The sequence below is a fragment of the Martinezella lusitana genome (assembly GCF_900094565.1).
GTDB lineage: Bacteria > Pseudomonadota > Alphaproteobacteria > Rhizobiales > Rhizobiaceae > Rhizobium > Rhizobium lusitanum.
Map to the genome: position 1 here is coordinate 452057 of NZ_FMAF01000001.1, position 55334 is coordinate 507390.

At 60.9% G+C, this 55334-nt stretch carries 56 protein-coding genes, 1 pseudogene and 1 riboswitch; of the genes and pseudogenes, 28 read left to right on the forward strand and 29 right to left on the reverse strand.

All coding sequences use genetic code 11. The features are described 5' to 3' along the window. Positions 1-30: 30 nt before the first annotated feature. On the reverse strand, positions 31-930 hold the full coding sequence (locus GA0061101_RS02160; RefSeq protein WP_092572927.1) for a LysR family transcriptional regulator ArgP: 900 nt from the start codon (positions 928-930) through the stop codon (positions 31-33). 100 nt (positions 931-1030) lie between these two features. Between GA0061101_RS02160 and GA0061101_RS02165 the strand changes: the two genes are divergently transcribed. Together GA0061101_RS02165 and GA0061101_RS02170 are read left to right on the forward strand one after the other, a co-directional pair. Next, complete coding sequence (locus GA0061101_RS02165) at positions 1031-1639, forward strand: LysE/ArgO family amino acid transporter (RefSeq protein ID WP_092572928.1); 609 nt, start codon at positions 1031-1033, stop codon at positions 1637-1639. 111 nt (positions 1640-1750) lie between these two features. Then, positions 1751-2642 (forward strand): annotated as a pseudogene (locus GA0061101_RS02170) (dihydrodipicolinate synthase family protein). A 44-nt stretch (positions 2643-2686) separates the two neighbouring features. On the opposite strand, the gene rnhA reads toward GA0061101_RS02170, so the two are convergent. The 5 genes from rnhA to GA0061101_RS02195 form a co-directional block, all read right to left on the reverse strand. Further along, positions 2687-3127, reverse strand: coding sequence for a ribonuclease HI (gene rnhA / locus GA0061101_RS02175; RefSeq protein ID WP_034508264.1), 441 nt, complete (start codon positions 3125-3127; stop codon positions 2687-2689). Beyond that, on the reverse strand, positions 3124-4089 hold the full coding sequence (locus GA0061101_RS02180) for a homoserine kinase (RefSeq protein WP_092572929.1): 966 nt from the start codon (positions 4087-4089) through the stop codon (positions 3124-3126). Before GA0061101_RS02180 ends, rnhA begins: the two co-directional genes overlap by 4 nt. Positions 4090-4123: 34 nt before the next feature. Further along, the gene (gene ispH, locus GA0061101_RS02185) at positions 4124-5131 is read right to left on the reverse strand and encodes a 4-hydroxy-3-methylbut-2-enyl diphosphate reductase (protein WP_037198615.1); all 1008 of its coding nucleotides are present in this window, start codon (positions 5129-5131) and stop codon (positions 4124-4126) included. 149 nt (positions 5132-5280) lie between these two features. After that, positions 5281-6042 (reverse strand): SURF1 family protein, encoded by a 762-nt coding sequence (locus tag GA0061101_RS02190; RefSeq protein WP_092572930.1) that lies wholly within the window; start codon positions 6040-6042, stop codon positions 5281-5283. Then, positions 6035-6454 (reverse strand): DUF983 domain-containing protein, encoded by a 420-nt coding sequence (locus GA0061101_RS02195; protein ID WP_047560663.1) that lies wholly within the window; start codon positions 6452-6454, stop codon positions 6035-6037. The genes GA0061101_RS02190 and GA0061101_RS02195 overlap by 8 nt, the downstream gene beginning before the upstream one ends. 150 nt (positions 6455-6604) lie before the next feature. Here GA0061101_RS02195 and GA0061101_RS02200 point away from each other — a divergent pair, with 150 nt between their 5' ends. Next, a complete protein-coding gene (locus GA0061101_RS02200; protein ID WP_092572931.1) occupies positions 6605-7255 on the forward strand; it encodes a chloramphenicol phosphotransferase CPT family protein in 651 nt (216 codons plus the stop codon). A 68-nt stretch (positions 7256-7323) separates the two neighbouring features. Here GA0061101_RS02200 and GA0061101_RS02205 read toward each other — a convergent pair whose 3' ends face one another. The 6 genes from GA0061101_RS02205 to coxB all read right to left on the reverse strand — a co-directional run bounded on the left by GA0061101_RS02205 (position 7324) and on the right by coxB (position 12643). Then, positions 7324-8202, reverse strand: coding sequence for a cytochrome c oxidase subunit 3 (locus tag GA0061101_RS02205; RefSeq protein ID WP_037198608.1), 879 nt, complete (start codon positions 8200-8202; stop codon positions 7324-7326). Between the two features lie 63 nt (positions 8203-8265). Beyond that, a complete protein-coding gene (locus tag GA0061101_RS02210; RefSeq protein ID WP_047638921.1) occupies positions 8266-8877 on the reverse strand; it encodes a cytochrome c oxidase assembly protein in 612 nt (203 codons plus the stop codon). A 9-nt stretch (positions 8878-8886) separates the two neighbouring features. Further along, positions 8887-9027 carry a hypothetical protein gene (locus tag GA0061101_RS39260; protein ID WP_037198606.1) on the reverse strand — a complete coding sequence of 47 codons (141 nt, stop codon included), beginning with the start codon at positions 9025-9027 and terminating at the stop codon, positions 8887-8889. Continuing rightward, positions 9024-9983 (reverse strand): heme o synthase, encoded by a 960-nt coding sequence (locus tag GA0061101_RS02220; protein WP_092572932.1) that lies wholly within the window; start codon positions 9981-9983, stop codon positions 9024-9026. The genes GA0061101_RS39260 and GA0061101_RS02220 overlap by 4 nt, the downstream gene beginning before the upstream one ends. A 59-nt stretch (positions 9984-10042) precedes the next feature. Then, positions 10043-11737, reverse strand: coding sequence for a cytochrome c oxidase subunit I (gene ctaD / locus GA0061101_RS02225; protein WP_037198602.1), 1695 nt, complete (start codon positions 11735-11737; stop codon positions 10043-10045). Positions 11738-11752: 15 nt separating this feature from the next. Continuing rightward, positions 11753-12643 (reverse strand): cytochrome c oxidase subunit II, encoded by an 891-nt coding sequence (coxB, locus tag GA0061101_RS02230; RefSeq protein WP_037198600.1) that lies wholly within the window; start codon positions 12641-12643, stop codon positions 11753-11755. Positions 12644-12983: 340 nt separating this feature from the next. Here coxB and GA0061101_RS02235 point away from each other — a divergent pair, with 340 nt between their 5' ends. Together GA0061101_RS02235 and tldD are read left to right on the forward strand one after the other, a co-directional pair. Further along, on the forward strand, positions 12984-13604 hold the full coding sequence (locus tag GA0061101_RS02235) for an invasion associated locus B family protein (protein WP_037198632.1): 621 nt from the start codon (positions 12984-12986) through the stop codon (positions 13602-13604). 63 nt (positions 13605-13667) lie between these two features. Continuing rightward, positions 13668-15083: a metalloprotease TldD gene (gene tldD / locus GA0061101_RS02240; protein ID WP_037198596.1), complete on the forward strand. Its 1416-nt coding sequence runs from the start codon at positions 13668-13670 to the stop codon at positions 15081-15083. A gap of 115 nt (positions 15084-15198) precedes the next feature. Here the strand turns inward: tldD and GA0061101_RS02245 are convergent, their stop codons facing one another. Then, entirely contained in the window at positions 15199-15507 is a 309-nt protein-coding gene (locus tag GA0061101_RS02245) for a nucleoside triphosphate pyrophosphohydrolase family protein (protein WP_037198631.1), read from the reverse strand. Between the two features lie 109 nt (positions 15508-15616). Further along, a complete protein-coding gene (locus GA0061101_RS02250) occupies positions 15617-16906 on the reverse strand; it encodes a D-alanyl-D-alanine carboxypeptidase (protein ID WP_037198594.1) in 1290 nt (429 codons plus the stop codon). A 227-nt stretch (positions 16907-17133) separates the two neighbouring features. Between GA0061101_RS02250 and GA0061101_RS02255 the strand changes: the two genes are divergently transcribed. Then, positions 17134-18189 carry a polysaccharide deacetylase family protein gene (locus GA0061101_RS02255; protein WP_037198593.1) on the forward strand — a complete coding sequence of 352 codons (1056 nt, stop codon included), beginning with the start codon at positions 17134-17136 and terminating at the stop codon, positions 18187-18189. A 45-nt stretch (positions 18190-18234) separates the two neighbouring features. On the opposite strand, the gene pdxH is transcribed toward GA0061101_RS02255, so the two are convergent. Next, positions 18235-18855 carry a pyridoxamine 5'-phosphate oxidase gene (gene pdxH / locus GA0061101_RS02260; RefSeq protein ID WP_037198592.1) on the reverse strand — a complete coding sequence of 207 codons (621 nt, stop codon included), beginning with the start codon at positions 18853-18855 and terminating at the stop codon, positions 18235-18237. 64 nt (positions 18856-18919) lie between these two features. Here pdxH and GA0061101_RS02265 point away from each other — a divergent pair, with 64 nt between their 5' ends. From GA0061101_RS02265 to GA0061101_RS02280, 4 genes are all read left to right on the forward strand, one after another. After that, positions 18920-19378 carry an RT0821/Lpp0805 family surface protein gene (locus tag GA0061101_RS02265; RefSeq protein ID WP_037198590.1) on the forward strand — a complete coding sequence of 153 codons (459 nt, stop codon included), beginning with the start codon at positions 18920-18922 and terminating at the stop codon, positions 19376-19378. A gap of 295 nt (positions 19379-19673) precedes the next feature. After that, the gene (locus tag GA0061101_RS02270) at positions 19674-20831 is read left to right on the forward strand and encodes a DnaJ domain-containing protein (protein ID WP_037198588.1); all 1158 of its coding nucleotides are present in this window, start codon (positions 19674-19676) and stop codon (positions 20829-20831) included. A 122-nt stretch (positions 20832-20953) separates the two neighbouring features. After that, positions 20954-21772, forward strand: a complete 819-nt coding sequence (gene fabI, locus GA0061101_RS02275) for an enoyl-ACP reductase FabI (RefSeq protein ID WP_037198586.1) — start codon at positions 20954-20956, stop codon at positions 21770-21772. 18 nt (positions 21773-21790) lie between these two features. Beyond that, positions 21791-22387 (forward strand): histidine phosphatase family protein, encoded by a 597-nt coding sequence (locus tag GA0061101_RS02280; RefSeq protein ID WP_037198585.1) that lies wholly within the window; start codon positions 21791-21793, stop codon positions 22385-22387. A gap of 113 nt (positions 22388-22500) precedes the next feature. Here GA0061101_RS02280 and GA0061101_RS02285 read toward each other — a convergent pair whose 3' ends face one another. Continuing rightward, positions 22501-22761 (reverse strand): DUF1344 domain-containing protein, encoded by a 261-nt coding sequence (locus GA0061101_RS02285; protein ID WP_037198584.1) that lies wholly within the window; start codon positions 22759-22761, stop codon positions 22501-22503. Between the two features lie 311 nt (positions 22762-23072). On the opposite strand from GA0061101_RS02285, the gene aroC reads away from it, so the two are divergent. From aroC to GA0061101_RS02300, 3 genes are all read left to right on the forward strand, one after another. Continuing rightward, a complete protein-coding gene (gene aroC / locus GA0061101_RS02290) occupies positions 23073-24170 on the forward strand; it encodes a chorismate synthase (RefSeq protein WP_092572933.1) in 1098 nt (365 codons plus the stop codon). A 10-nt stretch (positions 24171-24180) separates the two neighbouring features. Continuing rightward, positions 24181-25284: a 3,4-dihydroxy-2-butanone-4-phosphate synthase gene (ribB, locus tag GA0061101_RS02295; protein ID WP_047560687.1), complete on the forward strand. Its 1104-nt coding sequence runs from the start codon at positions 24181-24183 to the stop codon at positions 25282-25284. A gap of 74 nt (positions 25285-25358) precedes the next feature. Then, on the forward strand, positions 25359-26111 hold the full coding sequence (locus GA0061101_RS02300) for a M50 family metallopeptidase (RefSeq protein ID WP_092572934.1): 753 nt from the start codon (positions 25359-25361) through the stop codon (positions 26109-26111). 47 nt (positions 26112-26158) lie between these two features. Here GA0061101_RS02300 and GA0061101_RS02305 read toward each other — a convergent pair whose 3' ends face one another. Together GA0061101_RS02305 and GA0061101_RS02310 are read right to left on the reverse strand one after the other, a co-directional pair. Further along, entirely contained in the window at positions 26159-26725 is a 567-nt protein-coding gene (locus GA0061101_RS02305) for a GNAT family N-acetyltransferase (protein WP_047560690.1), read from the reverse strand. Between the two features lie 130 nt (positions 26726-26855). Continuing rightward, positions 26856-28046, reverse strand: coding sequence for a winged helix-turn-helix domain-containing protein (locus GA0061101_RS02310; protein WP_037198629.1), 1191 nt, complete (start codon positions 28044-28046; stop codon positions 26856-26858). A gap of 107 nt (positions 28047-28153) precedes the next feature. Here GA0061101_RS02310 and GA0061101_RS02315 point away from each other — a divergent pair, with 107 nt between their 5' ends. From GA0061101_RS02315 to GA0061101_RS02325, 3 genes are read left to right on the forward strand one after another with little or no spacing between them, the layout of a single operon-like run. Continuing rightward, a complete protein-coding gene (locus tag GA0061101_RS02315; RefSeq protein ID WP_047638924.1) occupies positions 28154-28831 on the forward strand; it encodes an energy-coupling factor ABC transporter ATP-binding protein in 678 nt (225 codons plus the stop codon). Continuing rightward, entirely contained in the window at positions 28831-29433 is a 603-nt protein-coding gene (locus GA0061101_RS02320) for an energy-coupling factor transporter transmembrane component T family protein (protein ID WP_037198578.1), read from the forward strand. The genes GA0061101_RS02315 and GA0061101_RS02320 overlap by 1 nt, the downstream gene beginning before the upstream one ends. 28 nt (positions 29434-29461) lie before the next feature. Next, complete coding sequence (locus GA0061101_RS02325; RefSeq protein WP_037198577.1) at positions 29462-30019, forward strand: biotin transporter BioY; 558 nt, start codon at positions 29462-29464, stop codon at positions 30017-30019. Positions 30020-30058: 39 nt separating this feature from the next. On the opposite strand, the gene GA0061101_RS02330 is transcribed toward GA0061101_RS02325, so the two are convergent. Then, a complete protein-coding gene (locus tag GA0061101_RS02330; RefSeq protein WP_047560693.1) occupies positions 30059-30460 on the reverse strand; it encodes an acyl-CoA thioesterase in 402 nt (133 codons plus the stop codon). A gap of 168 nt (positions 30461-30628) precedes the next feature. On the opposite strand from GA0061101_RS02330, the gene GA0061101_RS02335 reads away from it, so the two are divergent. From GA0061101_RS02335 to dxs, 4 genes are all read left to right on the forward strand, one after another. Continuing rightward, the gene (locus tag GA0061101_RS02335) at positions 30629-31570 is read left to right on the forward strand and encodes a histone deacetylase family protein (RefSeq protein ID WP_047560696.1); all 942 of its coding nucleotides are present in this window, start codon (positions 30629-30631) and stop codon (positions 31568-31570) included. A gap of 2 nt (positions 31571-31572) precedes the next feature. Next, entirely contained in the window at positions 31573-31824 is a 252-nt protein-coding gene (locus tag GA0061101_RS02340) for an exodeoxyribonuclease VII small subunit (RefSeq protein WP_034488124.1), read from the forward strand. Positions 31825-31895: 71 nt separating this feature from the next. After that, a complete protein-coding gene (locus GA0061101_RS02345; protein ID WP_092572935.1) occupies positions 31896-32819 on the forward strand; it encodes a pirin family protein in 924 nt (307 codons plus the stop codon). Positions 32820-32944: 125 nt separating this feature from the next. Next, a complete protein-coding gene (dxs, locus tag GA0061101_RS02350) occupies positions 32945-34861 on the forward strand; it encodes a 1-deoxy-D-xylulose-5-phosphate synthase (RefSeq protein WP_047638891.1) in 1917 nt (638 codons plus the stop codon). A gap of 40 nt (positions 34862-34901) precedes the next feature. Here dxs and GA0061101_RS02355 read toward each other — a convergent pair whose 3' ends face one another. From GA0061101_RS02355 to GA0061101_RS02365, 3 genes are all read right to left on the reverse strand, one after another. Beyond that, positions 34902-35939, reverse strand: coding sequence for a sensor domain-containing diguanylate cyclase (locus tag GA0061101_RS02355; protein WP_047560706.1), 1038 nt, complete (start codon positions 35937-35939; stop codon positions 34902-34904). Positions 35940-36265: 326 nt separating this feature from the next. Further along, positions 36266-38206: a methyl-accepting chemotaxis protein gene (locus GA0061101_RS02360; protein ID WP_047560768.1), complete on the reverse strand. Its 1941-nt coding sequence runs from the start codon at positions 38204-38206 to the stop codon at positions 36266-36268. A gap of 222 nt (positions 38207-38428) precedes the next feature. Next, positions 38429-39436 (reverse strand): DUF4424 domain-containing protein, encoded by a 1008-nt coding sequence (locus tag GA0061101_RS02365; RefSeq protein WP_092572936.1) that lies wholly within the window; start codon positions 39434-39436, stop codon positions 38429-38431. A 113-nt stretch (positions 39437-39549) separates the two neighbouring features. Here GA0061101_RS02365 and GA0061101_RS02370 point away from each other — a divergent pair, with 113 nt between their 5' ends. Together GA0061101_RS02370 and GA0061101_RS02375 are read left to right on the forward strand one after the other, a co-directional pair. Further along, positions 39550-40290 carry a TlyA family RNA methyltransferase gene (locus tag GA0061101_RS02370; protein WP_092572937.1) on the forward strand — a complete coding sequence of 247 codons (741 nt, stop codon included), beginning with the start codon at positions 39550-39552 and terminating at the stop codon, positions 40288-40290. After that, on the forward strand, positions 40287-41537 hold the full coding sequence (locus tag GA0061101_RS02375) for a class I SAM-dependent RNA methyltransferase (protein WP_092572938.1): 1251 nt from the start codon (positions 40287-40289) through the stop codon (positions 41535-41537). The genes GA0061101_RS02370 and GA0061101_RS02375 overlap by 4 nt, the downstream gene beginning before the upstream one ends. A gap of 85 nt (positions 41538-41622) precedes the next feature. On the opposite strand, the gene GA0061101_RS02380 is transcribed toward GA0061101_RS02375, so the two are convergent. After that, a complete protein-coding gene (locus tag GA0061101_RS02380) occupies positions 41623-42375 on the reverse strand; it encodes a crotonase/enoyl-CoA hydratase family protein (RefSeq protein WP_047638896.1) in 753 nt (250 codons plus the stop codon). A gap of 9 nt (positions 42376-42384) precedes the next feature. Further along, positions 42385-44163 (reverse strand): acyl-CoA dehydrogenase family protein, encoded by a 1779-nt coding sequence (locus GA0061101_RS02385; RefSeq protein WP_092572939.1) that lies wholly within the window; start codon positions 44161-44163, stop codon positions 42385-42387. 287 nt (positions 44164-44450) lie between these two features. On the opposite strand from GA0061101_RS02385, the gene GA0061101_RS02390 reads away from it, so the two are divergent. Further along, entirely contained in the window at positions 44451-45452 is a 1002-nt protein-coding gene (locus GA0061101_RS02390; protein ID WP_047560718.1) for a transporter, read from the forward strand. A gap of 71 nt (positions 45453-45523) precedes the next feature. Here GA0061101_RS02390 and GA0061101_RS02395 read toward each other — a convergent pair whose 3' ends face one another. Then, a complete protein-coding gene (locus tag GA0061101_RS02395; protein ID WP_037198556.1) occupies positions 45524-45985 on the reverse strand; it encodes a BA14K family protein in 462 nt (153 codons plus the stop codon). A 290-nt stretch (positions 45986-46275) separates the two neighbouring features. Between GA0061101_RS02395 and GA0061101_RS02400 the strand changes: the two genes are divergently transcribed. Next, positions 46276-47235, forward strand: coding sequence for a glycoside hydrolase family 25 protein (locus GA0061101_RS02400; protein WP_245297425.1), 960 nt, complete (start codon positions 46276-46278; stop codon positions 47233-47235). A gap of 89 nt (positions 47236-47324) precedes the next feature. Here GA0061101_RS02400 and GA0061101_RS02405 read toward each other — a convergent pair whose 3' ends face one another. The 3 genes from GA0061101_RS02405 to GA0061101_RS02415 all read right to left on the reverse strand — a co-directional run bounded on the left by GA0061101_RS02405 (position 47325) and on the right by GA0061101_RS02415 (position 50593). Continuing rightward, positions 47325-48413 (reverse strand): FAD-binding oxidoreductase, encoded by a 1089-nt coding sequence (locus GA0061101_RS02405; RefSeq protein ID WP_037198554.1) that lies wholly within the window; start codon positions 48411-48413, stop codon positions 47325-47327. Positions 48414-48415: 2 nt separating this feature from the next. Beyond that, the gene (locus tag GA0061101_RS02410; protein WP_037198552.1) at positions 48416-49660 is read right to left on the reverse strand and encodes an aromatic ring-hydroxylating oxygenase subunit alpha; all 1245 of its coding nucleotides are present in this window, start codon (positions 49658-49660) and stop codon (positions 48416-48418) included. A 97-nt stretch (positions 49661-49757) separates the two neighbouring features. Then, positions 49758-49962: riboswitch (cobalamin riboswitch) on the reverse strand. A 217-nt stretch (positions 49963-50179) separates the two neighbouring features. After that, positions 50180-50593: an ACT domain-containing protein gene (locus tag GA0061101_RS02415; protein WP_037198550.1), complete on the reverse strand. Its 414-nt coding sequence runs from the start codon at positions 50591-50593 to the stop codon at positions 50180-50182. Between the two features lie 104 nt (positions 50594-50697). Here GA0061101_RS02415 and GA0061101_RS02420 point away from each other — a divergent pair, with 104 nt between their 5' ends. From GA0061101_RS02420 to GA0061101_RS02430, 3 genes are all read left to right on the forward strand, one after another. After that, positions 50698-51309, forward strand: a complete 612-nt coding sequence (locus GA0061101_RS02420; protein WP_037198549.1) for a DUF6656 family protein — start codon at positions 50698-50700, stop codon at positions 51307-51309. Between the two features lie 58 nt (positions 51310-51367). Beyond that, the gene (locus GA0061101_RS02425) at positions 51368-52342 is read left to right on the forward strand and encodes an L-threonylcarbamoyladenylate synthase (protein WP_092572940.1); all 975 of its coding nucleotides are present in this window, start codon (positions 51368-51370) and stop codon (positions 52340-52342) included. A 129-nt stretch (positions 52343-52471) separates the two neighbouring features. Beyond that, positions 52472-53902 (forward strand): FAD-binding oxidoreductase, encoded by a 1431-nt coding sequence (locus GA0061101_RS02430; protein WP_092572941.1) that lies wholly within the window; start codon positions 52472-52474, stop codon positions 53900-53902. A 4-nt stretch (positions 53903-53906) separates the two neighbouring features. On the opposite strand, the gene phnF is transcribed toward GA0061101_RS02430, so the two are convergent. Next, positions 53907-54641: a phosphonate metabolism transcriptional regulator PhnF gene (phnF, locus tag GA0061101_RS02435; protein WP_092572942.1), complete on the reverse strand. Its 735-nt coding sequence runs from the start codon at positions 54639-54641 to the stop codon at positions 53907-53909. A 72-nt stretch (positions 54642-54713) separates the two neighbouring features. Between phnF and GA0061101_RS02440 the strand changes: the two genes are divergently transcribed. After that, complete coding sequence (locus tag GA0061101_RS02440; RefSeq protein ID WP_092572943.1) at positions 54714-55265, forward strand: MOSC domain-containing protein; 552 nt, start codon at positions 54714-54716, stop codon at positions 55263-55265. Positions 55266-55334: the final 69 nt, after the last annotated feature.

Consider the following 55334-nt stretch of genomic DNA (forward strand, 5'->3'; position numbering starts at 1 on the left):
AAACTGAACCGCTCTAGCGCGAAGCACAGCTCACGCTGACAAATGGGCTTTGGCTGTCGCAGTGATTTCGCGCGTCAATTCGGCAAGCCGGTCGGCCGCGAGACGGTTGACTTGCCAATATAATGGAATGTCCAGCGGCGTGTCGGGGATCAGCTCGACCAAGCGCCCGGCCTCCAGATGCTCCCGCACAAGCTGGATGGGATTCATGCCCCATCCCATGCCTACAAGACAGGCATCCACGAACCCTTGGGTCGAAGGCAGCCAGTGGCTCGGATAGGCAAAATCCTCTCCGAATGTCTGGCGTATCCAGCGGCTTTGAAGCCTGTCCTTCTGGTTGAACGTCAGGGCCGGCGCGTTCAGGATCGCTTCCGGGGTAACGCCTTTTGAAAAATGCCGGGCAATGAAAGCGGGGCTTGCCGTCGCATGGTAGCGGAGTGCGCCGAGGGACATGCGACGGCAGCCCTGAATCGGCTTTTCCAGGCTGGTAACTGCTGCAATAACCCGCCCCCGCTGCAGCCATTCGGCCGTATGATCCTGGTCGTCGATGGCGATATTCAGCAGATAGGGGGAGCGCTTGGCAAAACCGGATATGGCTTCCACGAACCAGGTCCCGAGACTATCGGCATTCGTGGCGATGTGAAGCGTAACCCGTTGCTTCGGCTCGCCGGGATCGACGAGCGCCGGCAAGCGTCCGAAAAGCTCGTCTTCCAGCATGCCGACATTCTCCATATGGCGGCAGAGCCATTCGCCCTTTTCCGTCGCGGTGCAGGGATTGCCCCTGACGATCAGGACGACGCCCAGGCGTTCTTCAAGCTGCTTCACCCGCTGCGAGACAGCCGAAGGCGTGACGTTGAGAAGGGCCGCGGCTTTTTCGAAGCTGCCTGTCTGGACGACCATGGAAACGGCACGGAGAGCGGAATAGTCGAGCATGGCTTAGTTTTTCTTAATCAGGATTAGCAACATTAATTAGTCTAATTCTTCCTTAGGCGATATCGGAAATGCTCATTGGTTTTGGAGCATTTCGGCAAGGATGAATTTTTCGATCTATATGACGGGTCTCACGATGGGGCTCAGCCTGATTGTCGCGATCGGCGCGCAAAACGCCTTCGTCCTGCGCCAGGGCCTTCGCAACGAGCATGTATTCGCCGTGTGCCTCGCATGCGCGCTCTCCGATGCAGCGCTCATCGTGCTCGGAGTGACGAGCTTCCACCAGATATCCACGCTGCTGCCCTGGCTCGATCCTGTCATGCGCTATGCAGGAGCGGCCTTCCTGATCTGGTACGGAGCCAGGAGCCTCTATTCCGCCTTTCGCTCGACCTCGATGCTGGCTGCCGGAGAGGCGAGGTCATCGAGCTTTCGGCATACGCTTGCCATGTGTCTGGCACTCACCTGGCTCAACCCGCATGTCTATCTCGATACCGTCGCATTGCTCGGCACGATCTCGACCCGGTTTCCGGGGAACGAGGCTTCATTTGCGGCGGGTGCCATGACGGGCTCCTTCCTGTTCTTCTTTTCGCTCGGCTTTGGCGCGAGATGGCTGAGACCGATCTTTGCGAAACCCGCGTCCTGGCGCATTCTGGAAACGCTCATTGCCCTTACCATGTGGGTGATCGCCACCAAGCTGCTGAGCGGGGTATGATTTCTGCGTTACATTCATGGACAGTCACACGGCGCTAAGCGTAGGACGATTTCAGCTTCTGCTTTTCGAGCGCTATCGCGGGTCGGAGCCTGACAGAGAAGGAAAACAATCGTGACGCTCTTTACTGGCCTTTCGGCCTTTCCGATTACCCCGACCGATGCTTCCGGACACGTTGATATTGTAGTGCTCGCCCGCCTGCTCGAACGCATCCAACTGGCGGGCGTTGATTCCATCGGGTTGCTTGGCAGTACGGGCGGCTACGCCTTCCTGTCACGCGACGAGCGCCGGCGGGCTGTCCTGGCCGCAACAGCCAGCGTCGGCGGCAAGATCCCCGTCATCGTTGGGGTTGGAGCACTGCGAACCGACGAAGCGCAGGCGTTGGCGCGCGATGCCAAGGCGTCCGGTGCGGATGGGCTGCTGCTGGCTCCCATGTCCTATACTCCACTCACGGAGGAAGAGGTCTATCAGCACTTCGCAGCCGTCGCGGAGGCCGGCAACCTGCCGCTCTGCATCTACAACAATCCCGGCACAACGAAATTCACGTTCAGCGACGGGCTGATAGCCCGCCTGGCAAAGGTGACGAATATCGCGGCGGTAAAGATGCCTCTGCCCCAAGGAGGCGATTTCGAGGGAGAGATGGCGCGTCTGCCGCCAGGAAACGCCAAAGGCTTTCGCCATCGGCTACAGCGGCGATTGGGGAGCGACGGCCGGACTGCTGGCCGGCGCCGATGCCTGGTACAGTGTGGTCGCCGGCCTCCTGCCCGCCGAGGCGCTGGCACTCACACGGGCTGCGCAAGCCGGCGATACCGCCGAAGCCAAACGGCTCGATCAGAAGTTTCAGCCGTTATGGAACCTATTCAAGGAGTTCGGCAGCTTCCGCGTCATGTTTGCGATTGCCGAAGCGCTCGATCTTTGCAGGATCGATCCGCCGCGCCCGATCCTGCCGCTCTCGGCAGCCGAAAAGCCGCGCGTGAGAAGCGCGCTCGATCACGTCTTGGCATGATCCCTTCGGCGGGATGCGGCTGGGCCGAGCTTATCGCCGACGAGCTACTTCCGCTTAAATGGCTCCATCCCCTTGCGCGCCAGCTCATCCGCGCGCTCATTCTCCGGATGTCCGGCATGGCCCTTCACCCAGTGCAGCGTCACCTGATGCCGGTTGCGGGCCTCTTCCAGCGCCTGCCAAAGCTCGGCGTTCTTCACCGGCTTCTTGTCGGCGGTCTTCCAGCCGTTTTTCTTCCAGCCGAAAATCCATTTGGAGATGCCGTCCATCACATATTTGGAATCGGTATGAAGATCGACCTCGCAGGGGCTCTTCAGCGCGTTGAGCGCCGAGATCGCCGCCAGCAGCTCCATGCGGTTGTTGGTGGTCTCGGCCTCGCCGCCGAAAAGTTCCTTTTCGACGTCGCCGTAGCGCAGCACCGCGCCCCAGCCGCCGGGACCGGGATTGCCGGAGCAGGCGCCGTCCGTGAAGATATCGACATGCTTCATGCCTTCAGCCCGTATTCGGCTGCGGAGGCGATCTGGCGGTGGAAGCGCAGCTTGCGCAGATATTCGATCGGGTCCTTCTTGGTGACCATGGCGCCGGCCGGCGTCGTCAGCCAGTCGTAGAGGCGGGTCAGGAAGAAGCGCAGCGCCGAGCCGCGCGCCAGCGTCGGCAGGGCGGCGATTTCGGCTGAATTCAGCGGCCGCACGCTCTGATAGCCATCGAGCAGCGCCATGCCCTTGGTGACGTTGTAGGCGTGGTCCTTCTCGAAGCACCAGGCATTGAGGCAGATCGAGACATCGTAGGCGAGCTGATCGTTGCAGGCGAAATAGAAGTCGATCAGTCCGGAAAGCGTGTCGCCCAGGAAGAAGACATTGTCTGGGAAAAGGTCGGCGTGGATGACGCCTTCAGGCAGGTCCTTCGGCCAATGATGCTCAAGGAAATCGAGCTCGCTGCGGATCTCGTTCTGCAGGCCGGACTCGACCTCATCGGCGCGCGCCTCGGACTTTTCCCAGAGCCCTTGCCAACCCTCGAGCGACAGCGCATTCCGGCGGCGGATCTCGAAGCCCTCGCCGGCAACATGCATGGCGGCCAGCGCCTTGCCGACCTCGCGGCAATGATGCGCCTCGGGCTTCCTCAGCCACATGCCTTCGAGGAAGGAGATCAGGGCGGCCGGGCGGCCTGAGAGATGGCCGAGCAGCTCGCCATCGCGGCGGGGCAACGGCAGCGGGCAGGACAGGCCGCGGCTTGCCAGATGCTGCATCAGCCCCAGGAAAAACGGCAGGTCGCCCTTGTCGACACGCTTCTCATAGAGCGTCAGGATCAGCGGATCGCGCGTCGTGTGCAGCAGGAAGTTCGAATTCTCGACTCCCTCGGCAATGCCCTTATAGGAGAGCAGTTCGCCTACGTCATACTCCGTCAGGAACCACTTCAAATCGTCTTCGGTAATATCGGTATAAACAGCCACGAAACAGTCCTGAATTTGGGCGCTTTGGGATCGGTTATTCGCCGTTGACGAAGGCCATGTCGGCGGTCGTCAGCTCGATGCTGCGCAGCTCGCGATTGACGAGGAAATTCTCGGTTTCCTTCACCGTCTCGGCCAGCTCCACGACGGCGTTGTAGCGGGCGCGGAACGCTTCGATGATCTCGTTGACGATGACCTCTGGCGCAGATGCACCAGCCGAAAGGCCGACAGTGCTGATATCGCCGATATTGTCCCAGTCGATCTCCGAAGCACGCTGGACGAGCACAGATTTCGTCGCCCCTGCTCGCAGCGCCACTTCGACGAGGCGCTTGGAATTGGAGGAATTCGGCGCGCCGACGACGATGAAGAGATCGCAGCCGGGAGCCGCCTCCTTCACCACTTCCTGGCGGTTCGTGGTGGCATAGCAGATCGAATCGGCTGATGGGGCGGTGAGATTGGGAAAGCGCTCCTGCAGCCGCGCGATGACGCCGGCTGTGTCATCGACCGAAAGCGTCGTCTGGGTCACGAAGCCGAGATTATCGGGATCGGCGGGCTCGTAGACGTCGGCATCCTCGACGGTCTCGATCAGCGACACCGCGCCTTCGGGAAGCTGGCCCATGGTGCCGATCACTTCCGGATGACCGGCATGGCCGATGAGGACGACATGGCGGCCGAGGCGATTGTGGCGCATGGCCTGCTTGTGGACCTTGGAGACCAGCGGACAGGTGGCGTCGAGATAGAAGAGATTGCGCGCATCGGCATCGGCCGGCACGGATTTCGGCACGCCATGGGCGGAGAACACGACCGGCTGGGCGCGATGCTCGGCCGGGATCTCATCCAGCTCCTCGACGAAGATGGCGCCTTTGGCTTCCAGCCCCTCGACGACATAGCGATTATGCACGATCTCGTGGCGGACATAGACCGGCGCACCATAGGCCTTCAGCGCCAGCACGACGATCTGGATGGCGCGATCGACGCCGGCGCAAAAGCCGCGCGGCCCGCAAAGCCGGATGGTCAGGTCAGGTTTGGAAACGGCTATGTTCATGTCTCTTCCGAAATCCGCGACAGTGGCAGAGCTATAGATAGGTGCGCCCTGCCGCCTGCTCCATTTAGTCCGCATGATCTTGTCCAAAAACCGCTGCGCACTTTTTGGGATCATGCTCTAGCCGAATATTCCATCGAAATGAAGCTATTCTATTGTGATGGCGCGTCCGGATGATGTTTGCGCCACCAGGAAATCGCGACGATGGCAGCCAGCGCCATCGCCAGGCCATACCAGGTCACCGCATATTGCAGGTGGCTGTTCGGCAGATCGATGATGGTCACGCCGCCGATCGGCAAGCCCTGAGGATTGGGCGTTTTGTCTGCATCGATGAAGAAGGGCAGCACCTTGTCCTTGGGCAGCCCGACACTGGATGCCATCGCATCCAGGTCCCTCCAGAAGAATATGTTCTTGACCGGATCGTTGTCCGGCATGCCCGACGGCCGGTCGACGAGCTTGGCGCGCGCAAGGCCGGTGACGGTCTGCTCGCCGGTCAGCTGGCCCTGCTTGCGCATTTCCGGCTCTTTGGCCTCGGACGGCACGAAACCCCGGTTGACGAAGATGAAGCGGCCATCGTCAAGCTGCAAAGGCGTATAGATGTGAAAGCCCGGCTCCTCTGCATAGGTGGCGAGGAAGTCCCGTTCCTTGTTGTTGAGATAGTGACCGGTGGTAGTCACCACGCGATATTCTATGTCGCCGCCGGAAGCGGCCATCGCCTCGATCGCCGACAGCGGCACGGCAGGCGCATCCTTGCGCGCGGCAATGTCGGCCAGCAGGCCTTCCTTCCAGTGCAGCCGCTGGACCTGCCAGGTGCCCAAACCAACCAGGATGACAAGGACGGCGAGCAGGATCAGCGCCTTGCCGATTTGCCACAGAGGATTGGCGCGGCGGACTGATACAGCAGACTCAGTCACGACTGATCTGCCCTTCGCTGGCCTTGTTGCGATATTGCAGCGCGATCAGAATGCCCTTGCACCACCGCAGGGACAGTAGCGACAGAATGATTGTGAGCGGCGCAAACAGCACGATATAGACCCAGACCGGCGGCGCATAATTGATCTGCATCCACAGGACCAGGCCGATGACGATGAAGCCGACGATCAGGATGACGAAAACCGCCGGCCCATCGCCGGCATCGGCAAACGTATAGTCGAGATTGCAGGCGGAACAACGCGGCTTTATCGACAATAATCCATCGAAGAGCTTGCCATGGCCGCAGCGCGGGCAACATCCCTGGATACCGACCTTGAACGGATCGACGGGGGCAAAGAGGGTACTGTCATCACGGGGTGCCCCGTCGGGGCCTTTGTCTTGCTCTGAGGTCAAAGTTCTGTCTCGATCGGCCTGTCATTGCGGACGAGCATTCCGATCCCGCCCCCTGTCATCATCAGTAGCGGCGATGGGTGCGTCCGTCCAATCGAAAAGCTCTGACATCGTCGCATTCGAGCCGGAATATATGCAAAAGGGACCTATTTCATGGAACATGGCGACGGTGGCTCAGCGGGCCGCATCATCATCCTGAACGGTGCGCCGCGGTCGGGAAAATCCAGCATCGTCGAGGCCATCCAGGCCGGATTCGACGGCGTGTGGGTCAATCTCGGCGTCGACGCCTATATCAGGCACATCACGCCGGCGCGCTACCGTCCGGGCATCGGCCTGCGCCCCGGCGGCGAGCGGCCCGATCTCGAACCGCTCATTCCGCGCTTTTATGCCGCACTGTATGCGTCGATCGCCGCTCACAGCCGCATGGGCTTGAATGTCGTCGCCGAGTTCGGCCATCACGACGCCTATTCGCGCCCGCTCGGCATTCTGGCGGATTGCGCCAGGCAATTGGCCGGGTTGCCGGTTCTATTCGTCGGCGTGCGTTGTTCTCTCGACGTGGTGATGCAGCGGCGGCTGGCGGAAAGCCCGGAGAGGCAAGGAATCTACGTTCCGATCGGCCCTGATATGGCCGTTCCCGCGCCGGTGCTTGCCTGGCAGGAAGAGGTGCATCGGCCCGGCATCTACGATCTGGAGGTCGATACCTCGGCAAAAAGCCCACGGACATGCGCAGATGAGATCAAGCAGGCTCTGGATCGCGGCATTCCACGCCCCTCGGCATTCGAGCGGCTTGCGGCGGGGGGCTGAAGCCGCCCAAACAGAAAGGCGGACACATGGTGCCCGCCTTCCATTTCATTGCAAGGGGATATTGGCGATCAGCCAGCCGCGACCGGCGCACCCCAGCTGCCCCAGATGTAGATGCAGAAGAACAGGAACAGCCAGACGACGTCGACGAAGTGCCAGTACCAGGCGGCCGCCTCGAAGCCGAAATGCTGCTTCGGGGTGAAATCGCCCCTGATGGCGCGGCCGAGGCACACCAGCAGGAAGATCGTGCCGATCAACACGTGAAAGCCGTGGAAGCCGGTCGCCATGAAGAAGGTCGCGCCATAGATCGAGTTCTTGAACTCGAAGGGTGCGTGCGCATATTCGTAGGCCTGCACGCAGGAGAACAGCGCGCCGAGAAGGACTGTCAGCGTCAGCCCCTGGATCATGCTCTTGCGGTCGCCATGCAGCAGCGCATGGTGCGCCCAGGTGACCGTCGTGCCCGACAGCAGCAGGATGATGGTGTTGTAGATCGGCAGGTGCCAGGGATCGAGCACCTCGACACCCTTCGGCGGGAACTGGCCGCCGAGGAAAGCCGTACGCGAAGCCTGGATCGCCTCGTTCGGGAACAGGCTGACGTCGAAATAGGCCCAGAACCAGGCGACGAAGAACATCACCTCGGAGGCGATGAACATGATCATGCCGTAGCGCAGGTGCAGCGAGACGACGCGTGTATGCGCGCCTTCATGCGCCTCCTTGATCGTGTCCGACCACCAGCCGTACATGACGTAGAGAATGACAGCCAGGCCGATGAAAAACAGCCAGGGCTGCGCAAAGTTGATCCCGAACAGATGCAGCGCGCCGCCATTGAGGTAGCGCATGAAGCCGACGCCGCCGAAGGTGATCACGAAGGCCCCGATGGCCGCGATGAACGGCCATGGGCTGGGATCGATAATATGATAATCGTGTTTCTTCTGATGCGCTTCGGCCATGTCAGCAATCCCCGAATAACTTTTTCCCATATTGCTTCCGGTGAACCCGAAAAGCACTCTCCATCAAAGTTTTTTTTCCGCCGGCTGCACTGCGCCGTCATTCGACGCCAAGGGCTTTGCGCCCTCCCGCGGGTAGAATGTGTAGGACAGTGTCAGCGCGTTGATCGTCTTGGTTTCCGCAGCCTTGGTGATTTCAGGATCGACGTAGAAGACCACCGGCATCTCGCGCTTTTCCCCGGGCGCGAGATCTGTTTCATTGAAGCAGAAGCATTGGACCTTGTTGAAATAGACACCGGCTTCGAGCGGCGTGACATTGAAGATCGCCTGGCCGCGTTCCACCTTGTCGGACTTGTTTTCCACCAGGAACTTGACCTCGATCGTCTCGCCGATCTTCGGATTCACCGATTTTTGCGCCGGCTTGAAATCCCAGGGCAGGCCGGGCGCGACATTGGCGTCGAAGGAAACCTGGATCGACTTGTCGAGAATGACGCTGGATACCTGTTCCGTACGCTGCGTGGTGCCGTTGTAGCCCGTAACCTGGCAAAACATGCGATAAAGCGGCACGGCGGCGGCACACATGGCGCTCATGCCGATGACGAAGCTCAGGCACATGGCAACGACCAGCCCGTTGTTACGGGTGCCGGTTCTTGCGCTCTTCGTGACCTCCTCCTCCATCATCCCTCCTCAACCGTGTCCGGTGCCGACCTTGATGATGGTGATCGTGTAGAACAGGATCACGAGGCCGGCCAGTACCAGGCCGAGCGCGATATTGCGCCCTCGCCGCGATTTCTTCTGTGCTTCCGTCAATTTGACGAGGTCGATCATAGCCAGCCTCCGCCGCCGCTCGACATCAACACGGCAATGAGCCGGTCGATCAGCAGCGCGGAAAAGATCGCAAAGAGATAGATGATGGAAAAGCCGAAGAGCTTCTTTGCCGGAACCATCTTCTTGTCGCCATCGGCCATGCGCCAGACGGCGATGGAACAGTGCACGAAGATCGCGCCCAGCACCGCGGCGACGACGCCGTAACCCAGGCTCGCAAAGCCCATGAAAGCCGGTACCACACCGACGATGGCGGTCAGCACGGCATAGACGACGATCTGCTTCTTGGTCGTGGGGATACCAGCGACGTTCGGCAGCATCGGGACGCCTACGGCCTCGTAGTCGCCCATCTTGAACAGGGCCAGCGCCCAGAAATGCGCCGGCGTCCAGAGAAAGATGATGAGGAAGAGCACGATGCTCTCGATCGACACACTACCGGTGACGCAGGCCCAGCCGATAACAGGTGGGAAGGCGCCGGCGGCGCCGCCGATGACGATATTCTGCGGTGTCGAGCGCTTCAGCCACATCGTGTAGATGACGGCGTAGAAGAAAATCGTGAAAGCGAGGATCCCGGCGGAGAGCCAGTTGACGGCAAGACCGAGGATCACCACCGAAAAACCTGACAGCACGAGGCCGAACGCCAGCGCTTCGGAGGCCCTGATGCGGCCCGAGGGTATCGGCCGACGCGCGGTGCGGCTCATCACCGCGTCGATATCGGCATCATACCACATGTTCAAGGCGCCGGATGCGCCGGCACCCACGGCTATGCAAAGAATGGCGATGAAACCGAGAATCGGATTGATATGACCGGGAGCCAGCACCAGGCCGGTAAAGGCGGTGAAGACGACCAGCGACATGACCCGCGGCTTCAGAAGCTCGAAATAATCGCGTGCACTCGCTTCCGACAAGCCGGTTTCGCCTTTCTTTGCGAGCGCTTCGTGATTGTCGATGACCGTCATTCTCTCTTCCAATTGTCAGTTGAGCCGGACGCCGCTCATCACGGCGTCCGGAAACAGGCTTACTTGATGCGCGGCAACTCTTCCCACTGGTGGTGCGGCGGCGGCGACGAAAGCTGCCACTCGAGCGTGGTTGCACCCTCACCCCAGGGATTGTTGCCTGCAACGCGCTTCTTCACGAATGCATCTATAACGCCCCAGAAGAAGAAGCAAACGCCTACCGCTGCGACATAGGAGCCGATGGAGGACACGAAGTTCCACCCCGCATAAGCATCCGGATAGTCGATGTAGCGGCGCGGCATACCCGCGCGGCCGAGGAAGTGCTGCGGGAAGAACACCATGTTCACACCGACGAAGGTGATCCAGAAGTGCCAGTTGCCGATCCGCTCGTTGTACATGTAGCCGGTCATCTTCGGGAACCAGTAGTACCAGGCGGCGAAGATCGCAAAGACCGCGCCGAGCGACAGCACGTAGTGGAAGTGTGCCACAACAAAGTAGGTCGCGTGCAATTCGCGGTCGAGGCCGGCATTGGCGAGCTGAACGCCGGTGACGCCGCCAAGCGTGAACAGGAAGATGAAGCCGAGCGCCCAGATCATCGGCGTGCGGAACTCGATGGAGCCGCCCCACATCGTCGCGATCCACGAAAAGACCTTCACGCCGGTCGGCACCGCGATGACCATCGTCGCGAACACGAAATAGCGCTGCGTGTCGAGCGACAGGCCGGTCACGTACATGTGGTGAGCCCAGACGACGAAGCCGACCGCGCCGATCGCAACCATGGCATACGCCATGCCGAGATAACCGAAGATCGGCTTGCGCGAGAAGGTGGAGATGATGTGGCTGATCATGCCGAAGCCGGGCAGGATCAGGATGTAGACTTCCGGATGGCCGAAGAACCAGAAGAGGTGCTGATAAAGCAGCGGGTCGCCGCCGCCTTCCGGCGCAAAGAACGTCGTGCCGAAGTTGCGGTCGGTCAGCAGCATGGTGATGGCGCCGGCAAGAACGGGCAGCGACAGGAGCAGCAGGAAGGCAGTGACCAGCACCGACCAGGCAAACAGCGGCATCTTGTGCAGCGTCATGCCCGGGGCGCGCATGTTGAGGATCGTCGTGATGAAGTTGATCGCGCCGAGGATCGACGAGGCGCCGGCAAGATGCAGCGCGAAGATCACCAGATCGATCGCTGGGCCCGGATGGCCGACGGTACCCGACAACGGTACATACATCGTCCAGCCGGCGCCCGCGCCATAAGCACCCGCGGGACCCTCGACGAACATCGAAAGAATGAGCAGCAGGAAGGCCGGAACGATGAGCCAGAAGGAGATGTTGTTCAGGCGCGGAAACGCCATGTCAGGCGCGCCGATCATGATCGGCACCATCCAGTTGGCAAAGCCGCCGATCATCGCCGGCATGACCATGAAGAAGATCATGATCAGCGCGTGGGCTGTCACGAAGACGTTGTACATCTGCTTGCCGCCGTCGATGGCGGCATCGCCCGAATAGCCATAGACCATGGACGCCAGACCGCTGAAGATCTGAATGCCGGGCTCCTGCAATTCCATGCGGATGGCAACGGACAGCAGGAAACCGATCACACCCGCGAAAATCGCGAAGATCAGATAGAGCGTGCCGATGTCCTTGTGATTCGTCGAATACAGCCAGCGCTCGGCAAAGCTTGGCGTGTGAGCGTGATGATCGTCATGCGCATGGGCGTCCTGAAGATCGTGCGAATGATCGTCGTGTGCCGTGGATCCAGCCATTGTCCCTACCCCTCCTTATTTCGCCGTGTTTTCAGCGACCTTGACGGTTGCCGGTTGGTCGACGGCGGCCATCAGAGCCTTGTTCGCCTTGCTCAGATCAGTTGCAGCGGAAGCCATCCACTGCTTGTACTGATCGTCGGAGACGACACGGATGGCGATCGGCATGAAAGAGTGATCCTTGCCGCAGAGCTCGGAACACTGGCCGTAAAACAGGCCTTCGCGGTCAGCTTTGAACCAGGTCTCGTTCAGACGGCCAGGAATAGCGTCGATCCTGATGCCGAAGGCAGGCATGGCGAAGGAATGGATGACATCGGTCGGCGCGGCAGTGACGAGAACACGGACGTTCTTGCCGATCGGCACCACCATCTCGTTATCGACGGCAAGGAGCCGAGGATATTTCGACTTGTCTTCCTTGCCGGCGGCCGCCCGATCCGGCTCCTTCAACATGAACGAATCGAAGGCGAGCGGCGTGGTGCCGCTGTTCTCGTATTCATAATTCCACTGCCACTGCGTCGCCGTCGCCTTGACGGTCACGTCCGTCTGCTCCGGGAAAGTCAGCTGGTCAGTGAGAAGGTTGAAGGAAGGAATGGCCAGGAACAGAAGGACGAGGACAGGACCTATGGTCCAGGCGACCTCGACCAGCGTGTTGTGACTCGTCCTGGAGGGCACCGGGTTTTTGGAAGCCCGGAATTTCACGATAACGACGACCAGAAGGACGAGAACAAGCAGCGTGATCGGGATGATAAACCAAAGCGTGTATGCTTCAAACCAGCGGATTTGATGCATATTGCCGGTCGCCGCCTCCTGCATACCGGTTTCCCAAGGTCTCGGCTGATCGGCATAACTGCCTGTCGCGAAAAGCAGACAGATCAGAGCCGTCAGAGCCGCGTAAGCTCTCTTAATCACGATGTCTCTCCCTCCAGCGTTTGATCCCAGATCAACCTCAAACGCAGTATCCCTACAGTCTATTGCGCTTCAAACCACAGTTTGGGGTACTCCGCAACAACTCCCGCCATTTGTTAGTGCGGCATTTTTGCGCGAATATGCCGTCCCCTTTTGCCAGCCGGACATGGCAAGCATTTCATCATCATACGAAAAATTGCATCGCGGTCCATGGCGTCACACGGACAAAATGGAGTACACGTCGTATTTCCGCCGTAGTCGATTGGAATCCAGCACGCGGGGCTTTTCATTTGCCAGCCTGGGCTTCAACAATATCGGCACTGATTCGAATCTAGAGGTTTCCATGGGTTTTCGTTCCCTTGCCCGGCTTTGGCTTGTTACCGGCAGCATTGCGGCATCGATCGCTGTGCCTGCATGGGCGCAGCAGGCACAACAGACTCAGCCGGCGCAGCAGACCCAACAGCTGCAGCCCCAGCAACAGGGCCAGCCGCAGCCCCATACGCAGCAAGTTCCGACCAGCCAGGTTCCACAACCTCCGGGCACGGTGCGCTCGAGCCACGGGGCCTGGTCCGTCGTCTGCGACAAGCCGGCGGGTGCTTCTGCCGAGCAGTGCGCCCTGATGCAGAACGTGATCGCAGAGGATCGCCCGGAGATCGGCCTTTCCGTCGTGGTCCTGAAGACCGCTGATCGCAAGTCAAAGATCCTGCGCGTGCTCGCGCCGCTCGGCGTACTTTTGCCTAACGGCCTCGGCCTCAATATCGACGGCAAGGATATCGGTCGCGCCTATTTCGTGCGCTGCTTTGCCGACGGCTGCTATGCGGAAGTCGTGCTTGAAGACGAATTGCTGAAGACGCTGCGCAGCGGCGCCACCGCGACCTTCATCGTCTTCCAGTCGCCGGAGGAAGGCATCGGCATTCCGGTCGATCTGAAGGGCTTTGCAGAAGGCTACGACGCCCTTCCCTGAGGGGATGGGCTTGCTCTTGCGCCATGCGAAGCCTACATCGGCTCTGAACGGAGCACCTGACCCATGAATACCGATCTCCTTACTCTTTTCGATGCCGATGAAACCAAGCTGCGCGGCATCGTCGCCGAGGCGCTTTCAGGCGCCGATGACGGCGAGCTCTTCGTCGAGCATGTCCAGGCGGAATCGCTGACATTCGACAATGGACGGATGAAGGGCGGCAGCTTCAACACAGAACAGGGCTTCGGCCTGCGCGCCGTTGCCGGCGAGGCGGTCGGATACGCCCATGCGGGCGATCTCTCCGAAGCTGCGCTGAAGCGGGCCGCCGATGCCGTGCGCGCCGTCACGGCGGGTTACGCCGGCTCCTATGCGGCCGCGCCGCAGCGCACCAACAAGGTGCTCTACAGCGACGAGAATCCGATCGGCGCGCCGACATTCGAGGATAAGGCGAAGCTGCTTCAGCAGATCGACAGCTATCTGCGCGACAAGGACGGCAAGGTGCGCCAGGTGACGGCATCCATCGCCGCAAGCTGGCAGGTGGTCGACATTCTGCGCGCCGACGGCCATCGCGTGCGCGATATCAGGCCGATGACGCGCATCAATATCTCCGTCGTCGTGGGTGACGGCGACCGGCAGGAGTCCGGTTCCTTCGGCACGGGCGGCCGTATCGGTTTCGGTGATTTCATCACGCAGGACAACTGGCGCCACGGCGCCGACGAGGCACTGCGCCAGGCACTCGTCAATCTGGAGGCGATCGATGCGCCTGCCGGCACGATGGATGTCGTGCTCGGATCCGGCTGGCCGGGTGTCATGCTGCATGAAGCCGTCGGTCACGGGCTGGAAGGCGATTTCAACCGCAAGAAAACATCGGCCTTTGCCGGACTGCTGGGTCAGATGGTCGCCGCACCGGGTGTCACCGTCGTCGACGACGGTACGATCGAAAGCCGCCGTGGCTCGATCACGGTAGACGACGAAGGCACGCCCTCGGCCTATAACGTGCTGATCGAGAACGGCAAGCTGGTCGGCTACATGCAGGATCGGCAGAACGCCCGCCTGATGGGCATGAAGGCGACGGGCAACGGTCGTCGGCAGGGCTATGCCCACACGCCGATGCCGCGCATGACCAACACCTATATGCTCGGCGGAGACAAGACGCCCGAAGAGATCATCGCCTCGGTGAAGAAGGGCGTCTACGCCGTTTCCTTCGGCGGCGGCCAGGTGGATATCACATCAGGCAAGTTCGTCTTCGGCTGCACCGAGGCCTATCTGATCGAGAACGGCAAGGTCGGCGCGCCGATCAAGGGCGCCATGCTGATCGGCAACGGCCCCGACGCCATGAAGCGCGTCTCGATGATCGGCAACGACATGAAGCTAGATACCGGCATCGGCAATTGCGGCAAGGGCGGCCAATGGGTTCCCGTCGGCGTGGGCCAGCCACATCTGAGGATGGATCAGGTGACGGTGGGCGGCACGAAGGCCTAGAGCGGTAACGCGTTTCACGGAATCGCCTGACCGCTCTATGCTATTGTTTCACGCAATTCCGGACGGAAAACCGCTACGCACTTTTCCTGGAATTGCTCTAGACCGCCCCTCACCCTCAATCTCCACGAGGGCGAAAGCACCACTTGCGCTCGACTGCGGCAGCGAGATCGAGGCCATTTCGATGCGCGAAAAGCAGGACATGGCCGAGCAGATCGGCCGTTTCATCCGCGAGCGCCGTCGCCAGCTGCTCGTCGCTCATGCCCCTGCGTCGCCCGCGGCCTGTCGTCTTATTCCAGATCTGCGTGAGTTCGCCCATCTCCTCCTGAAGTTTCAGGACGAACCAGTCGTCGTCGCGCTCAAGGCCATTGTCGGCGGCATAGGTCGCGGAGGCTGTTTCGAATTGCTGGATCAGTTCGGATAGCATCGATATCGTTCCCTTTATGTTCCAGCCATCAATGAACGATTCCATCAAAAAAGTCGAGCCGGCGGATTTTTTTGCCCTGCCGGCTCGACTTTTCGAACTATCGCTATGCTCAGCCCTTGTTCGGAAGCAGCATGCAATCGAAATCCTTGCGCTTCAGCGCAGCGCAGGCCGAGCTTGCATCGTCACGGGTGGAGAAGCCGACGAAGCGGGCGCGATAGACCGTGTTGCCGCCCTTGCCGAATGCCTCCGTATAGGGCGAGGCGTTGGCGAGGGCATTGCCAGTCCTAGACTTCGCCTCGGACAGAATATCCTTGGCGGCCTGTGCGCTTGGGGTGGCGGCGATCTGCACCTGCCAGCCGCCGGTCGCAGCGGGCTTGCCGGCACTCATGATTTCGTCCATCGCGACGGGACGATCCATCGGCACGGTGACGTTCGACGTGGCGGCATATGCCAGCGGAGCGACCGGAGCGACCTCCAGACGCTTACGCGTCGTGGCGGTGGTCTGCGCGTCGATATCCACGGCGACGTTGTCGGACGCCGATGCCACTTCGACCTGCTTCGTCCTGATGTTGCCGATGCTGGCAACGAGCCGCGATGTCGAAACCGGGCTCGCCTTCGGCACGTTGCGATCGAGCAGCGACGCCATCAGGGCATCTCGGCTACGCGCTGTCGCGCCGCCCATGACGACGCCGATCACACGACGGTTGCCGTCACGCACGGCGCTGACGATGTTGAAGCCGGAGGCGTTGGTGTAGCCGGTCTTGATGCCGTCCATGCCCTCGTAACGATACATGAGGTTATTATGGCCGCGAACGTATCGGCCACGATAGTTGAAGCTTGCCTGCGAGAAGAGCCGGTATTCCTGGGGGTAGTTGTTGATGAGGGCGACGGCAAGCGTCGACATATCGCGGGCGGTCGTCACCTGCTGCATGTTCGGAAGGCCAGAAGCATTCATGAAAACGGTGCGGCGCATGCCGAGTTCGCGTGCCTTCTGCGTCATCAGCCGGGCAACGCCGCTTTCGCTGCCGCCAAGAGCTTCGCCCATCGCAGCGGCGGCGTCATTGGCTGACTTGATGATCATGCCGTCGACGGCTTCGCGGACGGTGACCGTGCCGCCGGGCTTCAAGCCGAGTTTGGTCGGGGGCTTGGACGCGGCGGCGCTCGATACGGGGATCCTGGTGTTCCAGCTCAGCTTGCCGCGATGGATCGCCTCGAAGGTCAGGTACAGCGTCATCATCTTGGTCAGCGATGCAGGATGGTTGAGATCATCGGCATTGCTCGATGCAAGGACCTTGCCGGTCTTCGCATCCATGATGAAATAGGCACTGCCGGCGAAGCTCGCCGCAGGAGCGCTCAACAGCAAGACGGCCGCCGACAGGGCCATCAAAAGTCTTTTCATAATTGTCCCCAACCGAATGAATGCCAACACACCGCATCAATCCCTGTATGATTTTGCGACAAAAAACCTGATATCGGTGCGATATTGAGGCAATAGCCTCGATAATTCCTCAATTTTGTCTTTCCTGGTAAAATAACTGTTAACGCATTGGAAATATGGCAAAGATTCAGCAAGACTTAACGGAGGATGCGCTACAGCCTTGACATTCGTCAACCGGGTCAAGCCGCATGGAACCAGGCATCAAGGTCCGCCTCAAGCGCACGATGATCTCCGGCGGGCTGGAAGCCGCCGCAATTCTTAAAGGCGCAGGCCTAATGCGAGACGTTGCCGGCATGGGCGTCATATTCACCCTGCATCACGTTCGCCCCGCCCTCCCCCGCCGCTTCGCCCCCAATGCACATCTCGAGGTTTCGCCCGATTTTCTCGACCGCACGATCGTCCGGTTGAAGCAGGATGGCTATGATTTCATTGCCCTTGATGCGCTGCCGGAGCGCGTGGCGAACGCTCATGGCAAACCGCCCTTCGTCGCCTTCACGCTCGACGACGGCAATCGCGACAATCTCGATCATGCCCTGCCGATCTTCGCCCGCCACCACACGCCGTTCACCGTTTTCGTTGCCCAGGGGCTTTCAGAGCGGACTCATAGCCTTTGGTGGGAAACGCTGGCTGAGCTGCTTGGCCGGCTGGATCGGCTGACCTTCGATTTCGGCGCCGGTGAGGAATTTCTGCCGCTCGGCAAGGAGAGCCAGCGATACGCCGCCTTTGCGCGCTTCGCTGCCTTCGTTCATGACAGCGACGAAAGCGAGGCCATCGCCCGGATCGATCACATTGCGCGAAAGAAGGGACTGGAGCCGCTCGACATCGTGAGCGCGTCGATCATGGACCGGACGGAGTTGAGGCATCTCGCCCATCATCCATTGGCTTCGCTCGGCGCGCATACGGTGAGCCACCGGGCACTGGCCAGGCTGCCCGAAGCGGAGGCTGCTGTCGAAATGGCGCTCTCGGCCGATTATGTGGCCGATATTACGGGACGGCGGCCGATGGCGATCGCCTATCCCTATGGCACGGCCCAGGCGGTCTCGCCGCGCGAAGGCAGGCTTGCCGCGGAGCTCGGCTTCTCGGTCGGCGTCACGACACGCCCCGGAACAATTACAGCAAACGCCAATGCCCTCACGCTTTTGCCGAGATTATCCCTGAACGGTCATTACCAGAAGGCGCGCTATGCCGCGGCGCTCGCCTCCGGCATCCCCCTGCGGCTGATGGGTCGCCGGGAAACGGCGTAGGCCCGCCGGACAACGGCGTAGGCCCGCCGGACAACGGCGTAGGCCTCACGGATACATCCGCACCTTTTGCCACGCGCCTTCCGGCACGTCACGGCGAAATTCGATTCGATCGTGCAGGCGGAATTGGCGATCGTGCCAGAATTCGATCGACAGCGGCCGAATACGGAAGCCGGACCAATAGGGCGGGCGTGGAATGTCGCCTATGACATAACGGGCCGTATATTCCGCAACGGCCTTTTCCAGCGCAAACCGACTCTCCAGAGGGCGAGACTGCTTCGAAGCCCAGGCGCCGATGCGGCTGCCGCGCGCCCTCGTCTTGTAATACTCATCTGCCTCCTTGTCGCTCACCACTTCAACCAATCCGCGCAGGCGCACCTGCCGGCGCAGCGATTTCCAGTGGAAACACATGGCTGCTTTCTTTTGGGAAAGAATTTCTTGACCTTTCTGGCTTTCGAAATTCGTATAGAATACGAATCCGTCGCTATCGAAACCCTTTAAAAGGACCATGCGGACATTTGGCAATCCATCCCCATCCACCGTCGCCAGGGCAACCGCATTCGGATCATTTGGCTCTGTGGTCTCTGCTTCGCGCAGCCAGGCCGCGAAAAGAGTGAAAGGCTCGTTCTGTTCGGTGAAGTCACCGCTTGTTAACTCGTTTTCCGACATATTAGTTCAAATGCTCCGCAATTCCTAAAAATCGCCAGCCTCTCAGGCAGGCCAAGATATCCGGGTGGAAGTCATAGCAAAGTCGACCGTTCATACAAAGCGCAAGCTTGCAAAAGGCGTGACGACGGCTGTCGCCCTTGTCTCCTTTTTCACCCTTGGCGGCTGCGTCGGCGGCGGCATGGACTATCTGAGCTCGGCCAAGGTCGACCGCAGCGTATCGACGGGCACGGTCCCGACTGCTCCGGTGACCACCGACAGCATCTCCGACGAAGCCACCGTGCGCAACGCCGTGACCTCTGCGGATCTTCACAAGCTTAACGGACAACCCATTCCCTGGGCGAATGCCTCCACCGGCAGCGCCGGCGTCATCGGCACGATCGTCGAGAGCAATGCCGCGGGTCTTGTCTGCCGCCAGTTTCGCACCACCCGCCATTCCTATGACGGCATCGCCAATTTCTCCGGCCGGACCTGCCTCATCGGTCAGGGCGAATGGCAGTTGCTGAGCTTTCAACAGGCCGGCTGACCGCCGCCCCTCCCTTTTTCCGGCTCGCGAAGAGACCTGGCGGAACAATGCGCTCCGCATCCAATCCCATATCTGGCAGCGATCGTTAGTAATTGGCTAACCATCCCCGAAGATGCAGGGCGCCACCCACTGTCCGGCGTAACGCCTGATTAGCAACTATTCCCGCAGGATCAGCTCGTACGCGCATCGACCTTGCCCCCTTCGGGGACGCGAGAAAACGAGGTGCGATCGTTGTGTTTTTGTTTCGGGGTGCCGCCGTGGGGCCAGGCACACCCATAAGACGGTGGCTACAGGAATGCGCGATCCTTACAAGATACTGGGCGTAAAAAGAGATGCCGAGGCGGGCGAAATCAAGGCAGCCTGGCGAAATCTCGCAAAGACCGCCCATCCCGATCACAATATGGGTGATCCGACGGCAACGGAGCGTTTCGCCGAAATCGGCCGCGCCTATGAAACGTTGAAGGATCCGCAAAAGCGCAGCCGCTACGATCAAGTCGCCCGTATGGCCGAAGCGAAGGGCCAGACCGCGGAGCAGACCATCATTCAACAGCGACAGGCTGCCCGTGAAGCCGCGGAACGTGCCAGGGTTGCCCGCGCCAATGCCGAAAGGGTGATGGAGGAGCTTGCCCGCGCAAACGCCCGCAAGGCAGCGGCAGCCGCCGCTTCGGGACAACAGGCCGGCACAGGCGAGGCGCCGGAAGATATGGTCGAGCGGATCTTCGGCGTGAAAGCCGGCCGCGCGCAGCAGGACCAGGCTGCATCCGAGATGAGCGCGCAACAGGCAGAGAAGCAGCGCGAGCCGAACGCGGCCGCGATGGAAGAACAGCGGGCGGAAGAGGAGCAGCTGGCAACGGGGACCGCCTCTGTCGGAGCGCGCTCCCCCTTCCGCATTCTCGGTTCCATCGTGCGTCGCTTCACGGGCAGCGTGCCGGACAAGGCGCCCGAAAAGACCCCGGAGGTCGCGGCCGAAGCGACAGTAACGCTCGACGACATGCTGAAGGGGCGATGGATCACCGTTCCGCTATCCGATGGTCGCGAGGCGCGCTTTCAGGCGACGACGGATATCGGTAACGGCCAGGTGCTTCATCTGAAGGGACAGGGATTGAAGCTTCAGGGGATGCTGCGTGGCGATGTGGCGGTCACCGTCCATCTCTCCACTGACGCGCGTTTCACACTCAACGGCCATGACGTCCGCACGACGCTGCCGGTTACCATCGAAAATGCAGTGCTCGGTTGCGAGACGACAGTCGAAGGGTTGAGCGGGCCGGTCAAGCTCACGGTGCCTGCCTGGTCCGGTTCGGATCAGATTATCCGAGTCCACGGCGAGGGATTACCGGACGGAAATGGCGGAAATGGCGATCTCGTCGTGGAATTGCGACTGATGCTGTGGGAAAAACCGGATGATAAGATTACCGATTTGATGCGCAGCATGCGGGAAGGTCTTTTCCTGTGAAATTTTGGTGAAAACAGCACCCTTTGTTACGATCCCTAACAGTTGATGATCCTGACGATGCTTGAACAGGGGGACGGCCTATGCCATAGGCAGGATCATTCGAAAGTTCAAGGGAGCAGAATATGGCTCAAACCACTGGCCTCATGGCAGGCAAGCGCGGCGTCATCCTCGGCGTAGCAAACAACCGTTCGATAGCGTGGGGTATTGCCAAAGCCTGTTCGGAAGCCGGAGCCGAAATCGCATTGACATGGCAGGGCGATGCCTTGAAGAAGCGCGTCGAGCCGTTGGCTCAGGAGCTGGGCGCCTTCATGGCCGGCCATTGCGACGTTACCGAGCCCGCGACGATCGACGCCGTCATCGACGCGCTGGAAGCGAAATGGGGCAAGATCGATTTTGTCGTGCACGCCATCGCCTTCTCCGACAAGGATGAGCTGACCGGCCGTTACCTCGATACCAGCCGCGATAACTTCACGCGGACGATGGACATCTCCGTCTATTCCTTCACCGCCGTAGCCCAGCGCGCCGAGCGAATCATGAATGATGGCGGCTCGATGATCACCCTGACCTATTATGGTGCAGAGAAGGTCATGCCGCATTACAACGTCATGGGTGTCGCCAAGGCTGCTCTGGAAGCAAGCGTGCGCTATCTCGCCGTCGATCTCGGCGGCCGCGGCATTCGCGTCAACGCGATTTCGGCAGGCCCGATCAAGACGCTCGCTGCTTCCGGCATCGGTGATTTCCGCTATATTCTGAAGTGGAATGAATACAACGCGCCGCTGAAGCGGACTGTCACGATCGACGAAGTCGGCAACTCCGCTCTCTATCTCCTGTCCGACCTGTCGACAGCCGTTACCGGCGAAATCCATCATGTCGATTCCGGCTACCACACGATCGGCATGAAGTCCGTGGACGCGCCCGACATTTCCGTCCAGAAGGACTGATCAACAGGAAATCTGACCGTGCCGCCCATCCTCTATGTGATCCGACACGGTCAGACCGACTGGAATGCCGAGCGCCGCCTGCAGGGGCAGAAGGACATCGACCTCAACGCCATCGGCCGAGAACAGGCGCGGCAGAATGGCATCGACCTTCGCGAAATCCTCGCATTCGAAAACAAGCCGTTCGATTTCGTCGCAAGCCCGTTGCGGCGCACCCGCGAGACCATGGAGATCGCGCGGGAGGCCATGGGCCTACCGCCTAAGGATTATGGCACCGACGAACGGCTGGTCGAGGTGTCCTTCGGCGCCTGGGAAGGCTTCACGCTTAGGGAATTGAAGGCTGCCGAACCCGAGCGCCTCGCCGAGCGCAAGGCCGGCAAATGGGATTTCATCCCGCCCGGCGAAGATGCGGAAAGCTATGAAATCCTTTCCTGGCGTGTCGGCTCCTGGCTGACCTCGGTCGAACGGCCAACCGTCTGCGTCACGCATGGCGGCGTCATCCGCACATTGTTCCGTCTGGTCGGCGATGTCGCAAAGGAAGAGGCGGCGGAAATTCCGATCCATCAGGATCAGATTCTGAAGGTCGATCCACAGATGAAGATCATCGGCTGGATCTGAGGCAGCCCCGGAAAAGTACGCGACAGCTTTCTTCCGGACCGGGATAAAACAACACGTCAACACAGCCGGTGACACGGTTCACGAGCCGCCAGTTTGTCCGGCGGCATCAATATTTACTGAACGATGTCGAGATCGTTGACGACGCGTTTGCCGTCGACCTCAGTGTAGAAGACAACAACCTTCACGCCGGCCTTCAGACCGTTGAAATCGAAATCCTCCGGCACCTGATAGTTCTTGCCATCGTCCAGCGTAATGTTGAAATTCTTCGTATCGACCTTCTTGATCGTGGACTCGACGTCAGCGCTTTCGGCAAAGGCCGCGACGGGAGCAAGCAGGCTTGCCGTGGCCAAAAGCGTCGCTACAAAAAAGCGCATGGTCGTTACCCTTTATACGTCAATTCGATTTTGATTTGTTATGCAGCCTAAAAAACACTTCGAATATGGCGGAAGTTGCCCACAACGGTGACTTTGCTTGCCCAATTGATAAATGCATTGTCACAATCCACAGCACGGCTTAATCCTTGTTTACCATACCGAAGAGGCGATGACGGAGGGTGGAGACCGGCACTGCGCCATCGCGGAAAGAAAGATTTTGTCTTACCGGCTTTTTGTCCTATGAGTGTGCCGCAATCGCAAGAGACAAGACGCGGCCTGCCCGGCAGACCGCACCAATCCGGTCGTTTTTCATGTCGCACAATACATTCGGTCATCTTTTCCGCGTCACCACCTGGGGCGAAAGCCATGGGCCGGCGCTCGGCTGCATCGTCGACGGCTGCCCTCCCGGTCTTCGCTTCAGGCTCGAGGACATTCAGGCCTGGCTCGACAAGCGCAAGCCCGGCCAATCGCGCTTCGTGACGCAGCGGCGCGAGGACGATCTCGTCAAGGTGCTGTCCGGAGTGATGATGGACGAGGACGGCGAGACGATGATCTCGACGGGCACGCCGATTTCGATGCTGATCGAGAACACCGACCAGCGCTCGAAGGATTATGGCGAGATCGCGCGCCGCTATCGCCCTGGCCATGCCGATTATACCTATGACATCAAATATGGCATTCGCGACTATCGCGGCGGTGGCCGCTCGTCTGCCCGCGAGACGGCAGCGCGGGTTGCCGCGGGCGGCATCGCCCGCCTCGTCGTGCCCAGCGTCACAGTTCGCGGCGCGTTGGTGCAGATCGGCAAGCACAAGATCAACCGTGCCAACTGGGATTGGGCGCAGGTGGACCAGAACCCGTTCTTCGCACCGGATCCTGCGATCGTGCCGGTATGGGAGGAATATCTCGACGGCATCCGCAAGGCCGGTTCCTCGGTGGGCGCCGTCGTGGAAGTCGTGGCCGAAGGTGTGCCGGCGGGCCTCGGCGCGCCGATCTATGGCAAGTTCGACCAGGATATTGCCTCGCTGCTGATGTCGATCAATGCCGTCAAGGGCGTCGAGATCGGCGAAGGCTTCGCATCCGCCGAACTGACGGGCGAGGAAAACGCCGACGAAATGCGCATGGGCAACGACGGCAACCGCATCTTCCTGTCCAACCATGCCGGCGGCATTCTGGGCGGCATTTCCACCGGTGAGCCGGTTGTCGCCCGCTTCGCCATCAAGCCGACGTCCTCGATCCTGACGGAACGCCGATCGATCGATGCTGATGGCAACAATGTCGACGTGCGCACCAAGGGGCGGCATGATCCATGCGTCGGCATTCGCGCCGTGCCGATCGGCGAGGCAATGGTTGCCTGCGCCGTTGCCGATCATTATCTGAGAGATCGCGGCCAGACGGGCCGGCAGAGATAGGGATTTCTTGATGCCTTACGACCAGAAGCGCGTTGTCGATGCCATCCGGGCTTTTGAAGCCGGCGAAATCGTCGTCGTCATGGACGACAACGACCGCGAGAACGAGGGCGACCTGATCGTCGCGGCGGTTCATTGCACGCCGGAAAAGATGGCCTTCATCGTTCGCCATACATCCGGCATCGTCTGTACGCCCATGCCGCGCGAGGAGGCCAAGCGCCTGAACCTCAATGCCATGGTGGCGGAAAACGATTCCGCCCATACGACCGCTTTCACCGTTTCCGTCGACTTCAAGCACGGCACGACAACGGGTATTTCCGCCGACGACCGGACGCTGACCGTGCGCAACCTCGCCAATCCGAATGTCGGCCCGACCGATTTCGTCCGCCCCGGCCATATTTTCCCGCTCGTCGCCCGCGAAGGCGGCGTGCTGATGCGCTCGGGCCACACGGAAGCCGCGGTCGATCTCTGCAAGCTCGCCGGCCTGCCGCCGATCGGCGTCATCAGCGAACTCGTCAATGACGACGGCACGGTGACGCGCGGCCCGCAGGTGGTCAGCTTCGCCGAACAGCACGAGCTGAAGATGGTCTCCGTCGCCGATCTCATCGCCTATCGCCAGCGCAAGGAAACGCTGATCGAGCTCGGCACCAGCTTCGATATCGACACGCCGTTCGGCAAGGCGCGCGCGCACACCTATTCGCTGCCCTGGGACACGATGCAGCATCTCGCCGTCGTCTTCGGAGACATCCGCGACGGCATCGACATTCCCGTGCGCCTGCATCCCGAGAGTGTTGCCGAGGATATTTTCGGCAAGCGCCGTCCCGTCGATTTCTACATGAAGAAGATCGCAGAAGAAGGCCGCGGCATCATCGTCTATCTGCGCGAAGGTTCCGTGGGCGTTGGCCATTTCGACAATGGCCGCAAAGCGCGACAGGCCGAGCGTGAAAGCCATGCCGAGGCGCAGGCGCGCGAAAGCGAATGGCTGGAAATCGGTCTCGGCGCGCAGATCCTCAAGGATCTCGGCGTCACCTCCATCAAGCTGCTCACCAGCCGCGAGCGACACTATGTCGGCCTCGAAGGCTTCGGCATCAAGATCGCCAAGACGGAGATTTGCTGAGAGGTTGATCTCGCCCGCGAATGGGCGAGACAGCGCGATCGTTCCTGGCGAAGCGTGTACGAGGTCTATAGCCGTTGAAGCTGACCTGTTACGATGAGGGGTTGGAGCTAACGATTGCCGGGTTGCCGCCGATCTGGTTGCACGGTGGCATCATGATCGTTGCGTTCTTCATCACTTTTCCCCTGTGGAGCAGGTTTAGCGCAACGGGATTCATCGCCGCAGGCCTCGTGGCCGTAGGCATCATCCTTTCGATCCTGGCTCATGAGCTCGGCCATTCTCTTACGGCGCGGTATCTCGGTTTTACCCCAACGCTAATCCGCCTCCATGCAGGCGGTGGTCAAGCTATTTTGGAAACCGAGGGGAGCACCCATATTGAGCGGCGTTTGATTACGATCGCGGGGCCCATTATCAATCTCGTGCTCGGGCTCGTGCTTTTGTTGGCCTATCATACCGCTATCCAGAATTCCCTCAGTCCTGTTGCGCCAAGTCCAGAGGCACCTTGGTTTCGGCCCCCACCCACTGCCGTTCCACCGCTTTTCACAGCGTTGCTTTGGCTTGGCGTGTTAAATCTTGTTTGGTGTGGCGTGAATCTTTTGCCGGCATTTCCGCTTGACGGTGGGAATCTGCTGTATGAGGCACTCGAAGCGCGTTACGGCTCTTACCGCGCATTGTTTTGGACAGGATTGCTTGGGACAGCTTTCGCCATCGCTGCAAAGATCATTTTCATAATCGGCATTTTGACGGGGCTTGTGATCTGGTCACCGCCGTATCTCAAGCCGAATTTGCAGGCACTACGAGCGTCGCGCCAACATCGACCAGCAACGTGAGCAAAAGCCGACCAACCGCACGCGGCACGCAGTTCTGACGGATAAAATCAGTCTCGCGGCCGCAGCGACGAGAAATCTCGATCGAGCAGGCCCATCATGATGTCATCGTGCCAACTGCCGTTGACATAGGCCGTCTCCCGCTCCCGTCCTTCGACAATAAAGCCGCACTTTTCATAGGCGCGGATGGCGCGTTTGTTGTAGGCGAGCACGCGTATTCCGATACGATGCAGCCCCATTTCACCAAAAGCATGGCGCAGCAGAACGGTGATCGCTTCGGTGCCGAAGCCTTTGCCTAGCAAGGCTGGATTGTTGATACCGATCGCCATCGTCGCGCGCCTGTCTTGGCGATTGACGTTGTCCAATCTGATTTCACCGGCGAAGATGCCATTGATTTCGATGATCCACGCATGGGGATGATCGATAAGCCATTGCAGCCACGCGGTCGCGCCTTCCTGGGTAATCGGCTTCACGTCGCCGCTGTTCACGCCGTACATCCCCGCTATCTCGGCATGATTGCCGAGAGCAACACGCACGTCCGCATCATCAGCACATGGCGGGCGGAGCCTGATATTGCGGCCCTCAAGAATTGGTGCCAAGTATCCCTCCCTTTTCATAGGCCCCTCCACCTAACCCTCCCCTTGGGGGGAGGGTTAGGTGGAGTTATTTGCGCCCGCTGCCAGAGCTAACCAACTGTCAGCCCAACCAGCGCGTTCCGCGCGACCTCCCCCCTCAAGGGGGAGGTGGTTAGCCCCGCCAGCCCTCGAGAAAAACGACCTTCTCGACGCCGGTGAAACGGGCGACACGCTCCAGCTCCGCTTCCAACCTCTCAAGCCGGCCAGCAGAGGGTTTGACGCCCGGTTCCAGCCACAAGCGCTTGACGTCCAATGTACCCACCTTGCGGTCGGCCTTCATGTCGATGCGGCCGATGAGCCGGTCGCCCTCCAGCAGAGGGAAAACATAGTAGCCATATTCGCGCTTGGGCTCCGGTACGAAAATCTCGATGCGGTAGAAGAAACCGAAGAGGCGTTCGGTGCGGTTGCGGTCGCGCAGCACCGGGTCGAAGGGACTGAGCACGCGGATACGCGCCGGCGCTTCCGGATAACTGTCGAGCATGGCATGGAAGTCGGTGAACGCGAAGGAGGGGCGTGGCTTCCCGCCAATGGCCGGTTCGATCAGCATTTCCGTCAGTTCGTCGCGATGCGTCTCCACCCATTTCTTAGCTTCCTGCGGCGTCACCAGATCCCAGAAGGCAGCGATTTCGCCTGAGGTGGCAAAGCCCAGGCGCTGCAAAGCGCTGCGGCAAGCCCATTCGACGAATTCCTCATGATCGACCTCCGGTGTATGGACGTGATCCGGCAAGACGCGCTCGACCAGATCGTAGACCTTCTGGAAATTCGTGCGGCCGGCGATCGCGAATTTGCCGGTACGCCAGAAATATTCGAGCGCGGTCTTGTTCGGATGCCAATTCCACCAGCCGCCCGAGACATGGCCCTCCGCCTTGATCTCACGCGCCATGATGGCGCCGTTCTTCAGCACACGCTCGTAGGTCTCTTCAAAAGCAGATTCGAAACCCTCGCCGCGCCATTTGCGCCACCGCTCGACGAGCGCCAACTCCTCGCGGCGGAACCGGTGCTTCCAATAAACGAAGAAAGCGCTCGGCAGGATCGAGGCATCGTGCGTCCAGTGTTCGAACAGCGCACCGTCCTTTTCCAGCAGCTCGGTCAGATGTTCGCGTCGATAGGTCTGATTGCGCGAGAACAGGATCTGGTGATGCGCCCGCTCGACGGTACCAATACTGTCCACCTGCACGAAGCCGATATCGTGGATGAGCTGCAGCAACCCCGCCTTGGTCAAGGCGCGGTTCGGCGGATTGGCAAGCCCCTGCTTGGCAAGGAAGACGCGGCGGGCGTCGCGATTCGAAAGCAGATTCGTCATGGAGCGATCATAGGCATAAATTCCCATGCTTTCAAACAGCCCCTGATTTGATAAATCGCCGTAATGCGCTATAGGACCGCGACATCACCATGGGACAGGCAAGCCGCTTGGACATCCGCTTCGACAATGCCGGCGTCAACTTCGGCACACGGACCGCGCTCTACCCGCTGAACCTGACGCTTCAGGAGAAGCGCGTCGGGATCATCGGCCTCAACGGTTCCGGCAAGACGACCTTTGCGCGGCTGATCAACGGGCTCGCCAAGCCGACCACCGGCCGCGTCGTCGTCGACGGGCTCGATACGGCCAGCGATGCCGCCTCCGTGCTCGGAAAAGTCGGCTATATCTTTCAGTCGCCGCAGAACCAGATCATCCTGCCCATCGTGCGCGACGACATCGCCTTCGGGCTCAAGGCTCGCGGCTTGGACAAGGTGCAGATCGAGGCGGCGGTGGACGGCATTCTCGAGCGGTTCGGCGTCAGCCATCTCGGCGCGCGGCGCGCCCATGAACTTTCGGGCGGCGAGCTGCAGATGGCAGCTCTTTGCTCGGTGCTGGTCACCGGCCCCGATATCCTCATTCTCGACGAACCCACCAACCAGCTCGACTTGAAGAACAGGGCGCTGGTGCAGAGGACGATCGCAGCGTTGCCGGAAAACGTCATCATCATCAGCCACGACCTGCCGCTGGTCGAGGATTTCGACCGGGTGCTGCTGTTCGATCAGGGCCGCCTCGTTGTCGACGCACCGGCGGCGGAAGCCATCGCCCACTACAAGGAGATGGCGAGCTGATGCAAACGCTGCACGTGGACGCGGATACATGGATGCATCGGCTGACACCGCGCGTGAAACTCGTAACGCTTGCCGCGCTCGGCATTCTATTGTTCCTGGCGGATTCCACCGCGCTGCTCGAGCTCGCAAACCTCATCGGTGCCGGCCTCTATTTTCGCAGCGGCCTCTCGGTCGGCGAGGCATTGAGGCGGCTCCGTCCGATCCTCATCTCCATTGCCGTGCTTTCACTCTTGAACCTGCTCTTCAGTCCGTTTCACCTTGTCGTCGTGGTGGCGCTGCGGCTGACCGCGCTTGCGCTGTTTGCAGCCGCTGTAACGGCGACAACATCGATGGCCGCCTTCATCGATGAAATCACCGTTCTTGCGACGCCGCTTGAGAAGATGGGTTTGCTCAGGGCGGCCGATATCGGGCTCGCGGTCGGCCTCGTCCTGCGTTTCGTGCCTGAGATTCTCGACCGCTATCGCGCCATCCGCGAAGCGCACGAAGCGCGGGGAATCAAAATACGCTTGGCAACGACGCTTGTGCCGCTGATCATCCTCACGCTGCGCGACGCTGACAATATCGCGGCTGCGATTGACGCGCGCGGCATTCGGCGGCATTGAACATAGATCTTTTTCGGATGGAGCCGCCATGAATACCCGCGATCTTGTCCTCTCCGCACTCTTTGCCGCCATCATCGTGGCGCTCGGCCTGTTGCCGCCGATCCCGATCGGCATCATTCCCGTGCCGATCACCGCGCAGTCGCTTGGCGTGATGCTGGCGGGCGTGGTGCTCGGCGCCAGGCGCGGTACGATCGCGGTGCTGATCGTCGTCCTGCTGGTGATAATCGGCATGCCGGTGCTATCGGGCGGCCGCGGCGGTCTTGCCGTCTTCGCGGGCCCGACGGCCGGTTTCTTCATCGGCTGGATATTCGCCGCCTTCGTTACCGGCTATCTCTCGGAGCGGCTGGTGAAGCCGGAGCAGACCAGCCTCAACCAGGGCATCGGCTTCTTCATCGCCGCCGTCATCGGCGGCGTCGTGGTGCTCTATGCCTTCGGCATTGCCTGGCTGGCCATCAACATCGGCTTCACCAAAGCGTTCTTCGGCTCCCTGGGCTTTGTGCCGGGTGATCTCATTAAGGCAGTCGTCGCTGCCCTCGTCGGTCGCGCCGTCATGGCCGGCTATCCGCTTCTGCCGCAGCGGAGCTGAACTCGGCTCAGGGCGGAAAAAACGCAATCGGTGAACGCATCACGTCAGATATTTGTAGAGCCAGTCGCGGGTGTCCTCGGGCAGCGGCGCAGGGTCGTGCTCATCGCCACGCACGGCAAGCCACAGAATCTCGACCTCGGCCGCCAGTTCATTGCCGGTCTCGACCATGACGACGAAGCCGATGGACTTGCCGCCGATCTTGTTGACGCTGATCGAGAAGCGGGCAAGGTCGTCGTAATGCAAGGCCCTGTGCAGGGAACAGGATGCCTTGGTGGCGACATAGGCCGGTTCGTCGTCGACCAGCGGCCGCGTGCGCCAGAAATTCGAGAGCGCCGTCTCCGCCTGTGAGATATAGGAGGCGATGAACATATGACCGTGCCGGTCGACATCGCGCGGTGGCACTCTCAACTCGATGACATCGGATCGCTCTACACTCGTCATCACGTGAAAACCCTGCCCAACGCCATACGCACCTTAATGAAAGCTTAACATCGCGCCTTAATAAGTAAACGGGCGCCGCTCCAAAGTGGTTAAGATGGATTGTTGACATTGTAGTGACATTGTCCATGTCCTGTAATAGGCGTCACACCTCATTTATAGATTGGCCCCATGAGCACACGTCTTTACGAACACCCGATTTTTCTTGAGCATATTGTACCGCCTGGCCACCCGGAACGGCCGGACCGGCTGCGCTCGCTGAACATCGCGCTGGAGCATCCGAATTTCGAGCGGCTCGACCGGCGAAAGGCCCCTGCGGCCAATGAAGACGCGGTCCTGCTTGCCCATCCCGAAGAGCATCTGGACTTCGTCCTGCGCTCGATGCCGGACAAAGGCAACGATGGCGAGATCAACCAGATCGAGGCGGATACCTATGCCAGCCCGAAGACGCTGCAGGCGATCATGCACGGCGTCGGCGGCGCCATGGCCGCGGTCGATGACGTATTTTCCGGCGCTGCCGACAATGTCTTCGTCGCAGCCCGCCCGCCCGGCCACCATGCGGAGAAGACCAAGGCCATGGGCTTCTGCTTCTTCAACAATGCGGCGATCGCCGCCCGCCATGCGCAAAAGGCTCATGGCGCCGAGCGCGTCGCCATCGTCGATTGGGACGTGCACCACGGCAACGGCACTCAGGACATCTTCTGGGACGATCCATCCGTGCTTTTCTGTTCGACCCACCAGATGCCGCTCTATCCGGGCACCGGCAAGAAGGACGAGCGCGGCACGCACAATACCATCGTCAATGCGCCGCTTTCGCCCAATACCGGCGGCGATCATTTCCGAGAGGCCTTCAAGTCGCGCATCCTGCCGGCGCTCGATGATTTCCGCCCGGACATCATCATCATCTCGGCCGGCTTCGATGCCCACCACCGCGATCCATTGGCACAATTGAACCTCACCGGCGAGGATTTCGACTGGGCGACGGGGCGGATCCTGGAGGTCGCCGATCGCAGCGCCAACAACCGGGTCGTCAGCCTGCTCGAAGGCGGCTATGATCTGGAAGGGCTGGCCGAATCGGCGGGTCTGCATATTCTGCGCATGATGAAGGGTTGACGATGAGCGAAAGCGCCAAGGTAGATGTATCAGGCTATTCCTTCGAGAAGGCCGTGGCGGAGCTTGAAAGCATCGTTGCGCGGCTGGAACGCGGCGACGTGGCACTGGATGAATCCATCACCATCTACGAGCGCGGCGAGGCACTGAAGAAGCATTGCGAGGCGCTGCTGTCGGCCGCCGAGAACCGCATCGAGAAGATCCGGCTCGACCGCGCCGGCAAGCCGCAGGGCACGGAGCCGCTGGACGGCGCGTGAGATAAGACAGGAAAGTTTGAGTTTCCCTGACATTCCCGGTAGGTTGAGCCTCAACCGAAAGGAGAACCGCCATGTCTTTCTTCCCAGGAAACGATCCGCAAGCCGGTGACGCCTTCGCCTGCGATGCGATCGAGAATCTCATCATTCCGCGCACCAGCGACCTTGGCGGTTTCTCCGTGCGGCGAGCTCTTCCAAGCAGCCGCCGACGGTTGGTGGGGCCGTTCATCTTCTTCGACCGCATGGGGCCTGCAATTTTTCGGCCGGGCCAAGCGGTTGATGTGCGCCCGCATCCGCATATCGGCCTTTCCACTGTCACCTATCTGTTCGACGGCGAGATCCGCCATCTCGACAGCCTCGGCACGGCCAAGGTGATCCGCCCCGGCGACGTCAACCTGATGACGGCCGGACGCGGGATCGTGCACTCCGAACGCACCCCGGAAAATCTGCGCGATCATCCTTTTGCGATGTCGGGCCTGCAGACATGGCTGGCGCTCCCCGACGACAAGGAGGAGATCGATCCTTCCTTTGCCCATACAGAGAAAGACGAGCTGCCTGTCATCGCCGATGGAGGCGTAACCGGGCGCGTGGTGATCGGAGATTTCGAAGGCCTGAAATCACCGGTGAAATCCTTCTCCGACACGCTGTATGTCGATCTGCAGCTTCAGCCGAACACGACGTTTCCTTTTGGTGCAGCCCATGAGGAGCGCGCGGTCTATATCCTCTCCGGCTCGCTCATCGTCGCCGGCGATCACTTCGCGCAGGATCAGCTCCTCGTTTTCCGCCCCGGCGATGCCATCACCCTGGAAGCTGCGGAAAAAGGCTGTCATCTCATGCTTTTTGGAGGTGCGGCGCTCAATTCGAAGCGCTATATCTGGTGGAACTTCGTATCCTCTTCCAAGGAACGCATCGAAAAAGCCAAGGAAGAATGGCGCACGGGCCGTTTCGATATCGTGCCGGGCGACGAGGAAGAGTTTATTCCCTTGCCGGAGGGCTGACGGGTTCATAACAGTGCCAAATGTTTCTTGTTCGGGCACTCCTTGAATTCGGCGTCTTTTGTCGCAATCTGTTTTGACGTAAAGGCGGGCAACCGCCCAAGAATAGCAAGAAAGAGGCTTCTGCCTTGACACAAATGCCAGAGACGCCGCTGCTGGACCGGGTCCATTATCCTTCCGACCTGCGAAAGCTGGAGGACCGGGACTTGCCGCAACTCGCCCGCGAAGTCCGTGACGAAATGATCGATGCGGTATCGCGCACGGGCGGACATCTCGGCGCCGGTCTTGGCGTCGTCGAACTCACCATTGCCATCCACAGCGTTTTCGATACGCCGAACGATCGCCTCATCTTCGATGTCGGGCATCAGTGTTATCCGCACAAGATTCTGACCGGACGGCGCGACCGCATCCGCACGCTGCGCCAGGAAGGCGGCATTTCGGGCTTCACGCGCCGCGCCGAAAGCGAATACGACCCCTTCGGCGCCGCGCATTCCTCCACATCCATTTCCGCCGGCCTCGGCATGGCAGTCGCCGCCGAGCTTGATGGGACCGACCGCCGGGTCATCGCCGTCATCGGCGACGGCGCGATGTCGGCCGGCATGGCCTATGAAGCCTTGAACAATGCCGGCGCGCTCGACGCGCGGCTGATCGTCATCCTCAACGACAACGATATGTCGATCGCGCCGCCGACGGGCGCGATGAGCGCCTATCTCGCCCGCCTCGCCTCCGGCCGCACGTATATGGGCTTCCGCGATTTCGGCAAGAAACTGACGGCCTATCTCGGCAAGAAGGTCGATCGCGCCATAACACGCGCCGTCGAGCACGCGCGGGGCTATGTGACCGGTGGAACGATGTTCGAGGAGATGGGCTTCTATCATATCGGCCCGATCGACGGCCATTCCTTCGAGCATCTGCTGCCGGTGCTGCGCAACGTCCGCGACAATGCGCAAGGTCCGGTGCTGATCCATGTCGTGACGCAGAAGGGCAAGGGCTATCCCCCGGCCGAGGCGGCCGCCGACAAATATCATGGCGTCAACAAGTTCGACGTCATCACCGGCGCGCAGGCCAAGGTGAAACCGAATGCGCCGAGCTACACCAGCGTTTTTGCCGATGCTCTCGTGCAGGAGGCGATGTTCGACGACAAGATCGTCGGCATTACCGCCGCCATGCCTAATGGTACCGGCCTCGACAAGCTCCAGGAATTCTATCCCAAGCGCTGTTTCGACGTCGGTATCGCCGAGCAGCATGCCGTGACCTTTGCTGCCGGCCTTGCCGCCGAGGGCTACAAGCCCTTTGCCGCGCTCTATTCCACCTTCCTGCAGCGCGCCTATGACCAGGTGGTGCATGACGTGGCGATCCAGGGTCTGCCGGTGCGCTTCCCGATCGATCGCGCCGGTTTCGTCGGCGCCGACGGGCCGACGCATGCCGGGTCCTTCGACACGACCTTTCTGGCGACCCTGCCCGGCTTCGTCGTCATGGCTGCCGCCGACGAGGCGGAACTGAAGCATATGGTGCGGACGGCGGCCGCCTACGATCTAGGGCCGATCTCGTTCCGCTATCCGCGCGGCGAAGGCGTCGGCATCGAAATGCCCGAACGGGGCCAGATTCTGGAGATCGGTAGGGGTCGCGTGGTCAAGCAGGGGTCGAAAGTCGCCTTGCTCTCCTTCGGCACGCGTCTCGCCGACAGCCTTGCCGCGGCCGAGGATCTCGACGCCGCCGGCCTGCCGACGACGGTCGCAGACGCCCGCTTCGCCAAGCCGCTCGACCACGATCTCATTCGCCAGCTTGCTGCCCACCACGAGATGCTGATCACCATCGAAGAGGGCTCGGTCGGCGGCTTCGGCAGCCAGGTCATGCAGTTCCTCGCCAGCGAGGGCCTGCTCGACAACGGCCTGAAGATCCGCACGCTCGTCATGCCCGATATCTGGATGGACCAGGCGAAGCCCGAAGTCATGAATGCCAAAGCCGGCCTCGACCGCGCAGGCATCGTGCAGACGGTGTTCAGGGCGCTGGGCCACGGCCGGATCGTCGAGGCTGCCGGATAATGCGGATAGGATCAGGCGGGTCTACGGCCGCCTGATGCCATCAAGAATCGATCGCATTGAAAACTGCCACGCGGTCGCGGCCGGCTGCCTTTGCCTGATAAAGCGCAGCATCGACATTCCTGAGCAGCAGCATACGCGTCGCGCCATCGTTGGGCGCGAGTGCAGCGCCGATGCTCAGCCTTGCGAAAATGGATACGCCATCGACCGTAAACGGCGCTCTGAATGCCATAAGCAATCGTTCGGACAATGAAACAAGCGCGTTCCTGTCGGGAGGGGCCGGCACGAATATCGCGAACTCGTCGCCTCCCATACGAACGACGATATCATCGGTACGGATGACCGAGCGGATGCGTGCTGCCGCCTCGCACAGAATTTCGTCGCCGACATTATGACCGAAGCGGTCGTTGATCGACTTGAAGCCATCCATGTCGAGATAAAGGACGCCGAAATTCCGGTCAGCTGCAACAGCGGCGCTCAATGCTCCGTCGACTACAGCATCCAATGCCGAACGGTTGAAGAAGCGGGTCAGAGGGTCGGTCATGGCGGCAGTGCGCAAGCCGTTTTCAGCGATACCCATTAGCAGATTCGTCTTCTGAAGACACAGGAGAGCGCTTGCGATCTGCGCAAATCGCAAAAGGCTCTGCTCCTCGCTCGGGGAAAAGCGCCTCGGCGACTGATCGAGAATGCAGAAGGCACCTACGGGCTGGCCATTCTCCAATCGGACCGGTGCGCCTGCATAGAAGCGAAAACGCGGATCCTCCACGACAAAGGGCGCGACCATCAACTCGGTATCTTCAGCCAGATCGGGTATAACAAGCAATTCGTCGTCAAAGACCACGCGCGTGCAGATCGACATATCGCGGGAGCATTCGGCAATCTCGAGGCCCGCCTGCCCCGCAATGCGCTGCCAGTCCTCGTCGATGATATTGATCGCCGCATAGGGTGTGCCGAAAACGCCCCTTGCCAGCTCCGCAAGGACGGAAAGCTCCGGCGTCGGACTGCTATGAATCGCGTTCAGGGAGCGTACCGCTAAAAGTCTCTGTGTTTCATTGGTCGGAACTCGGACGAGCCGTCCCATTCGAATCTCCCTCGGCAATCATCACGAGGCCTATAAAAAAGGTGGTTCGAGGCCCAGCGCAACCCTCTCATCGCTTAAATATTTAACAAATGCTGAGGAGAAGGGCGGCTGGCATGGCGTTGATGGCGCTCAAGGCACGCGTGCCACGCAAAAGAGCTGTTGTCCGTTGTCGCGACAGATGCGCCAAAATAGAACGGAGCTGGAGACCTCGTCGTTTTTTCTCGGCCTCTCAATAGCATCGGCCCGTCGCTGAGCGGCAGGCCGATGCTGTTTACGGAGATGATTCGCCATGAACGACCCAGGCGGGGTCGTTCATCGAAGGACGATCAGAACTCTTCCCATTCGTCCTTAGCGGCCGCAGCCGCGGTTGCCTTGCCGCCGAAGGCCTTGGCCACCGTGCGGCCGAGCGCCCGGGCCGGCGATACAGCAGGCTTCGAGCGTGCCGTTGCGACTGCGGGACGCGCGGACGTTGCCTGCGGCGCATTGCTGAGCCGGAACTGGCGCAACAGCTCATTCAGTGCCGCGGCTTCGCGGGCGAGTGCGTGGCTGGCTGCGGTCTGTTCCTCGACCATGGCGGCATTCTTCTGCGTGCCCTGATCCATGTTGTTGACCGCAGTGTTGATCTCCTGCAGGCCGGTCGACTGCTCGCGGGTCGCCGTGACGATCGCGCCGACGTGACGATTGATTTCCTGAACTTCCGAAACGATCAATTCCAGAGCCTTGCCGGTCTCGCCGACCAGGGACACGCCGGTATTGACCTGATCGCTCGACGTGGTGATCAGCGCCTTGATTTCCTTGGCGGCATTGGCGGACCGCTGGGCAAGCTCGCGGACTTCCTGGGCGACGACGGCAAAACCCTTGCCGGCATCACCGGCGCGGGCGGCTTCGACACCGGCGTTCAGGGCAAGCAGATTGGTCTGGAAGGCGATATCGTCGATGACGCTGATGATGTTGCTGATCTCGCCCGAGGACTTTTCGATCTGCTGCATGGCGGATACCGCCTTGCGCACCACTTCACCGGACTTCTCGGCGCCGAGGCGTGCACGCTCGACGAGATGGCCGACATCCTCGGCGCGCTTGGCCGAATCGCGGACCGTCGTGGTGACCTCTTCCAGGGCTGCGGCAGTCTCCTCGACGGCGGCGGCCTGCTGCTCGGTACGATGGGCAAGATCGTCGGCGGCCGAACGGATTTCGTCGGCGCCGGCATTGATGGCGGCGGCATTGGTGCCGACTGACTGCAAGGCCGCTTCCAGCTTTTCGACGGCATTGTTGAAATCGGCGCGAACGCTGTCGAACTGCGGCGCAAAGGTGCGGTCGAGACGCGCCGCGACATTGCCGGCGGCGAGAGCCGAGAGCCCACCTGCGAGCGTCTCCATAGCGAAGCGGATTTCACCTTCTTCGCGCGCCTTCTGATCATCGCTCACCTGGCGCTGACGCTCGGCGTCATCGCGCATGCGATCGGTCTCGCCGGCGAGGCGCAGCTTCTCGATCGCCGCCTGCTTGAAGACGAGAACGGCATCGGCCATGCTGCCGACTTCATCGCCACGGCCAACGGCTGGAACGTCGATATCGTGCTCGCCGCCGGCCAGACGTCCCATGGCGGCGGTCATGCCGACGATCGGGCGAACGATGATGCGCGACAGCAGCCAGGCAAGAACGGCGGCGATCAGCGCCACGAGGATGCCGCCCACGACGAGCGTCAGGCGCAGATCGCCATTGGCCTGATCCTGCGTCGCCGCCAGGTCGCCGGCCTTGGCGCGGGCTGCCTGCTTGATCTTTGCGGCCGCCTCGCGGAAGCCGTCGAGTTGGCCCTTGGTTTCGTTCTGACCGATCTTGACGATCTGGTCGAGCGGCATGTCGGTTTCCTTGCGAGCCTTCGTCTGTGGCTCTGCAAGCTGATGGAAATAGATATCCGCGGCCTTCTGCATGTTGTCGATGGCCTGCAGCAGATCCGGAGAGTCGGCGGCGACCTGCTTGGCCGCGGCGATGCTCTTCAACATCCGGTCGCGATTGGCGAAAACATCGGCATAGGTGCTGTCGCTGTGGAGCAGGAGGAAGCCGCGCAGGTTGACCGCCTGTTCCAGCATTGCCTGCAAGGAGTCGTCGATGAGATTGACGAGCTGCTGCGACCTGGCCTGCTCCGCTGCAGCTCCAGCCGACATCTCTTCCTTGGAATACACGAATGCCGAAACGCAGGCGAAAATGGCGATCAGCGCCGTGAACGTTATGGCAAGCTTGCCATTCAGCGACAGTTTTTTCGCAAACATAAGCGAGCGCCTCCTGAGCGCCGGTCCTGGCGAGCATCGATAGGCCGTGGGAAAGGACGGCGGATGCTCGAAAAATTCAGGGAAGGGCATGATTGGGACGCGGAAGCGTGAAGCCGTCATGGCAGGCGTTGATCCTGAAACAGACCATCGCAATCACGGACATCGGTAGAGGCTACGGCTTTAAAATTGTTTAATTTTGACGATACGCCGTTTAAACCTGGCTCAGTTCCCGGGGGGCGCGGCGAGGATCAAGATATCCAGATCGTGTTCGGGATAAAAATCCTGCACCGTCATCTGAAAGGAGGTCGGCCCGGTCTTTTTGACGTCGGTGCCGCAGAAGCTGATGTAGTTTTCCGGACTGCCCTTGTCGACCGTCAGCTCGAAATGCTTGATCGGGCCGGACCAGTTGGCACCTGTGGTCAGCACATAGGAGATCCAGCTCTCGGTATAGGTGCGGCCGCCCTTGTCGGCCGTGGCGGAAAGCTTGGTCGCCGTCTTCAGGAAGGCATCGTCGACGCAATACTTGCTGCGGTAGGCCTGCAGCTGCTGCTTCTGGTAGTCCTGGTCGCCGGCAAACGTAATGGCCACGGTGCCGCCGACGCTCGGCTTGTAGCTATGCTGTACGCCGATCCTGGCTTTGGCCGGAAACTTGGTGCGCCACCAATAGGTGGTATGCAGCGTCCACATCGGCGTCGGATGATGCTTCATGCCCTGACCGTCATTGTCATATTCGTCATCAACGATCAACCCGCGAGCCGTCCAGTCTTCCAAGACATCGACGGGCAGCTTGGCGACGGCATCCATGGCCGTCTTGCTGAGCGGCAGTAACGGTACGCCGCGCGCCTTCAATTCATCCGTCATGTCGACGCCCGCGACCGTGACGCTCTGCTGAAGGGTCGGTACGATCGCCTTGCCGTCCTGCGTGACGGTGAAGCCCAGGAAGTTGTCGGCGTCGACATTTCCGGCATCGACCATGCTGTCGACATCACCCTTGATATCGGGCATCGGGAAAGCGACGAGACTTTCGACGTCCTTGTCGGATGTGTTTTCGAAGACATAGTCGACGCGCACCTGGGCCGCGGAAATGAAGAGCTTCTCCTCGTCCATGCTGATATCGCCGGTGCGGACATAGGCGAGACCGCCGGTCTTCAACTCGGCCATGGTATCGTTCGCAAAGGCCGGAGCGGCGAACATCGCCAATAGCGCCGCATAGCCACCGATTCTTCGCATGATGCCCTCTCAACCGTTGATTTGTGCGATTATGGCCGGCTGCAGCCCGGCGTCAACGGCGACATCGGCACAAAAGGCTTGCAACGCACTGCATTGCCCGGCATGGACTGCCTATGTCAGAACCGCAACGCCTCGACCAGCTTCTCGTCACCCTTTCGCTTTTCGCCAGCCGATCGCGGGCGCGCGATGCCATTCAACGCGGCACCGTGACCGTCGACGGCAAGGTTGTGACCAAACCGGGCACGCTGTTCACCGAAGAGGCGCAGATCGCGATCGACGATCCGGCCCAGGATTATGTCTCGCGGGCGGCCCTGAAGCTGGTCGCGGCACTCGATCATTTCCAGCTCGATCCGAAAGGGCAGCACTGTCTCGACGTCGGCGCGTCGACCGGCGGCTTTACCGAGGTATTGTTGCAGCGTGGCGCCGCGCATGTCACATCCATCGATGTCGGCCATGGGCAGATGCATCCGCGCATATCGGCCGATCCGCGCGTGACCAGTATAGAGGGGCTGAACGCCCGCAACCTCACGGCCGAGGATATCGGCAAGCCGATCTCGTTCATCGTTTCCGATGTCTCCTTCATCTCGCTGAAGCTGGCGTTGGCGCCGGCGCTGGCTTTTGCCGAGCCGGGCGCGCGCGCCGTGTTGCTGGTGAAGCCGCAGTTCGAGGCAGGGCGCGATGCGATCGGCAAGGCCGGTCTTCTGAAAGACCCCTCCTCTGCTCCCGCCGTTGCTGCCGAGCTCAAACGCTGGTTCTGCGAGGATATGGGCTGGCAGAGCCTCGGCCTCATCGCCTCGCCGATATCAGGCGGCGACGGCAACCACGAATTTCTTCTCGCAGGGATCAAGCCATGAGCACCGAAACCGTCACCATCCAGAAGCTCGGCGCCCAGGGCGACGGCATCGCGCAAGGCGCTGATGGCCCGATCTACGTGCCCTTTACGCTGCCGGGCGAAAGCGTCGCCATCGCGCGGGTGAAAAGCCAGGGCACGTTGATGTCGATCGCAGCGGCCTCGCCAGACCGGCGGGAACCGCACTGTCGGCACTTCGGTCCCGATGGCGTCAACGGCACCTGCGGCGGCTGCACGCTGCAGCACTATGCCGATGCGCCCTACCGTGCCTTCAAGCGGCAGCTCGTGATCGACGCGCTCCGTTCCAAGGGCCTGACGCCCGAGGTGGATGATATTATCGCCGCCCATTCCGGCGAGCGCCGCAAGGTCGTCTTCGCGGCGCGCAAGACCGAGAAGGGCACGCTGATCGGCTTTAACCAGGCCGAAAGCCACCACATCGTCGCAATCGAGGAATGTCCCATCGCCTCGTCCGGGATCATGTCGCAATTGCCGGCGATCACGGCGGTCGCAGCGGCACTCGCCGTCAACGCGGAAGCCTTCCGCATCTCCGTTTTGGAGATGCCTTCCGGCCTCGATCTCGCCGTCGACGACGTCAAATCCCTTTCCGACAAGCAGCGTCGGAGCGCGATCGAAATGGTGCTCACGCTTCGCGGCATCGCGCGCGTCTCGGTGAACGGCGAAATCCTGGTGGAACCGGCAAAGCCGATGATCGATTTCGGCGGCGTGCAGGTCTCGCCGCCACCCGGCGCCTTCACGCAGGCGACCAAGCAGGCCGAAGACGCCATGGCCGAGCTGGTCACGACCCATGTCGGCAAGGCCAAGCGCATCGCCGATCTCTTCGCCGGCAGCGGCACCTTCTCGCTTCGCCTGGCGCGGATCGGACGGGTGCACGCGGTGGAAGGCGAGGCCAAGCCCTTGGCCGCGCTCGATTACGCCGCCCGCAACACGCAGGGGCTAAAGCCGGTCACCATCGAGCGCCGCGACCTCTTCCGCCGGCCGCTGATGAAGCAGGAATTGAAGGTCTACGACGCCGTCGTCTTCGATCCGCCGCGCGCCGGGGCGGAATTCCAGTGCAAGGAACTGGCCCGCTCCCAGGTCAAGAAGATCGTCGCCGTCTCCTGCAACCCTTTAACGTTGGCACGCGATCTCGCGCTGCTGACCGAAGGGGGCTATCGCATCACCAAAGTGACGCCGATCGACCAATTCCTGTGGACCTCGCATGTCGAGGTGGTCGTGGCGCTGGAGAAGTAGTTCTCTTCGACGCGCGTTGGGTGGCCGACCCTCGTGGTTCGAGACGGCCCTTCGGGCCTCCTCACCATGAGGGCGGGTGATGTAGTTACCGCTTCATGAACGCCTCGAATGCTGCACGGGCTTCGGCGGTTTTCAGCCGTGTCGCGAAAAGCTCGGCTTCCTCAGCGATACGACCAAGAATAGCGTCCGGTTCGCCCCGTATCAGGTCACGCGCGATCCGCAGCGCCTCCGGCGGCTTGGCCGCAAGCTTGGCAGCCAACGATAGCGTTTCAGCCTCCACCGCTTCGGGTGCGGTCACCTTCCAGATCAGGCCGGCCTCCTTTGCTTCGGCGGCGGAGAAGCCTTCGCCGAGGGCGAGCAGGGCGAAGGCGCGCTGATGACCCATCAGGCGCGGCGCAATCAGGCTGGAGGCCGCTTCGGGGACGAGGGCAAGATCGACGAAAGGCGTCTTGAACAGGCTACGCTCGGAAGCCACCGTCAGATCGCAATGCAGGTGGATCGTGGCGCCTATGCCGATCGCCAAGCCGTCCACGCCCGAGACGACCGGTTTCTTCGCCGTGGCCAGTGCGGCAAGGAAATCCAGCACTTCGCGGCCCATGCTTCCGCCCATGGCGAAGGCCAGGAAATCCGCCATGTCGTTGCCGGCGGAAAAGCAGCCTTCGGTGCCGAGGAAGACGTTGACGCGGATATCCGGCGTGTCGTCCGCCGCCTTCAGCGCATCGGTCATCGCCTGGTACATGGCGCGCGTGATCGCATTCTTCTTTTCCGGACGGTTGAACCGGATAATCTGGACATGCGGCGTGGTCTCGGGACGTTCGATGATAATATGGTCGGTCATTAGATCTTCTCAGGCAAGCGCGATGCGGGCAGCTTCAAGGCTCGACGCGCCGGCGGCGATACGGTCAGTGAGAGCGGCGGTCTCGGCCAGAAGATTCTCGGCAGCAAAGCGGCAAAGCGCGATGCGCTTTCCGGCCTCGCCATCCGCCGCATCGACCACCCCCCCCTTGGCCAGATAAGCTCCGGTCAGCACGAGACCGAAGAGCCGTTGATAGGGCGTCGCACCCGCCAGCGCCTCGGCGACGGCGCCTTCGGCCTGTCGCGAGAGCAGCCATTCGCTTGCCTTTTCGAGATCGGCGATGGCCGATTCCAGCCGCGGCGCCGTTTCCCCGAAGCCGTCGAGATTGGATCTGGCGACGGCATCGGCGATCCCGCGCAATTCGCCGAGGAAGGCGCGCACTTGATCGCCGTTCGCAATGGTCAGCTTGCGGGTCACGAGGTCGATCGCCTGGATGCCGTTGGTGCCTTCATAGATCGGCGCGATGCGGGCATCCCGCAGCAGGCGTGCCGCTCCCGTCTCTTCGATGAAGCCCATGCCGCCATGGACCTGGATACCAAGCGAGGCGACATCGACGCCGGCATCGGTCGAGAAGGATTTTGCAATCGGCGTCAACAGCGCGGCGCGCTCCTGCCAGTAGCGTGCCTTTTCGGGATCGCGATGCGACATATCGATCGCCTCGGCGCAGGCATAGCAGATGGCGCGCGAACCCTGCGTCAGCGCCTTCATGGTCAGCAGCATGCGGGCGACATCGGGATGTTCGATGATCGGGCTCATGCCCGTCGCCGTCGTGCCCGGCGCGCGGCCCTGCGTGCGCTCGCTGGCATAGGCGATGGCTTTCTGGGTGGCGGCTTCCGCAATTGCCACGCCCTGAATGCCGACGGCGAGGCGCGCATTGTTCATCATCGTGAACATGCAGGCGAGCCCCTTGTTCTCTTCGCCGACAAGCCAGGCGACAGCTCCTTTTTCGGCGCCATATTTGCCATCGCCATAGATTATCGTGCAGGTCGGCGAGCCGTGGATGCCGAGCTTGTGCTCCAGAGAATGGGCGAAATAATCGTTACGGACGCCAAGCGATCCATCATCGTTTACGAGGAATTTCGGCACGAGGAAAAGCGATATGCCGCGCGTGCCCGCGGGCGCGTCCGGAAGCCGGGCGAGCACGAAATGGACGATGTTTTCCGCCGCCTCGTGATCGCCCCAGGTGATGAAGATCTTCTGGCCGAAGAGACGATAGGTGCCGTCGTCGCGGCGCTCTGCACGCGTGCGCAGCGCCCCGACATCGGAACCGGCATGCGGCTCGGTCAGGTTCATGGTGCCGGCCCACTCGCCTGATACGAGCTTCGGCAGGTATGTCTTTTTCAGGTCTTCGCTGCCGTGGGCGATGAGTGCCTCGACCGCCCCCATGGTCAGCGTCGGGGCAAGACCAAACGCCATCGAAGCGGAATTCCACATTTCCAGCGTCGCGATATTCAGCATATGTGGCAGGCCCTGTCCGCCGAACTCCTCCGGCGCGGTCAACCCGTTCCAGCCGCCGGCGATCCAGTCGCGATAGAGCTTTTCCCATCCGTCCGGAAGAACCACCTTGCCGTCGACCAGCTTCGCGCCCTGCCTGTCGCCGATTTCGGCAAGCGGCTCCATCTCGTCGCCGGCGAAACGTCCAGCCTCCGCCAGGATGGCATCGAGGACGTCGGCGCTGAGATCGCCGAGGATGCCCTCTTCCATCGCCCGCTCCATGCCGGCGACATGCTTCAGCGTGAACGCGATTTCCTCGACAGGCGCCTTGTACATGATGCTTTCCTCCGCATTTGTGGTCCGATGGCCCGCCTCACCCAGGCCATCGTCGACGTGTTGTTATAGCTAGTTGATTTTTACGTAAACGTCAATTTTACAAAGGCGATGCGATGCTCATTTCCACTTGATTGCGAACTCGAACGACACATTCGCCCTGCACGCGCTGCGCGGCTGAGACATCTGCGCCCGCGCATGCGATTATTCAAACAACGGGCAGACTTGCATAAACAATCGTCATGAACGAAGACTAAGGCAACTGTTCCGACAATCCGAATGATCTGGCCATGAACACGATCACGTCTGCCATCACGATACCCGGCTTTGTCTGGGCCTATCGTCTCCATCCCGGCGCAGACAAGCCGGAGCGGTTGCCCGACGATACCGATCGCGCCACGCTCTTTGGCGGAGACGGTTTCCTCTGGCTGCATCTCAATCTCGTGGATGCCCGCGTCCCAACCTTCCTTGCGGACGTACCTGGGTTGAACGAAGCGGCACGCACAGCGCTGACCACGCACGAGACGCATGCGATGCTTACCGTCGACGAACAGATGCTCTTCGGCACGCTGGTCGACTTCCAGCATGAGTTCGGTCAGGACACTCGTGACATCGGCTGGCTGCATTTTGCGCTGACCGACCGCATGCTCATCACCAGCCGGCTGCAGCCGCTTCGCAGTCTGGACCGGGGGCGTATGCTGATCGAAAAGAATGCGGCGCGATTTTCCCGTCCGCTGGATATTTTCGAGCTGCTGGTCGTCGAATTCCAGCGCTCCATGATCTCGGTCGTCATCGAGATGAGCGAAGAGCTGAATTCTATCGAGGACTTCCTTCACGGGAACACGTCGCGCGACGAGCGCACGCGGCTTCCGCCGATCCGACGGACGATCGTACGGCTGCATCGCCATCTGCGCACAGTCCTGTCGCTGATGCGCCACGCCGCCGCCTCGGACGACGAGGAAATGCCGCTCGGCTTCGAGGATGTCGCGGGGCGCCTGACGAGCCGGCTCGAAGCGGTCGAGCATGATATCTATGCGCTCCAGGAGCGCGCCCGGTTACTGCATGAAGAAATCGACTCGAAGCTCGCCTCCGAGATCAATCGCCATCTCTATATCCTGTCGATCATGACGGCGTTCTTGTTGCCGCCGACGCTGGTGACCGGCTTCTTCGGCATGAACACATCGAACCTGCCGCTCTCCGGCGGGACAGGCGGTACGCAATATGCGATCGGCTTCATCGTCGCGTCCATGCTGCTGGCATGGTGGTTGCTCAAACGGATCAACATTCTCTGACATCTGACTATGCATGAAAAGCCGCCCGGCATGTGCCGGGCGGCTCGCATCGATGAACCTCTAAGCGTCGCTCAATAATAGGGTGAGTAGCACTGACGGCGCGGGCCCTGATTGGGCTGGAAGGTGTTGTCGTAAGCGCGATAGGAGCGATAGCGATCCGAGCACCATTCGACGTGACGCGGGTTGATGCCGCCGGCTGGAGGCGGAGCGGCGTAATAGCGCGGTTGGCTGGCAATCGCGCCGCCGATGATCGCACCGGCGCCGAAGGCGGCCAGCGGGAACCAATAGCCGTCATGGTAACGATAGCCATGGCGATAGCCCGAGTAACCGCGATAGCCGCCATACCAACCCCGGCGATAGTAACCACCGTGATAGTGGCGCCATTGAACCTGCTCGATATTGGCGGGCGCGGTCTTTTCGGCGGGCGCAACCGGTGCGGCAGGCATCTGCAATGCGAAGGACGGCGTGAAGCTCGTCAGGGTAACAGCGGCCGAAATAGCGATGGTCGCAATTCTCGCACGGAAACCAAGCATTCTTATCTCCATTCCCTGGTTTGTCTTGTGCTCAGGCGTTTGGCGTTCGATATCGGGATGCTTCCCGAGCAGGGTTGAAATGCCTGCTTCGTCGCATGTCCGAACAGACGGCGAGAAACGCGGCAACACGTTATTCTGTTCCTCAAATCCCTACCAATTTAAGGAGTTATGCGAGGGCTCCACGATGAATTTATAGTGATTTCATCCTTAACCCAAGATTAACCAGCAATCCTTACTATTATTTCATGAAAGGATCCCGGCAGACTTACGCCTTGATTTGCAGCTTTCTGATGGTCCTGGCCCTCATGGGGCCGGCTACGAAGCTTTCGGCCGGTGAAAGTCGACCCTGGACGGATCCGAGAAACGCCCTCATCATCGACGCCTATGAACTGAACACCATCGACTGGAATGCGTTTCTGCAGGACAAGCGGATCGCCGGCTTCATCTCCAAGGCCTCCGACGGTCTGCCCGAAAGTTTCAGTTGTACAGGCGACCATGCCGGCGACACGGTCGCACACTGCAAGACGATGTGGCGCAAATACGCCGTCAGTCGCGAGCTGTATCAGACGCGCCGCATGCTGGCGAAGATGAACGGCCTGTTGTGGGGCGCCTACCATCTGGGGCGGCCCGGCAATCCCATCGACCAGGCCAATCACTTTCTCGACTATGCCGATCCGCAGCCGGACGAGCTGATGGTGCTCGATATCGACGGCATGGACTCCACGCAATTCATGTCGCTGGAGGATGCCCAGGTCTTCGTCGCCCATATCAAGGTCAGAACCGGCCGCTACCCCATCCTCTATACCAACCACAACATCGCCCGCTACATCGCCGATCATCGCGACATCTATCCGCTGCTGTCGCGGCTGCCGCTGTGGTACGCGCGCTACAAGCCGGACGTGATCGGCACCTTCCCGCTCGGCAATTGGGACAGCTATGCCATCTGGCAGTTCGCTTCATCGGACAATTGTTCCGAAAAGAGCTGCCCCTACCGCGTTCCGGGCACATTGACCGATATCGACGTCAATATTGTACCAATGACCAAGATACAGCTTGCCAAGATCTGGCCGCAAGGCGAGCTACTGCCTGCCAAACCGTTGCCTGCGCCCGACGTGATGATCGCACAGGCACCGACCTGCAACGGACCGCGGCAGACGCTTATCTCGCTGGTGATCGATCCCATCGTCACGGCCTCGACCCGTCGGTCTGAGCCGGTGGAGATCAATGAGCTGAATTATCAGGATTTCTAGAGCGACAACGGAATAGCGTTACCGCTCTATGATATTTTTTCGCGCAATTCCGGACGGAAAACCGCTGCACGCTTTTCCTGGAGTTTGCTCTAGGCTTCGACCTGGACATCCGTCTTCGGCCGCGAACAGCAGGCGAGGATATAGCCCTCCTCGATCTCGTCATCGAGGATGCCGCCATTGTGGTTCATCTCGACCTCGCCCGAAAGCTTCATGACGCGGCATGTACCGCAGAGGCCGGATTCGCAGGCCGCACCGATGCGTACGCCCGCGCCGCGCGCGGCCTGAAGCACGGTCTGCCCCGCCGCGCAGACGACGTCCTTGCCGGCCATGGTGAAGCGGATCGTGGTTGCAGCTTCGGTCGACGCATCATCGGTGACCTCGGCAAGCGGCGTTGCCGCATTCGCCGGCTGGAAGCTTTCCTGATGGTAGCGGGACATGTCGAAGCCATGCGCTTCCAGCATGGAGCGGACCGCATCCATGAAGACTTCCGGACCGCAGCAGAAGATCGTGCGATCCATGAAATCCGGCGCGAGCAAGCCGATCTTGGCCTTGTCGATGCGACCCTTCAGCCCCGACCAGAGCTCGGTGCGGCCGCAGCCCTCGACGATCAGGCCGAGATTGAGGTTCGGCATGAAGCGGGCGAGATATTCCAGCTCCGAACGGAAGATGATGTCGGCCGGGCTGCGCGAGCAATTGACGAAGGTGATGTCCGACAACGGCGCCGTGTCGGCCATGTAGCGGGTCATGGCCATCATCGGGGTCACGCCGGACCCGGCTGACACGAAGAGATATTTCTCGCCGGGATGGCGGATATGGCTGAAATCGCCGAGGGGACCGAAAGCCTTGATGCGCATGCCGGGCTTGAGGTTCTCGAACATCCAGCGCGTGCCGATGCTGTCCTTCTGCGCCTTGACGGTCACGGCGACCGAAAAGGGCCGCGACGGTGTCGACGACAGCGTATAGGTGCGCATGACCGGCTCGGGCGCCGTCGGCAGCTCCAGCGTCACGAACTGGCCCGGCAGGTAACGGAACCAGTTGTCCTTGTCGGACCCGAATGTGAAGGTCATCACATCGGGCGCTTCCGGCGTGACCGAGAGGCATTCGAGCAGATGCTGCCTGTCGCTCCAGGGCTGCATCTGGTCGAGATGTCGATGACGGAGGGAGACGGTCATGTTCATGCTCAGGCAACCGCCGACAGCTTGGCCTGATCGCCCTGCAGCCGGTTGATCATGAAATTCGAGTACCACTCGACGAACTGCATGACGCCGCCTTCATGGATTTCCGAATAGGGACCGGGCTCGTAAGCAGGCGAGCGGATGCCGAAGGCGTTTTCCTCGACGATGCGGCGGTCCTGATCGTTGGTCTCAGTCCAGACGTGGGTCAGCTCTTCGAGATCATAGTCGACGCCTTCGACCGCATCCTTGTGCACCAGCCATTTGGTGGTGACGGCGGTTTCCTCGGCGTTGAGCGGCAGGACGCGGAAGGAAATCGCGTGATCGCCGAGCATGTGGTTCCAGGTCGTCGGGTAATGGAACAGCAGCATCGTACCGATGTTGTTGATCGTCACATCCGGCGAGAGCGGCCGCTTGACGGCATTCTGGCCCGACATGGTGTAGCTTTCGGCCCCTTCGATCAGCGGCATGCGTGCGGTGCGGAACTGTCCGTCCGGCGAGATCTTGAATTCGCTCGGCAGGCCGGCAGCTTCACAGCGCTTCCAATGAGCTGTGATCACGGGATCGCTCATTGCCCCCTGCACGCCGCTCACCGTCGGCGCTTCCGAAAAAGTGCGGCAGAGTTCGGGATGGTTTGCAGCGCAGTGGTAGCACTCGCGGTTGTTTTCCCAGACGAGCTTCCAGTTCCCCTTCTCGATGATGGTGCTCTGGAAGGCGACCTTGGCCTCGCTGAGACGATGAGGGGCTATGTAGGGCTCGATCGTGGCACGAACCGGCGCGAAGTCCGGCGCATTCTGCGCAAGGCAGATGAAGATATAGCCGCCGACGCTTTCGCAGTGAACGGATTTCAGCGAGTACTGGCTCTTGTCGAAATCCTCGGCCATCTGGCGGGCGAAGAGCAGCGAGCCGTCCAGCTCGTAGGTCCACTGGTGATAGGGGCAGACGAGCTTTGCCGACGAGCCGCGCTCGGTCGTGCAGACCCGCGAGCCGCGATGACGACAGCTATTGTGGAAGGCACGGATGACCTGATCGCGACCGCGAACGATGACGACGGGATAATCGCCGATCTGGACGGTGAAATAATTGCCCGCGCGAGGCACTTCGCAATCATGGCCGATGAACAGCCAATCCCGATAATAGATCATCTCCATATCGAGCTTGAAGTAATCCGGGTCGGTATAGAAGGGCTGCTCCAGGCTGAAACCCTCACGGCGATTCTTCAATTGCCGCAGAACATTGCTGCTGATATCCATTTGCCTATCCTTGCGCAGTACCAAGAAACGGGCGAAGGACATGCACGGCCGGTGGGAACGGCCCAAAGCAATGTCCCGACCGCCCGCCGCGGTCAGTAAACCATATGTGCCCAAGGCTGGTTTCCGGGCTCTGGAGCGGCCCTGTCGCCAGGACCCCATGGCACCTTCCCAGGTCGACCCGACCCAGTGGCTTTATCCGCCATGCCTTACTCCACCACCGTTGCGGGGGCAGCGCCGGATTTTGACCGGCTTCCCAATTCTCCGCCTCCCTAGCAGACGGCACCTTGAGATTGATGACATCATAGCTCTCGGCCCCTTCAGCCGCTGCGCTACAATGCGACATCGGCTTCGAAATTGGCGACAGACGAAACGAGACGCCCGGACGGTTGCGCATAGCGGCAATAAAGGAAGACAATTCAATCTCTTATGCATCGCCGTGGGATGCAGGAATAGTGATCCTCCCACCTCTCGCGAGCGACGCTTTATTCTGAATGCGACAGGTCCGCCGATGGCAGGCGATCAAAGGCGCGCGTGCGCCTGCGAAAGCGCCTGCAGCGCCGCCACCGCACGGCCGGCATCAACGGCCGGAACGAAGATATGATCGTGATAGTAGGCGGCGACGACATTGGCGCTGATGCCCTCATTTCCCAAGGCCGTGGCAAAGGCTGCGGTCAGGCCGACCGCCTCCAGCGAGGAATGGATATCGAGCGTGATCATCCGCATGGCGGGGGCCGTCGGAAGCCCTGCCTGCCGCGCTGCTTCCAGAGGAAGGATCAACGTCACTCCCTCCCTTTCCCGAAAGAGCCCGATCGGCTCCAGGTGAATATGATCGGCGAGCGCCGAAGCCGGCACGCTGCAATAGACGAACTCGCCCTCGGCAAGATTCGGCTTCATGTCCGCCAGCAGCAGCTTGAGATCGGTAATGCCGGGCATGATTCTGATCCTTTTCAACGATCCGCCAGCAAGAGCGCGCGCTTCAGCCCGGCTCAAGCTAGACGATCTATCATTCGGCATCCAGACCTCGATGGCGAGCCGGCATGGCAAAACTCAGATATTTCGATGCCAAGAAACCCGCCAACCCGGAGCCGGTGCCGCCGGCGGCGGGGTATACGGAATTTCTCCGCACCGGCCGCATCAATCGCGACAAGACGCATTGGCTCGCCGAGGAGCGACGTTACCTCACGTTCGAGGAAGTGGCCGAACGCACGGCGAGCAAGCTGCGGAACGCCGGCGAGACAACCCATGGCCGTCTCAACAGCTTTCACCAGTCGATCCGCTTTCCGAAACTGATCTTCCATCACACCCTGCGGGATACGCCGCATCTCGGCTATTGCCACGTCACCGCGGCGCGAACGCAATTCGCGAAATATGAGGAGGTAAGCTGGGCCTTCTACATCGCCAATTTCTTTGCCCGCCTCGGCCAGAACGACAATTTCTTCGAAGACATCAGCCTGAAATATTCGCGAATGTATTTCGCCGTCGCCGTCCATCCGGACAAGGAAGCGTCGGAAAAGAAGCTGACGATCAATCGCGACATCCGGGGCAACGGCGTGCTCTTCCACACCCATGATCCGCAGACCGCCATCCGCAACGTCCTGCTGCTCGGCGCCCGCAACGAGCAGCTTCGCGACATCATTCGCCAGCTTTGATCATTGATCCGAAAACTTGAAAAGCATAAGAACGGCCTGAACTGCAAACGGGCAGGCCATGGCACGACACATAGACATCCTTGAACATCCGCAAACGGCGATAGAGGTCGCCTCGGCAACGCTTGCCGAGGGGTTGCCGATCGGATTGCCGACGGAGACCGTCTATGGGCTTGCCGCCGATGCCACCAATCCGGCCGCCATCACCCGGATATACGAAACCAAGGGCCGGCCGCGCTTCAATCCGCTGATCTGCCATATGAGCGATCTGGCCATGGCCGAACGCTACGCGATCTTCGATCCCATCTCCCGCAAGCTGGCGGAAGCCTTCTGGCCCGGTCCGCTGACGCTGGTGCTGCCGCTACGGCCTGAAAGCGGCATCCATCCGCTGGCGACCGCCGGTCTCGACACGGTCGGCATCCGCGTGCCGCAGGGCTTTGCCGGCGAGCTGATCCGCGCCTTCGGAAAGCCTCTGGCCGCCCCAAGCGCCAATACGTCGGGCAAGATCAGCGCCACCAGCGCCGATCATGTCGACGACGACCTCGGAGAGCGGATCACGCTGATCCTCGATGCCGGCGCTTCGGTGGTGGGCGTCGAATCGACCATCGTCAAGGTCGAGGACGGCGAGCTGCGGCTGCTGCGGCCGGGCGGATTGGCGGCGCGCGAGATCGAGCGGGTGGCAGGCAAGGCCGTGAAGCGCAAGAGAGGTGCGGCACCTGCCATCGAAGCGCCAGGCATGCTTGCTTCGCATTATGCGCCGGGCGCAGCCGTGCGGCTCGATGCGACCGATGTTTCGCCGGACGAAGCTCTGATCCGCTTCGGGACACCCGAGATTGCCGGCATCGGAAATGCCGTTGCCGTGCTGGATCTCAGCCCTAGCGGCGATCTTTCGGAAGCAGCCGCCAACCTCTTCGATTTCATGAAGCGCGCCGACGCGACGGGTGCCGTGACGATCGCCTTTTCCCACATTCCCGACGAGGGCCTCGGCGAGGCCATCAACGACCGGCTGCGCCGCGCGGCCGCGCCCCGAGCATGATCCCCAAAAGTGCGAAGCGGTTTTGGGACACATGCAAAAGCGAATAACTGGAACTTGATGACAATTCGAAGAAGATCAGCAAGTTCCAGAGACTAAATCGGCCCGAACCCTATCGGCAAAGGACACACCATGAGCAGCTTCGCCCCCTCCTCCGCCCTTCTCGACCGCTTCACCGCCATCGTGGGCGAAAAGCATGCGACCCGTGACCCCGTGGAGATCGCACCGCATCTGGTGGAAAACCGCGGCCTCTACCACGGCGCATCGCCGATGCTGCTGAAGCCCGGCTCCGTGGAAGAAGTATCAGCGATCCTCAAGCTCGCCAGCGAGACCGGCACGGCCATCGTGCCGCAGACCGGCAATACCGGCCTTGTCGGCGGCCAGACGCCGCGCGAGGGCGGCTCCGACATCATCCTGTCGCTCGAGCGCATGAATCGCATCCGCGATATCGATCCGGTCGGCAATACGATGATCGTCGATGGCGGCTGCATCCTGGCGGATGTGCATAAGGCAGCGGCCGAACATGGCCGCATGTTTCCGCTGTCGCTCGGCTCGGAAGGTTCCTGCCGCATCGCCGGCAACCTCTCCACCAATGCCGGCGGCACGGCCGTTCTCGCCTATGGCAATATGCGCCAACTCTGCCTCGGCCTCGAAGTTGTGTTGCCCACTGGCGAGATCTGGAACGGGCTGCGCCGCCTGAAGAAGGACAATACCGGCTACGATCTGCGCGATCTGTTCATCGGCGCCGAAGGCACGCTGGGCGTCATCACCGGCGCAGTGCTGAAGCTCTTCCCGCAGCCGCTCGGCCATCAGGTCGCCTTTGCCGGCCTGCAATCGGTCGATGAGGCGCTGACCCTGTTCAAGAACGCTTCGAGCCTCTGCGGCACGGCGCTGACCGGTTTCGAGCTGATGCCGCGCATCGGTATCGAATTCACTGCCCGGCACATCCCCGGCGTCCGCGATCCGCTGGAGACAGCGTATCCCTGGTACGTGCTGATCGATATCTCCACCTCGGACTCAGCCGAAACCGCAGAGCGGATGATGACGACGCTGTTGGAGCAAGGCTACGAGGCCGGCCTGATCCAGGATGCAACGATCGCCAGCTCCGAAGCACAGCAGAAGGCCATCTGGCACATGCGGGAAAGCATGTCGGATGCACAGAAGCCGGAAGGCGGCTCGATCAAGCATGACGTTTCCGTGCCGGTGGCGCAGGTTCCGCAATTCATGGCCGAGGCGGAAAAGGCGGTTATCGCGGCCCTGCCCGGCGCTCGCATCTGCGCCTTCGGCCATATGGGCGACGGCAATATTCACTACAACATCTCGCAGCCCGTGGGCGCCGATAAGGAAGAATTCATCGGCCGCTGGCACGAGATGAACAAGATCGTGCACGGGCTGGTGCTGCAGCATGGCGGCTCTATCTCCGCCGAGCATGGTATCGGCCAGCTGAAACGCGACGAACTGGCTTCGATCCGCTCGGATATCGAGATGGACCTGATGCGCCGGATCAAGATGGCGTTCGACCCGGCTGGGATCATGAATCCGGGGAAGGTCCTCAGGCCCTGAGATTTTAGACTGTCACAACGACCCGCTCGGAAGCGAAACAGCCGATTTGGCACGAAATGACCGTGCCGTCGGCATCGACGTCTTCGCCGGCATAGGCAAGAACCGGTGTCAGACGCGATTGCTGTAGAAGGCGCGCCTCGGCCTCGGTCGGCATACGCGCCGTGATGTCGGTGGAGCGGCGCCAATAGTCCGTCACACCGTAATCCTTCAGCGCCGCTGTAAACGAGCCCGTTGCGGCGAACTTTTCCGTCAGGCCGGGAAAGCGCATCGCGGAGCAACTTCGGATGACAACCGAGACAGGAAGTTCGTCGGCATAGGCAACCACGCGCATTTCCAGCACCATTTCGCCCGGCTGCAGATTGAGCCTCGTCGCGATATTGGCATTGGCTGGAATTTCGCTGGTCGAAAGAACTTTGCGGGTGAGGTTTGCCTCCGTCGCGGTCAGATCCTTGCTGAACCTCACCTTGTCACCCAGTTTGAAGCGGACGGGCATATCGGCGCGGACATAAGCGCCGCTTCCGCGCGCCACGCGCAGCAGCCCCTCCCCCTCCAACTCGGCGATCGCGCGCCGCATCGTCACCCGCGAAACACCGAATTGTTCCGACAAAGCGCGCTCGCTCGGCAGGCGGCTACCCGGAGCGTGCCTGCCTCTGTCGATGGCGGCTCGCAGCTCGGTGGCCACGGCCACCCAACCACCAACGGTTTTTACGCCGTCACCCTGCCGATTTTTCTCATCCATCACAATTCCGTCGCCTTGAAATTGGTATACACCAATTTATAGAGATCTGGATCGTTTATGGAAGGGTTCGGCATGAGCGGCAAGCGCATATATGTAACCTCAGTCAGCAGCAGCAATGTGCACGGGTTCAGCAAGCAGAACCGGACTCACATCCAGCTGCTGACGGGCCTCGGCGTGGAAGGCGACGCGCATATGGGGGTCACGGTGAAGCATCGCTCGCGCGTCGCAGTCGATCCGACGCAGCCCAATCTGCGCCAGGTGCATCTCATCCACGAAGAGCTGTTCGACGAACTTACCGAAAAGGGATTTTCCGTCGCTCCGGGCGACATGGGCGAGAACATTGCGACCAGAGGCATCGACCTGCTTTCGCTGCCGCAGGGAACGCGTCTGCATATAGGCGAAGAAGCGATCGTCGAGGTGACGGGTCTGCGAAACCCCTGCAAGCAGATAGACGATTTCCAGAGGGGCCTGCTGCATGCCGTGCTCGATCGCGATGCCGAGGGCGGCCTGGTCCGCAAGGCGGGCATCATGGGCATCGTATCGCAGGGTGGCCGGGTGCAGTGTGACGATACCATCCGGGTCGAGCTGCCGCCCTTGCCGCACATCAAGCTCGAGCGCGTCTGACAAAACAAAAGCGGCCTTCCATTCGAAAGGCCGCTTCCCAGTTAAGTTTGGATTACACCTGGCTGGGTG

Excerpts from the sequence above, each read along its gene's own strand:
- GA0061101_RS02220 (WP_092572932.1), bottom strand. The coding sequence starts at position 9,983 with ATGACGGTCATCGACAATCACGAAGCGCTCGCAAAGAAAGGCGAAACC.
- GA0061101_RS02405 (WP_037198554.1), bottom strand. The coding sequence starts at position 48,413 with ATGAACATGACCGTCTCCCTCCGTCATCGACATCTCGACCAGATGCAG.
- GA0061101_RS02245 (WP_037198631.1), bottom strand. The coding sequence starts at position 15,507 with ATGCTATCCGAACTGATCCAGCAATTCGAAACAGCCTCCGCGACCTAT.
- GA0061101_RS02165 (WP_092572928.1), top strand. The coding sequence starts at position 1,031 with ATGAATTTTTCGATCTATATGACGGGTCTCACGATGGGGCTCAGCCTG.
- GA0061101_RS02210 (WP_047638921.1), bottom strand. The coding sequence starts at position 8,877 with ATGGAGGAGGAGGTCACGAAGAGCGCAAGAACCGGCACCCGTAACAAC.
- GA0061101_RS02380 (WP_047638896.1), bottom strand. The coding sequence starts at position 42,375 with ATGACCGACCATATTATCATCGAACGTCCCGAGACCACGCCGCATGTC.
- GA0061101_RS02200 (WP_092572931.1), top strand. The coding sequence starts at position 6,605 with ATGGAACATGGCGACGGTGGCTCAGCGGGCCGCATCATCATCCTGAAC.
- GA0061101_RS02335 (WP_047560696.1), top strand. The coding sequence starts at position 30,629 with ATGAGCACACGTCTTTACGAACACCCGATTTTTCTTGAGCATATTGTA.
- GA0061101_RS02285 (WP_037198584.1), bottom strand. The coding sequence starts at position 22,761 with ATGCGCTTTTTTGTAGCGACGCTTTTGGCCACGGCAAGCCTGCTTGCT.
- GA0061101_RS02340 (WP_034488124.1), top strand. The coding sequence starts at position 31,573 with ATGAGCGAAAGCGCCAAGGTAGATGTATCAGGCTATTCCTTCGAGAAG.
- GA0061101_RS02205 (WP_037198608.1), bottom strand. The coding sequence starts at position 8,202 with ATGGCCGAAGCGCATCAGAAGAAACACGATTATCATATTATCGATCCC.
- GA0061101_RS02365 (WP_092572936.1), bottom strand. The coding sequence starts at position 39,436 with ATGCGAAGAATCGGTGGCTATGCGGCGCTATTGGCGATGTTCGCCGCT.
- aroC (WP_092572933.1), top strand. The coding sequence starts at position 23,073 with ATGTCGCACAATACATTCGGTCATCTTTTCCGCGTCACCACCTGGGGC.
- GA0061101_RS02320 (WP_037198578.1), top strand. The coding sequence starts at position 28,831 with ATGCAAACGCTGCACGTGGACGCGGATACATGGATGCATCGGCTGACA.
- GA0061101_RS02345 (WP_092572935.1), top strand. The coding sequence starts at position 31,896 with ATGTCTTTCTTCCCAGGAAACGATCCGCAAGCCGGTGACGCCTTCGCC.
- GA0061101_RS02410 (WP_037198552.1), bottom strand. The coding sequence starts at position 49,660 with ATGGATATCAGCAGCAATGTTCTGCGGCAATTGAAGAATCGCCGTGAG.
- GA0061101_RS02255 (WP_037198593.1), top strand. The coding sequence starts at position 17,134 with ATGGAACCAGGCATCAAGGTCCGCCTCAAGCGCACGATGATCTCCGGC.
- tldD (WP_037198596.1), top strand. The coding sequence starts at position 13,668 with ATGAATACCGATCTCCTTACTCTTTTCGATGCCGATGAAACCAAGCTG.
- GA0061101_RS02420 (WP_037198549.1), top strand. The coding sequence starts at position 50,698 with ATGGCAAAACTCAGATATTTCGATGCCAAGAAACCCGCCAACCCGGAG.
- GA0061101_RS02440 (WP_092572943.1), top strand. The coding sequence starts at position 54,714 with ATGAGCGGCAAGCGCATATATGTAACCTCAGTCAGCAGCAGCAATGTG.
- pdxH (WP_037198592.1), bottom strand. The coding sequence starts at position 18,855 with ATGTCGGAAAACGAGTTAACAAGCGGTGACTTCACCGAACAGAACGAG.
- GA0061101_RS02415 (WP_037198550.1), bottom strand. The coding sequence starts at position 50,593 with ATGCCCGGCATTACCGATCTCAAGCTGCTGCTGGCGGACATGAAGCCG.
- GA0061101_RS39260 (WP_037198606.1), bottom strand. The coding sequence starts at position 9,027 with ATGATCGACCTCGTCAAATTGACGGAAGCACAGAAGAAATCGCGGCGA.
- GA0061101_RS02250 (WP_037198594.1), bottom strand. The coding sequence starts at position 16,906 with ATGAAAAGACTTTTGATGGCCCTGTCGGCGGCCGTCTTGCTGTTGAGC.
- GA0061101_RS02325 (WP_037198577.1), top strand. The coding sequence starts at position 29,462 with ATGAATACCCGCGATCTTGTCCTCTCCGCACTCTTTGCCGCCATCATC.
- GA0061101_RS02430 (WP_092572941.1), top strand. The coding sequence starts at position 52,472 with ATGAGCAGCTTCGCCCCCTCCTCCGCCCTTCTCGACCGCTTCACCGCC.
- GA0061101_RS02390 (WP_047560718.1), top strand. The coding sequence starts at position 44,451 with ATGAACACGATCACGTCTGCCATCACGATACCCGGCTTTGTCTGGGCC.
- GA0061101_RS02235 (WP_037198632.1), top strand. The coding sequence starts at position 12,984 with ATGGGTTTTCGTTCCCTTGCCCGGCTTTGGCTTGTTACCGGCAGCATT.
- phnF (WP_092572942.1), bottom strand. The coding sequence starts at position 54,641 with ATGGATGAGAAAAATCGGCAGGGTGACGGCGTAAAAACCGTTGGTGGT.
- fabI (WP_037198586.1), top strand. The coding sequence starts at position 20,954 with ATGGCTCAAACCACTGGCCTCATGGCAGGCAAGCGCGGCGTCATCCTC.
- ribB (WP_047560687.1), top strand. The coding sequence starts at position 24,181 with ATGCCTTACGACCAGAAGCGCGTTGTCGATGCCATCCGGGCTTTTGAA.
- GA0061101_RS02310 (WP_037198629.1), bottom strand. The coding sequence starts at position 28,046 with ATGACGAATCTGCTTTCGAATCGCGACGCCCGCCGCGTCTTCCTTGCC.
- ispH (WP_037198615.1), bottom strand. The coding sequence starts at position 5,131 with ATGAACATAGCCGTTTCCAAACCTGACCTGACCATCCGGCTTTGCGGG.
- GA0061101_RS02355 (WP_047560706.1), bottom strand. The coding sequence starts at position 35,939 with ATGGGACGGCTCGTCCGAGTTCCGACCAATGAAACACAGAGACTTTTA.
- GA0061101_RS02305 (WP_047560690.1), bottom strand. The coding sequence starts at position 26,725 with ATGAAAAGGGAGGGATACTTGGCACCAATTCTTGAGGGCCGCAATATC.
- GA0061101_RS02330 (WP_047560693.1), bottom strand. The coding sequence starts at position 30,460 with ATGACGAGTGTAGAGCGATCCGATGTCATCGAGTTGAGAGTGCCACCG.
- GA0061101_RS02375 (WP_092572938.1), top strand. The coding sequence starts at position 40,287 with ATGAGCACCGAAACCGTCACCATCCAGAAGCTCGGCGCCCAGGGCGAC.
- GA0061101_RS02425 (WP_092572940.1), top strand. The coding sequence starts at position 51,368 with ATGGCACGACACATAGACATCCTTGAACATCCGCAAACGGCGATAGAG.
- GA0061101_RS02270 (WP_037198588.1), top strand. The coding sequence starts at position 19,674 with ATGCGCGATCCTTACAAGATACTGGGCGTAAAAAGAGATGCCGAGGCG.
- GA0061101_RS02370 (WP_092572937.1), top strand. The coding sequence starts at position 39,550 with ATGTCAGAACCGCAACGCCTCGACCAGCTTCTCGTCACCCTTTCGCTT.
- GA0061101_RS02160 (WP_092572927.1), bottom strand. The coding sequence starts at position 930 with ATGCTCGACTATTCCGCTCTCCGTGCCGTTTCCATGGTCGTCCAGACA.
- GA0061101_RS02395 (WP_037198556.1), bottom strand. The coding sequence starts at position 45,985 with ATGCTTGGTTTCCGTGCGAGAATTGCGACCATCGCTATTTCGGCCGCT.
- GA0061101_RS02400 (WP_245297425.1), top strand. The coding sequence starts at position 46,276 with ATGGTCCTGGCCCTCATGGGGCCGGCTACGAAGCTTTCGGCCGGTGAA.
- ctaD (WP_037198602.1), bottom strand. The coding sequence starts at position 11,737 with ATGGCTGGATCCACGGCACACGACGATCATTCGCACGATCTTCAGGAC.
- rnhA (WP_034508264.1), bottom strand. The coding sequence starts at position 3,127 with ATGAAGCATGTCGATATCTTCACGGACGGCGCCTGCTCCGGCAATCCC.
- GA0061101_RS02385 (WP_092572939.1), bottom strand. The coding sequence starts at position 44,163 with ATGTACAAGGCGCCTGTCGAGGAAATCGCGTTCACGCTGAAGCATGTC.
- GA0061101_RS02360 (WP_047560768.1), bottom strand. The coding sequence starts at position 38,206 with ATGTTTGCGAAAAAACTGTCGCTGAATGGCAAGCTTGCCATAACGTTC.